The sequence below is a fragment of the Streptomyces physcomitrii genome, from assembly GCF_012273655.1.
Classification (GTDB): domain Bacteria; phylum Actinomycetota; class Actinomycetes; order Streptomycetales; family Streptomycetaceae; genus Streptomyces; species Streptomyces physcomitrii.
Genome location: NZ_JAAWWP010000033.1, coordinates 1 through 50,196, shown reverse-complemented (window position 1 = coordinate 50,196; position 50,196 = coordinate 1). Strand labels below are relative to the sequence as shown.

Here is a 50,196-nt window from a genome sequence, read left to right as displayed (position 1 = left end):
GAGACCAACGCCGAGCGCATCGAGCACCTGCGGATGATCCGCGACGTGCAGGACCGCACCGGCGGCTTCCGCGCCTTCATCCCGTACACCTACCAGCCCGAGAACAACCACCTGAAGGGGCAGACGCAGGCGACCGTCTTCGAGTACCTGCGGATGCTGGCGGTGGCCCGGCTGTATCTGAACAACGTGGCGCACATCCAGGGTTCGTGGCTGACCACGGGCAAGGAGATCGGGCAGCTGTCGCTGCACTACGGTGCCGACGACCTGGGTTCGATCATGCTGGAGGAGAACGTGGTCTCCTCGGCCGGTGCCAAGCACCGCTCCAACCGCCTGGAGATCATCGATCTGATCCGCCGTGCGGGCCGGGTTCCCGCGCAGCGGGCCACCACCTACGAGCACCTGGTGGTCCACGAGGACCCGGCGAACGACCCGGTCGACGACCGCGTGGTCTCGCACATCTCCTCCACCGCCATCGAGGGCGGCACCGCCCACCCCGAACTGAAGCTCATCGCCACCACCTGAGAACGGGGCGGCTCCCGTACCCCGCGCGGCGCGGGGTACGGGAGCCGTTCCGCCGGGCCACACGAGAAGACCCACACAAGAAGACAAGGACAGGAGAAGCTCATGGCGGGCGCCATCCACGCCACGGGTCTGGTGAAGACCTTCGGTGAAGTCCGCGCCGTCGACGGGGTCGACCTGGACGTACCGGAAGGAGGCGTGCTGGGTCTGCTCGGCCCCAACGGAGCCGGCAAGACCACCACGGTGCGCCTGCTGACGACGCTGCTGCGGCCGGACGCGGGGACCGCATCCGTGGCCGGGCACGACGTGCTGCGCCAGCCCGACCGGGTCCGGCTCTCCATCGGCCTCTCCGGGCAGTTCGCCGCCGTCGACGACCGGCTCACCGGCCGGGAGAACCTGCGGATGATCGGGGAACTGTACGGGCTGGGCTCGCGCGCGGCGCGGCAGCGGGCGGACGAACTGCTGGCCCGCTTCGGCCTGGACGCCGCGGCCGACCGCGTCTCCAGCACGTACTCCGGAGGCATGCGGCGCCGTCTCGACCTCGCCGGGGCGCTGGTGCTGCATCCGCCGGTGCTGTTCCTGGACGAGCCCTCGGTCGGCCTCGACCCGACCAGCCGTCTGATGCTGTGGGACGCGATCGAGGGCCTGGTCGCGCAGGGCATGACGCTGCTGCTCACCACGCAGTACCTGGAGGAGGCGGACCGCCTCGCCCGGGACATCGCGGTCGTCGACCACGGGCGCATCATCGCCCGCGGCACCCCGCGCGACATGAAGACGCAGGCCGGGGGCCAGCGCATCGAACTGGTCGTGGCCTGGCCCGAACAGCTGGAGCCCGCCGTCGCCCTGCTCGACCGCTTCGGCACCCGCAAGCCCGAGGCCGACCGGCCGCGTTCGACGGTCTCCGTCCCGGTGGACGGCGGGGTGCGGCTGCTGACCGAGGTGATCGCCGCGCTGGACGCCTCCGGCATCGAGATCACCGACATCGGGCTGCGGCGCCCCACCCTGGACGAGGTCTTCCTGGCGCTCACCGAAGAGCGGCAGCCGGAACCCGTGGGCACCGCGGCCGCCACCGACAGCCCGTGGGAGAAGACGTCATGACCGTGCCGGCCGCAGCCCCCGTACCCACCCTGAAACCCGGCAGCGCCGCCAAGGCCCTGCGCGACGTCCTGGTGATCACCCGCCGCAATCTGACCCGGACGATACGGATCCCCGAGGTGATCGTCCTCGCGCTCGTGCAGCCCGTGGTGTTCGTGCTGCTCTTCGCCTACATCTTCGCCGGCTCCTTCAGCCTGCCGGGCGCGGAGGGCGCGAGCGCCTACCGCGAGTACATGATGCCGGGCTTCTTCGCGCAGACCATCGCCTTCGCCACCGCCAGCAACAGCAGCGTGAGCATGGCCAACGACGTGCACAGCGGCATGACCGACCGGTTCCGCTCGCTGCCGATGGCCCGCGGCGCCCTGCTGACCGGCCGCACCCTTGCGGACATGGTGCAGAACAGCGTGGTGATGGTGGTGATGGTGCTGTGCGCCCTCATGGTGGGCTGGCGCATCCACCACGGCGTGCTCCGCGCCGCCGCCGCCTTCGCCCTGCTGCTGCTCATGGGCTACGCGCTGTCCTGGGTGGGCGTCGTCATCGGCCTCACCGTCCGGGCGCCCGAGGCCGCGGCCAGCAGCAACTTCCTGTGGCTCTTCCCGCTGACCTTCCTGTCCAACGCCTTCGTGGCACCCTCCACCCTGCCGACCGTGCTGCGCTGGGCCGCCGAGTGGAACCCGCTGAGCGCGACCGTGCAGGCGGTACGCGAACTCTTCGGCAATCCCGGCGTGGTCGACGGCGGCCCCTGGCCCACCCAGCACCCGGTGCTGGTCTCCCTGACCTGGTCGATCGTCATCGCCGTGACCGCACGGGCACTGGCCGGCCGCCGGTACCGCGCGGCCGGTGCGTGAGGGGCGGACGCCCATGAGGGCCGAGGACTCCTTCCGCGAGGACCTGATCCGCCCGGTGCACGAGCTGCTGGTGGAGCACGCCGTACGGCAGCCGGGGCGCACCGCCTTCGAGGACGCCCGCCGCACGGTCACCTGGGCCGAGCTGGAGCGCCGCACCGCCCGCGTCGCCGGGCACCTGATCGGCCTCGGCCTGGAGCGGGGCGCCGCCGCGGCCGTCTACCTGCCGAACCGGGTGGAGGCGGTGGAGAGTTGCTTCGCCCTCACCCGGGCCGGGGCGGTGGGCGTGCCGCTGCACCCCCGCTCCACCGACGCCGAGCTCTCCCACCTCCTCGCGGACTGCGGGGCCGCCCTGGTGATCACCGGGGCGGCCCAACTCCCGCAGGTGCGCCGGGTGCTGGCCGAGCGCCCCGAGGTCCTCGTCGTCCTCGTCGGCGACGCCTCCGAGGCCGGATACGCCGAGGCCGCCGCGGAGGGACTGCCCTGCTGGGAGGAGCTGGCCGCCGCGTGGTCGCTGCGCGATCCGACACCCGACGACCTCGGACTCGACGAGCCCGCCTGGATCCTGTACACCTCCGGCAGCTCCGGGCCGCCCCGGGGTGTGGTCTGCACCCAGCGCGGCTCGCTGTGGACCACGGCCTCGTGCACCGCCCCGCTGCTGGGCCTCTCCCGCGAGGACCGGGTGCTGTGGCCGGTGCCGCTGCACCACTCGGTCGGGCACAACGTCTGCGTCCTCGGCGTCCTCGCCGTCGGCGCCACCGCCTTCCTCACCGACGAGCACGGCGCCGAGGCCCTGCTGCGCCGGGCGCGGACGGAGGACTCCACCTTCCTGGTCGGCGTCCCCGCCACGTACCACCGGCTGGTCCAGCTCGCCCGCGACGGTGCCGTCGAGGGGCGACTGCCGCGGGTGTGCATGGTGGCCGGTTCCCCCTGCCCCGAGTCGCTGCACGAGGACTTCCGGGAGTCCTTCGGCACCGCGCTGCTCGACAGCTACGGCATGACCGAGACCGGCGGGGCGATCACCACCAACCTGCCCGGGGGCCCGTACGTACCCGGCTCCTGCGGGGTGCCGCTGCCCGGGCTCGCGCTGCGGATCACCCGCCCCGGGGGCGAGGAGGAGGTCCCGCCCGGGGTGGAGGGCGAGGTCCGCGTCTCCACCCCCGGGCTGATGCTCGGGTACCACGGCCGCCCCGAGGAGACCGGGGCCGTGCTGTCCGGGGGCTGGTACCGCACCGGCGATCTGGCCCGCCAGGACCCCGACGGCTACGTCACGATCACCGGCAGGCTCAAGGAACTCATCATCCGCGGCGGGGAGAACATCCACCCCGGCGAGGTCGAGGAGGTGCTGGCCCAGGCGCCCGGCGTCGCCGACGCCGCCGTGGCCGGGATCCCGCACGAGAGCCTCGGTGAAGTCCCGGCCGCCTACCTCGTGCCGGGACCGGACGGCATGGACGCCGGGGCGGTGCTGGACTTCTGCCGCGAACGGCTGTCCTCCTTCAAGCTCCCCGAGGAGATCCACCGCATCGCCTCGGTGCCGCGCACCCCGGCGGGCAAGGTGGCCCGCAGAGAACTGGCCGAGCGGCCGGCCCGCCTGCTGTGGCGGCGGCCCCAAGAGGCGGTCGCCGCGCGGGAGCGCGGCACCACCGTCGCCGGGCTCGGTCTGACCGGGACCGGCCACGCGCTGCTCGGTGCGGTGCTCGAACTCCCGGACCGCGACGAGCTGGTGTGCACCGGCCGCCTCACCGCGGCCGGGGGCGACCCCTCCCTGGTCCGGCGGGTGGACCACCGGCCGGTGGCCGTCGGCGCGCTCCTGCCGGAGCTGGTCTTCGAGGCCGCGGGACACCTGGGCTGTGCGCGCCTGCTCGATCTGCGTCTGGACCAGCCGGTGGTCCTGCCGGAGGACGGCGGGGTCCAGCTGCGCGTGACGGTCGGCCCGGCGCAGGGCTCCCGGGTGCGCCCCGTACGGGTGCACGGCCGCCGGGACACCCGCACCGGCCCCGGCCACCCCTGGACCCTGCACGCCTCGGGCCACGTCGGCCCCGCCGAGGACGGCGAGCCCGGCTGGACCATGGCCGCCTGGCCGCCGCCGGGCGCGCGCGGGCTCGGCGGCGAGCGCTCGGTCCGCGGGCTGCGCGGAGTATGGCGCCGCGGGGAGGAGCTCTTCGCCGAGGTGACCCTGCCGGACTGGACGGACCGGGCGGGCTTCGGTCTGCACCCCGCCCTCCTGGAGGCGGCCCTCGCGGCGGCCGGTGCGCGGCGGACGGATCCCAGCTCCGACTCGCCGATGACGCCCGTGAGTTGGCGGGAGGTGGCGCTGCACGCCGTCGGCGCGGGGGTGCTCCGGGTCCGGCTGACCCCGCGGGAGGACGGCAGCTGGGCGCTGGCCGCCGCCGACGGGGCGGGCGACCCGGTCCTGACGGTCCGGTCCCTGACCCTCGGCCCCCTGGCGGGCCCGGCGCTGGAAACTTCCTCGGCGCTCCAGCAGGACGGCCTGACCGAGGAGGTCTGGACCCCCGCCCCGCTGCCCGAGGCCCCGCCGCAGCAGGACCGCTGGGCCGTCATCGGCCCGGATCCGCTCGGCGGCCACGCCGCCCTGGCAGGCGCCGGCGTCCGCTGCGAGCGCCACGCGGACCTGCCCTCCCTCCTGCGTGAACTGCGGCAGGGCGCCCCGGCTCCCGGCGCGGTCGTGCTCACCTGCGACGGGTCGGGACCGGACGGACCCGGCGACGACGGGACACCCGCGGCGGACGCGGCCCGCACGGCGGTGGCCGGGGCCCTGGAGTGGATACGCCACGGCACCGATCCGCTGCTCGACGACAGCCTGCTGGTGGTCCTGCTCCGGGGCTCCGCGGCCGTCTCGGCCGAGGAGACCGGCGCACCGGACGCGGCGGCGGTACGGGGGCTGCTCGGCTCCGCCCTCGACCGGGCGCCGGGCCGCTTCGTCCTCGTCGACACCGACGCGGAGCCGCGCTCCTGGCGGCGCACCCGGGACGCGGTGGGTCACGGCGCCCCGCAACTCGCCTTGCGCGAGGGCCGGTTGCTGCTGCCGGGGACGGCGCGGGTGGCACCGGCCGAGGGCACCGGGCTCCCCGCGGGTCCGGCCGGGCTCTTCGCCGGGCGCCCGGAGGCCGCGGCCCCCGAACGCCGTCTGGCCCGGAGCACAGCGGTGCCGCTGCTGGTGACCGGGCCCTTCGCCAAGGAGACCGCCGACCTGCTGTCCGACCGGGGCGAGGGGCTTCCGCTGCTCCCCTGGGACCCGGCGCGGGCGGTGGACTGCCTGCGCGCACTGCTGGCGGAGCGGCCCTCGACGGTGCTGTTCACCACCTCCCTCGCGGCACGGCGAGCCACCGCCGGTCAGCGGGACGACATCGACGCGGTGCTGCGCACGGTCGTCGATCCCGCCCTCGCGCTGACCGCCGGGGCGGCCCGCCACGGCGTACAGCTCGTGGTCTTCTCCGCACCGTCCCGCGGCGGCCTGCTCGACGACGCGGTGGCCGCCCTCCTGGAGGTCTGCGCCCGCCTGCTGCGGCGGGCCGGGGTCCACGCGGTCGCCGTCCGGGGCGCGGCCTCCCCGGCACACGAGGCCCAGGACCTCTTCGCCGCGGCCGTCACCGCGGGGCCGGTCGCGGTGCGCGCCGCCGGGACCGGACAGCGGCCCGGGGCCGCGGTGGGCTCCGCGGTGGGCTCCGCACCGGGCTCCTCGGCGGGCGACTGTCCCATCGCCGGGGGCCTCGCCGCCGGGAGCCTCACGGCCGGGGATCACACCACCGGGGATCGCATCGGCCCGGCGGCAGTCGCAGCGGTTCCCCGGCGCACCGCACGCGACGGCGCCTGCGCACCTTCCGGTCTGCGGCAGCGCCTCGCGGCCCTGTCCGGAGCCGAGCAGGAGCAGGCCCTCCTGCGCCTGGTCCGCGCGGAGTTGGCCGGGGCCCTGGGCCGTACGGACCAGGAGGCGCCCTCGGCCGGAACGCGGATCGGGGAGCTGGGCCTGGATTCGCTCGGGGTGCTCTCGGTGCGCACCGCGCTCCGGTCGGCGACCGGCCTGCGGCTGTCCGCTCCCCTGCTCGACGAGGGCGCGACCCCCGCCGCACTCGCCCGGCATCTCCGTACGGAACTGCTCGCCCGCCGGGACTGATCCGCCGGCTCCCTCCTCACCGTGCCGGGTGGTGCACCGCACCACCCGGCACTGCCGTGCGCCCGCCGCTCCCCCGCTCCGTCCGGGGTGCGTACTCGCCTCTCCCCCGCTCCGTCCGGGGTGCGCACTCGCCTCTCCCCCGCTCCGTGCGGCGGTGCGCGCCCGCCTCTCTCCCCTCCCGCCGCTCCCGGACTGCTCCCCGGTCCCGGACTCCTGCCGTACGGTCTCGCTCCCGTCCTGCGGCTGCGGCGCCGCGCCCTCTGCCCTGCACGCCTCGGCGAGCGACACGCGGAGCGCGAGGACTTCGGCGTACGGGAGGTCCCGGCCGGGGCGTGACGCACGAGTGCCCCGCGCGGGCTTCGCGCGGGGCACTCGTGCGTACGGGCGGGGCGGGCTCAGAAGCCGAGGCCGGTGAGCCAGTCCTCGGTGGCCGCCGCGGTGGAGCGGGCGAAGGACTCCATCATCGTGAAGTGGTTGCCGGTCACGTCGAGCACGGTGCCCGCCCGCTCCCAGGTCGTCTGCCACTCCTCGGGCCGCAGTTCCTCACCGGGGGCGGGCGGCACCGGAGGTTCGCTGGAGCGCACCAGGAGGACGGGGCACTCCAGGGGCCCCGGTTCCCATTCGCCGATGAGGGCCACGTACCAGCTCATCGCCGTCAGCCGGTCGGTGTCCATGTGGGCGAACATCGACTCCCGGTCGAACATGCCGCCCAGCATCTGCTGGGAGAACCGCAGGAACGGTGAATCGGCGCGCGGCATATAGGTGTCGAGCAGGACCACGGCGGCCGGCGGTGTGCCGCGCTCCTGGAGGCGGCGGGCCGCCTGGAGGGCGAGGATGCCGCCGGAGGAGGAGCCGAGGAGGACGGCGGGGCCCTCGCCCACGGTGCGCGCGACGGCGTCGGCGTGCAGCTCGGCGACCGCGTCGAAGCTGGCGGGCAGGAGTTCCCCGCTGCCGAAGCCCTGGGTCGGCAGGGCCCAGACGTCCCGCCTGCCGCGGAAGGCGGAGGCGAAGCGCGCGTACTGGTGGACGCCCGCCAGGGCCACATAGGAGCTGAAGCACACCAACGGGGAGGCGGGTTCTCCGGCGGAGAGGCGGATCGCCTCGGGGAGGCGGTCGAGCTCCTTCGGCGAGGAGAAGGTGGGCCGCAGTCCGGCGGCGGCCTGCAGCAGGGTGAAGCCGTCGTCGACCCGGCCGGCCAGGCAGGCGTTCTTGAACAGGCCGCTGAGGGTGTCCTGTTCGCGCGGGGCGGGGCCCGATGAGGCCGGGCTGTCCGGTTCGGGCGTCGCCGCGGTGTCCGCGAGCCGGTGGTCGAGGTGGCCCGCCAGCGCCTCGGGCGTCGCGTGGTCGAAGAGCAGGGTGGGGGCCAGCTTCAGACCGGTGGCGGTGGCGAGGTGGTTGCGCAGTTCCACCGCGGTCAGGGAGTCGAAGCCCTGCTCGGTGAAGAGGCCGTCCGGCTCCACCTCCTCGGCGGAGCCGTGGCCGAGCACGGTGGCGGCCAGTTCGCGCACCAGGCCGAGCAGCAGCGGCCTGCGCTCCTCGGGGGACCGCCCGGCGAGCAGCGGTCCGGCCGCGGTGGTGCCCCTCGCGTCGGCGGCCGCCCTGCGCGCCCGCGCGGGGGGCGCGGGGCGCAGCATCCGCCGCACCCCGCTCAGTCCCGCGGGGGTGTTCATGGCGATCACGGCGGGGTCCGGGGTGACCAGGGCCTCGTCGAGGAGGGTGAGCGCGTCCTCGGTGGCCAGGGGCAGCATGCCGCCGCGGGCCATCCGGCGGCGGTCCGCCTCCGAGAGGTGGCCGCTGAGCGCGCTGCCGTGCTCCCACAGTCCCCAGGCCACCGAGGTCGCCGGGAGCCCGTGGGCCCGGCGGTGCGCGGCGAGGCCGTCCAGGAAGGCGTTGGCCGCCGCGTAGTTGGCCTGTCCCGGGGCGCCGAAGGTGCCGGCGGCCGAGGAGAAGAGGACGAAGGCGGCGAGCTCGTGGTCCGCGGTCAGTTCGTGCAGGTGCCAGGCGCCGTCGGCCTTGGGCCGCAGCACGGTGTCGAAGCGGGTGCCGTCCAGGGCGGTGAGGACCGCGTCGTCGGTGACCCCGGCGGCGTGCACGACCGCCTTCAGGGGTGCCTCGGCGGGTACCTGGGCCAGCAGCCGGGCCACCTGGTCCCGGTCGGCCACGTCGCAGGACACGAGGCGGACCTCGGCCCCCGACTCGCCCAGTTCGGCCGCCAGTTCGGCGGCGCCCTCGGCGTCCGGCCCGCCGCGCGCGGCGAGCAGCAGGGAGCGGGCCCGGTGGCGGGTGACCAGATGGCGGGCGACAGCGCGGCCGAGGGTACCGGTGGCGCCGGTGATCAGGACGGTGCCCGTACCCAGTTCCGGCGACTCGGGGCCGCTCGCCGCCGGGGCCGCGTCGGGCAGCAGGACGGCGCCGTCGCGGACCACGCTCTGAGAGCGGCCCGAGGCCAGCGCGGCGAGCAGGGCCGTCTCGTCGGTGGCCGACGGCTCGGCGGGCAGGTCCACGAGGTGGAACCGGCCCGGGTGTTCGGCCTGGGCGGAGCGGACCAGACCCCACAGGGCGGCGCCGTGCGGCTCGGTGTCCGGCGCGGCGACGGCCGGGGACGGTACGGCGGAGCGGGTGACGAAGACCAGCCGGGACCCGGCGAAGCGCTCCTCGACCAGCCAGCCGCAGAGGCTCTCGTGGACCCGGTGGAGCCGGGCCCTGAGCGTCTCGGCGAGCCCCGGCCCCGCGGGCTGCTCCTCGGGGGCGACCAGGACCAGTTCGGGCATCGCCATGCCGGTGTCGACGGCCTTGGCCAGCGCCTCCAGGTCGGCGTAGGTCTCCAGGTGGACGCCGCTGCGGTCCAGGGCGGCGGCGACCCGGTCGTCGCCCGCGCCGAGCAGGATCCAGCGCACCGACTCCGGCCGGGGGGCGGCCGGGGCGGGCACCGCCTCCGCCCAGTCCAGGCGCAGGAGTTCGGGGCGGCGGGCCCCGGGCACCCGGTCGGCGGAGACCGTGCGCAGGGTGATCGCCTCGGCCGAGGCCACGAGCGCGCCGGAGGCGTCGGTGACCAGGACCGAGAAGGCGTCCTCGGCCTCGGCGGGGGCCAGGCGCACCCGTACCGCGGTGGCTCCTTCGGCGTGCAGGGTCAGTCCGGTCCAGGCGAAGGGCAGCATCGGCTCCCCGCCCCCCGCCGCGTCCGGCGGCCCCGGGCGCTGGACGAGCAGGGCCTGTACGGCGGCGTCGAGCAGCGCGGGGTGGAGGCCGAAGCGGGCGGCCTCGGCGCGCTGCGCCTCCGGCAGGGCCGCCTCGGCGAAGACCTCCTCGCCGCGCCGCCAGACGCGGTGCAGGCCCTGGAAGCTGGGCCCGTAGGCGAAGCCCGCGGCGGCGAAGGCGGCGTAGTGGTCCTCCTCGGACACCAGCTCGGCACCGGCCGGGGGCCAGGCGGTGAGGTCGCTCGCGGGGGCGGGCGGTGCCTCGGGGGCGAGGGTGCCCTGGGCGTGGCGCTGCCAGTCGCCGCCACTGCCCGCGGCCCGGGAGTGGACGGCGAAGGAGCGGCGGCCCTCGTCGTCGGGCGCCGCCACCACGACCTGGATCCGCACCGCGCCCTCGTCGGGTACGACCAGGGGGCTGAGCAGGGTCAGTTCGGCCAGGTGTCCGCAGCCGGTGCGGTCCCCGGCGTGCACGGCGAGGTCGAGGTAGCCGGTGGCGGGCATGATGACGCTGCCGAGGACGGCGTGGTCGGCCAGCCAGGGGTGGCTGCGCAGCGAGAGCCGGCCGGTGAGCAGCAGCCCCTCGGAGTCGGCGGGGGCGAGGGCGGCACCGAGGAAGGGATGGCTCTCGGCTTCGAGGCCCGCCCCGTCCAGGTCGCCGGTCCAGCTGAGGCTGGGCAGCCAGTAGCGCCGGTGCTGGAAGGCGTAGGTCGGCAGCGGGGTGGTGCGGGCGCCCGGCAGCAGCGGCGCCCAGTCGGGTTCGGTGCCGTGGGCGAAGAGGGTGCCGAGCGCGCGCAGGAGTTGGTGCGGCTCGGGCCTGTCCCGCAGTGAGGCGGGCACGGCGAGCGCGTCCTCGATGCCGGTGTCCGCGAGCACGGACTCGGTGAGGGCGGTGAGCGGGCTGTCGGGGCCGATCTCCAGGAAGCGGCGTACCCCCTGCTCCCCGAGCAGCCGCGCGCAGTCCGCGAACCGTACGGGCTCACGCACATGCCGCACCCAGTACCCCGGATCCGCCAACTCCCCCACAGCCGCCAGGGACCCGGTCAGACCGGAGACCACCGCCATCCGCGGCTCCGCGAACGACAGGCCCTCCACCACCGCACGGAACTCCTCCACCATCGGCTCCATCAACGGCGAATGGAACGCATGACTCACCCGCAGCCGACTCACCCGACGACCAGAGGCCTTCAACTCCTGCGCCAACGCCTCGACTTCCGCCTCGGCGCCCGAAAGCACCACCGCACGGGGACCGTTGACCGCCGCGATGCCGACCTGCGGACGGCCTTCGATCAGCGGCAGAACCTCCTCCTCGGAGGCCTCCACCGCCCACATCGCACCACCCGAAGGCAGTTGCTGCATCAGACGACCACGCGCCGACACCAAAGCGCAGGCGTCTTCTAGGGAGAACACCCCCGCCACATGCGCCGCCGCGATCTCCCCCACCGAATGACCGGCCACGAACTCCGGCCGCACGCCCAGGGATTCGACCAGGCGGAACAACGCCACCTCGTAGGCGAAGAGCGCGGGCTGGGCGTACTCGGTGCGCTGGACGAGTTCGGGGTCGTCACCGCCGAGGAGGCACTCCGCCAGTCCGGGAACCTGGGCGCAGACGGCGTCGAAGGTCTCGGCGAACACCGGGAACGTCTCGTACAACTCCCTGCCCATGCCGGGGCGTTGGGCTCCCTGGCCGGTGAAGAGGAAGGCGGTCCTGCCGGTGGTGCGGGCGCTTCCGGTCACGGTGGAGGGCAGCGGGCCGCCCGCCGCGAGGGCGGTCAACTGCTCCAGGAACTCGGCCCGTTCGGTGCCCAGGAGCACGGCCCGCTGGGCGAAGGGGGTACGCGCCGCCAGGGACAGGGCTGTGTCGGCGAGCGGCACCTCCGGGTGGCTCAGGACGTGTGCGTGCAGCCGGGCGGCCTGCGCGTGCAGTGCCTCGGCCGTGCGGGCGCTGAGCACCCAGGCCGTCGCGGACCCGTCGGCGGGTGGTGACTGCTCGCTGTTCTCCGCCTCTGAGGTGGCTGCGATCCCCGCGGGCTGCTCCTGTGCGCCGGAGGAGGTCTCTGCGGGCTCCTCGGGTGCCGCTTCCAGGACGATATGGGCGTTGGTGCCGCTGATCCCGAAGGAGGAGACACCCGCACGCCGCGGACGCCCGTCGGGCGTCTCCCAGTCCCGCGCTTGCTCCAGCAGCCGCACCGCACCCGCATCCCAGTCCACGTGCGAGGACGGCGCGTCCACGTGCAAGGTCGCGGGCAGCACACCGTGCCGCATGGCGAGCACCATCTTCATCACGCCCGCCACACCCGCACCCGCCTGCGTGTGACCCACGTTCGACTTCACCGAACCCAGCCACAACGGCTCGGCTCCGGCACGCTCACGCCCGTACGTCGCAAGCAGCGCCTGCGCCTCGATCGGATCACCCAGCTTGGTGCCCGTACCGTGCGCCTCCACCGTGTCCACCTCGGACGCCGACACCCCCGCATCCGCCAACGCCGCCCGGATCACCCGCTGTTGCGAGGGTCCGTTGGGGGCGCTGAGGCCGTTGGAGGCACCGTCCTGGTTCACGGCCGAACCACGGACCACCGCCAGGACCGGGTGGCCCTTCGCCCGCGCGTCCGACAACCGCTCCACAAGCAGCAGACCGCCGCCCTCGGAGAAGCCGGTACCGTCCGCCGCATCCGCGAACGCCTTGCACCGGCCGTCCTCGGCCAGACCCTGCTGACGGCTGAAGTCCACGAACAGACCGGGGGTCGACATCACGGTGACGCCTCCGGCAAGGGCGAGATCGCACTCGCCGGAGCGTAGCGAGCGCACCGCGAGGTGCAGCGCCACCAGCGAGGCCGAGCACGCCGTGTCCACCGTCACCGCGGGGCCTTCGAGACCGAAGGTGTAGGAGAGCCGGCCGGACATCACGCTGGCGGAGGTGCCGGTGCCGAGATGGGCGGCGACGTCCTCGCCGACGGCGAGCGGACGCTGGGAGTAGTCCTGGTAGTTGGTGCCGACGAAGACGCCGGTGCGGCTGCCGCGCAGGGTGGGCGGAGCGATCTCGGCGCGCTCGAAGCTCTCCCAGGCCATCTCCAGCAGCAGCCGCTGCTGCGGATCCATCGCCACCGCCTCACGCGGCGAGATCCCGAAGAAGCCCGGATCGAAGTCGGCGAAGCCGCTCAGGAAGCCGCCGACGAGGGTGGAGGTGCGGCCCGGGCGGCCCGGCTCGGGGTCGTAGAGGGCCTCCAGGTCCCAGTCCCGGTCGTCGGGGAAGGCGCTCATCGCGTCCGTACCCTCGGCGAGCAGCTGCCAGAAGCGCTCCGGGGTGTCCGCGTTCTCGGGGAAGCGGCAGGCCATCCCGACGATGACGACCGGGTCGTCCTCCTCGCCGCGCCCCGCCCGCGAGTCGGCGGTGGCGGCCGGTTCGGCGGCGGGCACCAGGAGCGCGGCCAGGTGCTCGGCGAGCGCGAGGGGCGTCGGATAGTCGTAGATCACCGTGCTGGTCAGCCGGATGCCCGTGGCCTCGCCGAGGGCGTTGCCCAACTCCACGGCGGTGAGCGAGTCGAAGCCGAGTTCGCGGAAGGCGCGCAGCGGCTCGACCTCGTCGAGGCTGGGGTGGTCGAGGACGTAGGCGATGTGCCCGCGGACGAGTTCGAGCAGCGTCTCGCGGCGCTCGCCGGGGCCGAGCCCGGCGAGCCGGGTGCGCAGCGCGTGCTCGTCGGGGCCGTCCTCGGAGGGGCCCGGGCCCGCGGCCGGGGCGGTGAGCAGGCGGCGCATCTCGGGGAGGGCCGCGTACAGCGGGCGGGGGCGTCCCTTGACCGCCTCCGGGCCGAACACCTCCCAGTCGATGTCGGTCACGACCAGGGCGGTGTCCTCGTGGTCCAGCGCCTGCTGGAGCGCGCTCGCGGCCGTACGGGGCTCCATCAGGCGCAGGCCGTGCCGCTCCAGGCGCCGTCCGACCGCGCCCGAGGCCATGCCGCCGTCGGCCCAGCCGCCCCAGGCCACCGCGGTGGCGGGCAGCCCGCGGGCCCGGCGCTCCTCGGCGAGGGCGTCGAGGTAGGCGTTGCCGGGGGCGTAGTTGCCGTGTCCGGGGCTGCCGAGCGCGCCCGAGGAGGAGGAGAACAGGACGAAGGCGGACAGGTCGGCATCGGCGGTCGCCCGGTCGAGGTTGCGGGCGCCGCCGACCTTGACCCGCAGGACCTCGGCGAGGCGCTCGGGGGTGAGGCTCTCGATGACGCCGTCGTCGAGGACGGCGGCGGTGTGGAAGACCGCGTTCAGCGGGCGGTCCTCGGGCACGGCGGCCAGCAGGGCGTCGAGCGCGGCGGGGTCGGCGATGTCGCAGGAGGCCAGCTCCGCGCGGGCACCCAGCTCCGCGAGCTCGGCGACCAGGGCTTCGGCGCCCTCGGCGGCGGGCCCGGAGCGGGAGACCAGGAGGAGGTCGCGGGCGCCGGAGCGGGCGAGCCAGCGGGCGAGGTGCCGGCCGAGGGCTCCGGTGCCGCCGGTGACCAGGACGGTGCCCCGCGGCTGCCAGGTGCGGCGGCCGGGCAGTCCGCCGGTCGCGGCCCGCTCCAGGCGCCGCCCGAGCACGCCGGAGTCGCGTACGGCGATCTGGTCCTCGGGGCCGGGGTCGGCGAGGAAGGCGACGAGGCGGTCCGCGGCGCGGGCGTCCCACTCGGCGGGCAGGTCGGCCAAGCCGCCCCAGCGGGCGGCCTGTTCGAGCGCGACCACCCGGCCGAAGCCCCAGACCAGGGCCTGGTCGGGGCGGATCGTCTCGGCGCCCCGGCCGGTGGCGACGGCGCCCCGGGTGAGGAACCACACGGGCAGCGGGAGTTCGAGGTCGGTCAGGGCCTGGACCAGGGCGACGTCGGCCGCGAAGCCGCCCGGCAGCAGTGCGTGCCCGGGCAGCGGGGTCGCGTCGAGGGCGAGCAGGGACAGCACGCCCCGGGTGCCCTCAACCGCCTCGGTGAGCTGTGCGGCGAGGGCGGCACGGTCGGCGCCGGGATCGACGCCGAGGACGGTGCAGTGCCCACCGGCGCGTTCCAGGGCGGCGCGCAGCACGGCGGCCTCCGGCTCCGCCTCACCGCCCGCGGGCACCAGGAGCAGCCAGGAGCCGGTGGGTTCGGCGGCGGCGGGCGGGTCCAGGGGGTGCCAGGTGATCCGGTAGCGCCAGCGGTCGGAGGCGGCGCTGTCGGCGCTGTTCCTGCGGTAGTGCGCGAGGGCCGGGACGAGGGCAGAGGCCTGCTCCTCGTCGAGGCCGAGGGCGGCGCCGAGGGTGCCGAGGTCGTTGTCCTCGACGGCCCGCCAGAAGGGCGCGTCGGCGGCGGGGGCCGCGGGTTCCTGCCCGGCGCCGCTGAACTCGGGCCAGTAGCGGCGGCGTTGGAAGGCGTAGACGGGCAGCTCGGTGCGGCGGCCGGGCTCGGCGTGGACGGTGCTCCAGTCCAACGGCACGCCGCGTACGGCGAGTTCGGCGGCGGAGAGCAGGAAGCGCTCGGGGCCGCCGGCGCCGCGCCGCAGGGTGCCGAGCGCATGGCCGTCGGTGACGCCGATCTCGTCGAGGACGTCGCCGGTGGCGGCGGTGAGCACCGAGTGCGGGCCGGATTCGAGGAAGACCCGGTGGCCGTCGGCGGCCAGTTGCCGTACCGCCGCGTCGAAGCGGACGGGCGAACGGACGTTGCGGTACCAGTAGTCGGCGTCCAGGACGGTGGTGTCCGTGACGCGCTCCCCGGTGACGGTGGAGTAGAAGGGGATCGCGGCCTGGGCGGGCCGCACCGCGGCGAAGCCGTCGAGCAGGGCCTCGCGGACCTCCTCGACCTGGGCGCTGTGCGAGGCGTAGCCGAGGCGTACCCGGCGGGCCCCCACCCCCTCCTCGGTCAGCTCCTCCAGGAAGGCGGTGAGGGCCGGTTCCTCGCCGGTGACACCGATGGAGCGGGGTCCGGAGACGGAGCCGACGGACAGGCCCTGCCGTCCGGTGAGGCGGCGCTCGACCTCGGCGAGGGTGAGCGGGACGGCGATCATGCCGCCGCGCCCGGCGATCGCGGTGAGGGCCCGCGCCCGGACGACGACGACGCGCGCCGCCTCCTGGAGGGTGAGCACCCCGGCGATGTGCGCGGCGGCGATCTCGCCCTGGCTGTGCCCGGCGACCGCGCCGGGGCGGATGCCGCAGGACTCCCAGAGCCGCGCGAGCGCGACGCACACCGCGAACAGGACGGGCTGGACGACGTCGACGCGCTCCAGGGGCGGGGCGCCCTCGCGCCGGCGCAGTACGTCGAGGACGGACCAGTCGGTGTGCTCCTCCACGGCGGCGGCGGCCTCGGCCAGGTGACCGCGGAACCGCTCGTCGGCGTCGAGGAGTTCGACGGCCATTCCCTCCCACTGCGCCCCGTGGCCGGGGAAGAGCAGGACGGGCTCGCCCTCGGCGCCGACGCTGCCGCGCACCAGGCAGGCGGCGGGACTGCCCTCGGCGAGCGCGTCCAGGGCGGGCAGCAGGTCCTCGTGGCCGCGGGCGACGACGACCGCCCGGTGTTCGAGCGCGGACCGGGTCGCGGCCAGGGACCAGGCCAGGTCGGCGGGCCGGGTCTGCTCGGCGGGGGCGGTGCGCAGATGGGCGGCGAGCCGGGCGCCCTGCGCGCGCAGGGCGGCGGCGCTCCGGCCGGAGACGGGGAAGGCGCGGAAGCGGGCGGGGCCTTCCGCGTCTCCCTCCCCGACTCCTCGCACGTCTCCTTGACCGTCTCCTTGCCCGGCCGCGGTCCGCGGCGCCGCGCCGGACGCCGCCGGTTCCGCTGATTCCGCGGGCTGTTCGGGCTCTTCGGGCTCGGGGGCCTGCTCCAGGACGACATGGGCGTTGGTGCCGCTGACGCCGAAGGAGGAGACGCCGCAGCGCCGGGCCCGGCCGGTCTCGGGCCAGGGGCGGGCCTCGTCGAGCAGGGCGACCCGGCCCGCGGACCAGTCGACGTGCCGGGTGGGACGGTCGAGGTGCAGGGTCGCGGGGAGGCGGCCCTCGCGCAGGGCGAGGACCATCTTGATGACTCCGGCGACACCGGCCGCGGCCTGGGTGTGCCCGAGGTTGGACTTGACCGAGCCGAGCCACAGCGGCCGGTCCTCCGCGCGGTCCTGGCCGTACGTGGCGAGCAGGGCCTGCGCCTCGATCGGGTCGCCGAGCGTCGTACCGGTGCCGTGCGCCTCCACCGCGTCCACCTCGGCGGGGGTGAGCTTGGCGGACCGGAGCGCCTGCCAGATGACGCGTTCCTGGGAGGGGCCGTTGGGGGCGGTGAGCCCGTTGGAGGCACCGTCCTGGTTGACGGCCGAGCCGCGGAGCAGGGCGAGCACCGGGTGGCCGTTGCGCCGGGCGTCGGAGAGGCGTTCGACGACCAGGACACCGGCGCCCTCGCCCCAGGCGGTGCCGTCGGCGCCGTCGGCGAAGGCGCGGCAGCGGCCGTCCGCGGAGAGGCCGCGCTGGCGGCTGAACTCCAGGAAGACCGTCGGGGTGGACATGACGGTGACGCCACCGGCGAGGGCGAGGTCGCACTCGCCCGCGCGCAGGGCCTGGGCGGCCAGGTGCAGGGTCACCAGGGAGGAGGAGCAGGCGGTGTCCACGGACACGGCGGGCCCTTCGAGGCCCAGGGTGTAGGAGATGCGCCCGGAGACCACGCTGGAGGAGTTGCCGACCCCGTCGTCACCGGCGTTGTCGGAGTGGCTGAGCAGCGCGGGATAGTCCTGGAGGTTGGTCCCGGCGAAGACTCCGGTACGGCTGCCGCGCAGGCCCAGCGGGTCGATACCGGCCCGCTCCAGGGCCTCCCAGCAGATCTCCAGGAGGAGCCGCTGCTGCGGGTCGGTGCCGACGGCCTCCCGCGGGGAGATGCCGAAGAATCCGGCGTCGAACTCACCGACGCCTTCGACGAATCCGCCGGTCCGGGTGTAGCTGCGGCCGGGGGTCCCGGGCTCCGGGTCGTAGAGCGCCTCGACGTCCCAGCCGCGGTCGCGCGGCCACTCGGTCATGGCGTCGGAGCCCTCGCTGAGCAGCCGCCACAGGTCCTCGGGGTCCGAGACCCGGCCGGGGAAGCGGCACCCCATGGCGACGATCGCCACGGGTTCCTCCTGGCGCGACTCGGCCTCGGCGAGGCGCCGGCGCGTCTGGTGGAGATCGGCCGTCACCTTCCTCAGGTAGCCGAGCAGCTTCTCCTCATCGCTCATGCGCTTCTCACCCGTTCCCAGGTCCCGTTGCCGTGCATCAGGAGATTCCGAGGTCGTTCTCGATGAAGTCGAAGATCTCGTCCGCCTCGGCGGAGTGGATCCGTTCGCTGACGTCCTGCGCGGGCTCCGTACCCGCGCCGCCCCGCTCGCCCTCCTGCCAGCGGGTGAGCAGGGACCGCAGCCGGGCGCCGATACGCTCGCGCCTGCCGTCCTCGGCGGGCAGCGCGGTCAGGGCGCTCTCCAGCCGGTCCAGGTCGGCGAGGACCGCGGCGGCCTCGTCCCCGTCCTGCCGCAGCCGTCCGCGCAGGTACCGGGCCAGGGCGGTGGGGTTGGGCTGGTCGAAGAGCAGGGTCGCCGGGAGGGCCAGGCCGGTGGCGGCGCCGAGCCGGTTGCGCAGTTCGACGGCGGTCAGCGAGTCGAAGCCGAGGGAGTTGAAGTCCTGGGCGGCGCCCACGCGTTCGGTGGAGGCGTGGCCGAGCACCTCGGAGGCCTCGGTGCGCACCAGCGTGACCAGGGTGCGCTCCTGTTCGGCGGCGGGCTGTCCGGCGAGCCGGGCGCCCAGCTGCCCGGGCCCCTCCTCGGCGGTGGCCTGCTGCCGGGCCAGGACCTCCCGGACCTCGGGCAGGTCGGCGAGCAGGCGGCTGGGCCGCGCGGTGGTGAACCCGGGGGCGAAAGCGGCCCAGTCGATGTCGGCGACCACCAGGGCCGCCTCGGGGCGGGCCGCCACCCGGTCGAGGGCGCGTACGGCGCGGTCGGGGTCGAGGGGGTGCACCCCGCTGCGCCGCATGCGCGCCTCGGCCTCGGCGCTCTCGGTCGCCATGCCGCCGCCCGCCCAGGGGCCCCAGGCGAGGGAGGTGGCGGGCAGTCCGGCGCCGCGGCGGGACTCGGCCAGTGCGTCCAGATAGGCGTTGGCGGCCGAGTAGTTGGCCTGTCCGAGTGTGCCGAGGGTGCCGGAGACGGAGGCGTAGAGGACGAAGGCGGACAGCTCGCGCTCGCGGGTGAGCTCGTCGAGGTTGCGCGCGGCGGCGAGCTTCGGCCGCAGGACCAGGTCGAGACCGGCCGCGTCCATGGTGTCGAGGAGCCGGTCGTCGAGTACGCCCGCGGTGTGCACCACGGCGTCCACCGGGTACTCCGCGAGCAGGTCGGCGAGGGCCTTGCGGTCGGCCACGTCGCAGGCGGCGAGGGTGAGTTCGGTGCCGGTCCCGGCGAGGGTCTCCGCGAGCCGGGCCGCGCCGGGCGCCGCGGCGCCGGACCTGCTGACGGCCAGGATGCGGCCGGCCCCGCGCTCCGCGAGCCAGGCCGCGGTGTGCAGTCCGAGCGCGCCGGTCGCGCCGGTCAGCAGGACGGTGCCGGACCAGTCGGGCCCCGGCGCCTCCGGCCGGGCGGGTACCCGCTCCAGACGGCGCAGGAAGGTGCCCGAGGGGCGGACGGCGATCTGGTCCTCCCCGTCGGCGGCGGCGAGCACCGCGCACAGGCGGCGGCCCGCCTCCGCGGCGCTGCTCTCGGTGAGCGGCGGCAGGTCCACCAAGCCGCCCCAGATCTGGGGGTGTTCGAGGGCCGCGGTGCGGCCGAGCCCCCAGACGGCGGCCTGTTCGGGCGCTGTCGGAGCCTCGGCGGCGAGGGCGCCGACCGCGCCCTGGGTGAGCGCCCACAAGCGGGGCGCAGCCGCCCCCGCGGCGCCGTCCGCCAGGGCCTGGAGCAGGGCGAGGGTGGCGGCGAGTCCGGCGGGTACCGAGGAGTGGCCGGGCAGCGGGCGGGTGTCGGCGGCGAGCAGGGACAGCACCCCGGCGGGCGCCTCCGGCTCGGCGGCGCACAGCTCGGTCAGCGCGGCGGCCGTCGACGCCCGGTCGCTGCCGGTGCAGTCCACCGGCAGCGGCAGCACGCGGGCGCCGTGCGCGGTGAGCGCCCCGGTCAGGTGCCGGGCCCAGGTCTCGCCCTCGGTCCCCGAGGGGACGGCCAGCAGCCAGGTGCCGGTGAGGGTGCCGACGGTGCCTTCGGGGGCGGGGCGCCACACCGCGCGGTGCTCCCAGCGTCCCGCCTCCGCGCGCCGCCGGCCGTCGCCGCGCCAGGCGGACAGGGCGGGCAGTACGGCGCTGAGCGGTGCCTCGGCGTCGAGCGCGAGCTCCTCGGCGAGGGCGGACGGGTCCGCGGACTCCACCAGCTCCCAGAAGGCCTCGTCCTCGACGGGGCGCGCGGCCGGGGCGGAGGACTCCAGCCAGTACCGCTCGCGCTGGAAGGCGTAGGTGGGCAGGGCCAGGGGCCGGGCCCCGGCCTCGGCCGGACCGAAGCTCTCGGCTCCGAAGCCGCGTGTGTAGAGCCGGGCGGCGGCGCGCAGCACGGCCTGCCGCTCGGGAAGGTCGCGGCGCAGCAGGGAGAAGGCGGTGACGGCAGAGGGGTCGCCGTAGCCCTCGGGCACCAGCGGGGTCAGCACCGCGTCGGGTCCCAGCTCGACGCAGGTGGTGACGCCCTCCTCGGCGAGGGCGCGCACCCCGTCCCCGAAGCGCACGGCCTCGCGGACGTGCCGTACCCAGTACGCGGGGTCGCACAGCTCCGTCTCCCCGGCGAGGGCGCCGGTGAGGTTGGAGACGACGGGCACCGACGGAGGGGTGTAGCGCACCTCCGCCGCGGCCCGGGCGAACTCGTCGAGCATGGCGTCCATGAGAGGAGAGTGAAATGCATGGCTGACCCGCAAACGCCTAGTCTTTCGCCCACGGGCGGCGAACTCCCCGGCGATACGCTCCACTTCGTCCGCTTCGCCGGACAGGACGAGCGAGACGGGGCCGTTCACGGCGGCGAGCGCGACCCGGTCGGCGAGGCCTTCGAGGTACGGGCGCACCTCCTCCTCGGTGGCCTCCACGGCGGTCATCGCCCCGCCTTCCGGCAGGGCCTGCATGAGGCGGCCGCGGGCGGCCACCAGGGCGCAGGCGTCCGGCAGGTCGAGCACTCCGGCGGCGTGCGCGGCGGTGAGTTCGCCGATGGAGTGGCCCATCACCACGTCGGGGTGCACGCCCCAGGAGGCGGCCAGGGCGTGGGCGGCGGTGCCGAAGGCGAAGAGGGCGGCCTGGGTCCAGGCGGTGCGGTCGAGCAGGGCGGCCGTCTCGGTGCCCTCCTCGGCGAAGACGATCTCGCGCAGCGGCGGGCCCTGCAGGTGGCGGTCGAGTTCGGCGCAGACCGCGTCGAAGGTCTCGGCGAACACCGGCCAGGTGGCGTACAACTCCCTTCCCATGCCCGGGCGTTGGGCGCCCTGGCCGCTGAAGAGGAAGGCGGTGCGGCCGCCGTCGCCCTGGCCGCGGACCAGGTCCGGATGCCGGTCGCCGGTGGCCGCGGCGGCGAGGGCGGCGAGCAGCCCCTCCCGGTCCTCGGCCACGACGACGGCGCGGTGGGCGAGATGGTGGCGGGCGGTCCTGAGGGTGTGCGCGAGGTCGCGCGGGTCGTGCTCGCCGGAGACGAGATGGGTGCGCAGCCGGGCGGCCTGGGCGCCGAGCGCCTCGGGGGTGTGTCCGGAGACGGGGAAGGCGCGGGGCAGGGCGGGCGCCTCGGACCGCTCGGGCCCGGGGGCCGCCGCCGGGGGTTCCTCCAGGATGACGTGGGCGTTGCTGCCGCTGATGCCGAAGGAGGAGATCCCGGCGCGGCGCGGCCGTCCCTCCCGCGCGGTCCAGGGCCGTTGCGCGGTGAGGAGTTCGAGGGTGCCCTCGGACCAGTCGATGTGCGGGGAGGGCTCGTCGACGTGGAGGGTGCGGGGCAGTGCGCCGTGGCGCATCGCCATGATCATCTTGATGATGCCCGCGGCGCCCGCCGCGGCCTGGGTGTGGCCGAAGTTGGACTTGGCGGAGCCGAGCAGCAGGGGCTGCCCGTCGGGCCGTTCGGCGCCGTACGTGGCGAGGAGGGCCTGCGCCTCGATGGGGTCGCCCAGGGTGGTGCCGGTGCCGTGCGCCTCCACCGCGTCCACATCCGCGGCGGACAGACCGGCCGAGGCGAGGGCCTGCCGGATCACCCGCTGCTGGGCCGGACCGCTGGGCGCGGTGAGGCCGTTGGAGGCACCGTCCTGGTTGGTGGCGGAGCCGCGGACGACGGCGAGGACGGGGTGGCCGCGCCGGCGCGCGTCCGAGAGGCGTTCCAGGACCAGCACGCCGACGCCCTCGGAGAAGCTGGTGCCGTCGGCGGAGGCCGCGAAGGCCTTGCAGCGCCCGTCGGCCGCCAGCCCCTTCTGCGCGGTGAACTCGGTGTACGTACCCGGGGTGGCCATCACCGTGACACCGCCGGCGACTGCGAGGGAGCACTCCCCCTGGCGCAGGGCCGTCGCGGCGAGGTGGAGGGCGACCAGGGCCGAGGAGCAGGCCGTGTCGACGGTCATCGTCGGGCCTTCGAGGCCGAAGGTGTAGGCGACGCGTCCCGAGATGACGCTGCCGGAGACGCCGAGGCCGATGTAGCCCTCCATGCCCTGGGGGATGTCGGCGAGGCCCGAGGCGTATCCCGAGCCCATGGCTCCGGCCCAGACGCCGGTGCTGCTGCCGCGCAGCGAGAGCGGGTCGAGACCGGCGCGTTCGAAGGCCTCCCAGGTGGTCTCCAGGAGGAGGCGCTGCTGCGGGTCCATGGCCAGCGCCTCACGCGGTGAGATGCCGAACAGGGCGGCGTCGAAGTGGGTCGCCCCGTACAGGAATCCGGCTTCGAGGCCGGGCAGGGAGTCCAGGTCCCAGCCGCGGTCGGTGGGGAAGGAGGAGATGGCGTCGCCGCCCTCGGAGACGAACCGCCACAGGTCCTCGGGCGAGCCGACGCCGCCCGGGTACTGGCAGGCCATGGAGACGATGACGACCGGGTCGTCGTCCACGGCGCCGGTCGGGCCGGTGAGGGCGTCCGCCCGGCTGCCGCCGAGTTCCTCGCGCAGGTGGCGGGCGAGGGCCGTGGGGCGGGGGTGGTCGAAGACCAGGGTGGCCGGGAGCCTGAGGCCCGTCTCGGCGTTGAGGCGGTTGCGGAGGTCCACCGAGGTCAGGGAGTCGAAGCCGAGTTCCTTGAAGGACTGCTCGGCGTCGACGGCCCCGGCGGAGCCGTGGCCGAGGGCGAGGGCGGAGTGGCGGCGCACCACACCGAGGAGCAGCCGCTCCTGCTCGGCCTCGCCGAGGCCCGCGAGGCCCCGGAGCAGTTCGGCGCCGCCCGCTCCGGGAGCGCTCTGCTCGGCGCGGCGCACGGGTACGGGGACCAGGCCGCGCAGCAGTGCGGGCAGGCGGCCCGCGGCCGCGGCGGCGCGCAGCGCGGCGGGCTCGGTGCGCAGCGGGGCGAGGAGCGCCTCATCCGTGGTGAGGGACTCGTCGAGCAGGCGCAGCGCGTCCTCGGTCTCCAGGGCGGGCAGGCCGGAGGCGGCGATTCGGCGCCGGTCCTCCTCGCCGAGGCCTCCGGTCATGCCGCCCTCGGCCGCCCACAGCGTCCAGGCGAGGGAGGTGGCGGGCAGCCCCTGGGCGCGGCGGTGGTGGGCGAGGGCGTCCAGAACGGTGTTGGCGGCGGCGTAGTTGGCCTGTCCGGCTCCGCCGAGGAGACCGGAGGCGGAGGAGAAGAGGACGAAGGCGGTCAGCTCCGCCTCGCGGGTGGCCCGGTGCAGGGCCAGCGCGGTGTCCGCCTTCGCGGCGAGGACGGCGGTCAGCTTCTCGGGGGTGAGGGAGTCGAGGGTGCCGTCGTCCAGGGTGCCCGCGGCGTGCACGACGGCGCGCAGCGGACGGGTCTCGGGGACGGTGGCGAGGACCCGCTCCAGAGCCCCGGGGTCGGCGGCGTCGCAGGCCTCGACCCGGGCCTCGGCTCCCAAGTCGCCGATCTCCGCGACGAGTTCGGCGGCGCCGGGCGCCTCGGGGCCGCGGCGGGAGAGCAGCAGCAGCGAGCGCACGCCGTGCGCGGTGACCAGGTGCCGGGCCACCTGGGCGCCGAGGGCTCCGGTGCCGCCGGTGATCAGGACGGTGCCCTCGGGGTCCAGGGCGGGTTCCGCGGCGGTGCCGGGGGCCGCCCTGGTCAGGGCCGGGGTGAGGACGCGGCCCTCGCGCAGGGCGCACTGGGCGGCCCCGGTGGCGAGGGCGGCCGGGAGCGCGGCACGCGAGGCGGCGCTGCCGTCGAGGTCGGCCAGGACGAGCCGCCCCGGGTTCTCGGTCTGGGCGGAGCGCACCAGCCCCCACACGGCGGAGGCGGCGAGGTCGGGAACGTCCTCGTCCCCGGTGGCGACCGCGCCGCGGGTGAGCACCAGCACCGTGGCCTGCGCGGCCCGTTCGTCGGCCAGGAGCTCCTGGAGCGCCCCCAGCGTCCGTACGGCCACATCGGTGGCGCTCTCCCCCGCCGCACCGGCGCAGGGCAGGACGACCACGGAGGGCGCGGGGGCGGTGCCGAGCGGAGCGCAGTCGGGGGCGAGGCCCTGGGGGTCGGGCCCGGCGAGCTGCCAGTCGCCGGTGGCGGGTGCCCCGGGGAGGTCGGCGCCGCTCCAGCGCAGCGCGTACAGGGCGCCCTGTACGGCCCGTGCCCCGCGCAGGGCCTCGGCGGGCAGGGGGCGGCTGGTGAGGGAGTCGACGGTGGCGACGGCGCGTCCGGTGCCGTCGGCGAGGGCGAGGCGCAGCGCGCCGGAGGGCCCGGGTTCGAGGCGGACGCGCAGGGTGGTGGCGCCCGCGGCGTGCAGGCGGACCCCGCTCCAGGCGAAGGGCAGTCCCACCCCCTGCTCTCCGCCGTCCCCGGCGCCCGCGAGCTGGGCGTGCAGGGCCGCGTCGAGCAGGGCGGGGTGGAGTCCGAACCGGGCGGCGTCGCGGTGCTGGTCCTCGGGCAGGGCGACCTCGGCGTACCAGGCACCGTCCCGGCGCCAGACCGCCCGCAGGCCCTGGAAGACCGGTCCGTACTGGTAGCCGTGGTCGGCGAGTGCCGGGTAGAAGCCGTCGAGGGCCACGGGCTCGGCACCGGCGGGCGGCCAGGCGCCCAGGTCCTGCGGGGTGTCCGGGCCCGCGGGGGCGAGCACGGCGGTGGCGTGCCGGGTCCAGGGTGTCTCGTCCTCGCCGTCGGGGCGGGCGTGCACGGTCAGGGTGCGGCGGCCCTCGGCGTCGGGTGCCCCGAGGCCGAGCTGGATCTGCGTCCCGGCGCGCTCGGGCAGCAGCAGCGGCGCCTCCAGGGTGAGTTCGTCCAGGAGCGCGCAGCCCGCCTCCTGGCCCGCGCGCAGGGCGAGTTCGACGAAGGCGGTGCCCGGCAGCAGGACGGTCCCGGAGACGGCGTGCTCGGCCAGCCAGGGCTGGGTGCGCACCGAGAGCCGTCCGGTGAGCAGCACGCGGTCGTCGTCGGCGACCCGGACGACGGCGGCGAGCAGCGGGTGGTCGGTGCCGCCGAGCCCGGCGGCGCCCGGATCCCCGGCGGTGGCCGAGGGGCGCAGCCAGTAGCGCTCGTGCTGGAAGGCGTAGGTGGGCAGGGCCGGGCGGCCGGCGGGGGGCTCGCCGAGCAGCCGGGCGGTGTCGAGGACGGCGCCGTGGGCGTGGGCCCCGGCGACGGCGGCGAGCAGGGCCTCGGCCTCGGGCCGGTCCTTGCGGAGCAGCGGGAGGCAGACCCGCTCGGTGGTGTCCTCGGGCAGGCAGCTTCCGGCGAGCGCGGTCAGGGTGTGGTCGGGGCCGAGCTCCAGGAACCGGGAGACGCCGTGGGCGGCGAGCCAGGCGACGCCGTCGGCGAAGCGCACCGTCCGGCGCAGGTGGCGGGCCCAGTAGTCGGCGGAGGCCAGTTCCTCGGCGCTCGCGGGGCGGCCGGTCAGGTCGGAGACCACGGTGAGCCGCGGCGGGTGCGCGGTGACACCCGCGACGACGGTACGGAACTCCTCCAGGGCGGCGTCCATCCGGGCCGAGTGGAAGGCGTGGTCGACGCGCAGGCGGCGGCAGCCGCGGCCGCGGGCGGCGAGTTCGGCGCCGACCGCCTCGACGGCCTCCTCGTCGCCGGAGAGCACGGTGGCGCGGGGGCCGTTCACCGCGGCGACGCAGACGGCGTCGCCGTGCGGGGCGAGCAGGGGGGTCACCTCGTCCTCGCCGGCCTCCACGGAGAGCATGGCGCCGCCGGGGGGCAGGGCCTGCATGAGGCGGCCGCGGGCGGCGACGAGGCGGCAGGCGTCCGGCAGCGACCAGACCCCGGCGACATGCGCGGCGGCGAGTTCGCCGAGCGAGTGCCCGAGGACGTACTTGGGGGTGAGGCCCCAGGACTCCAGGAGCCGGAAGAGGGCGGTCTCGAAGGCGAACAGGGCGGGCTGCATCAGGTCGGTGCGCCGCAGGGCCTCCTCGCCGAGGGCGCCCTCCAGGACGAGGTCCTTGAAGGAGACCGGGGGCGTGAGGGGGCTGTCCGGGTCGGCGTCGAAGCAGGCGCAGGCCTCGTCGAAGGCGCGGGCGAACACCGGGAAGGCGGCGTGCAGTTGGCGTCCCATGCCGAGCCGCTGGGAGCCCTGCCCGGCGAACAGGAAGGCGGTGGCCCCGCGCAGCACCCGGCCGGTGACGGCGGCGGGGTGCTCCTCGCCCGCCGCGAGGGCGGTGAGGGCCTCCCGGGCGCGGTCGGCGTCCGGGGCGAGCACCACGGCCCGGTGCGCGAAGGTCTGACGGTCCGTCACCAGGGCGTGCGCGGTGGGGAGGAGGTCGCCGTCCGGGAGCGTACCGAGGTGCTCGACGAGCCGCCCGGCCTGGTCACGGAGGGCCACCGCGCTCCGGGCGGAGACGAACCAGGGCACCAACGGCAGGGCGGTGCCCGCGAGTTCGGCCGGGGGCTCGGTGCCGGGCTCGGTGTCCGCCGCCTCCGGTGCGGGCGCGGACTCCAGGATGGTGTGCGCGTTGGTGCCGCTGATGCCGAAGGAGGAGACCCCGGCGCGGCGCGGCCGGTCGGCGGTGGCGGGCCACTCGGCGGGTTCGGTGAGCAGGCGTACGTGCCCCGCGTCCCAGTCGACGTGGGTGGAGGGCGTGCTGACGTGCAGGGTGCGGGGCAGCCGCCCGTGGCGCAGGGCCATCACGGTCTTGATGACCCCGGCCACGCCCGCCACCGCCTGGGTGTGGCCCAGGTTGGACTTGAGGGAGCCGAGCAGCAGCGGGCGGCCGGGGTCCCGGTCCTGCCCGTACGTGTTCAGCAGGGCCTGCGCCTCGATCGGGTCGCCGAGGGAGGTGCCGGTGCCGTGCGCCTCCACGGCGTCGATGTCGGCACCGCTCAGGCCGGAGGCGGCCAGGGCCTGCTCGATGACGCGCTGCTGGGAGGGGCCGTTGGGGGCGGTGAGGCCGTTGGAGGCGCCGTCGGAGTTGACGGCGGAGCCGCGGACCACGGCGAGTACCTGGTGGCCGTTGCGCCGGGCGTCGGAGAGGCGCTCGACGAGGAGCAGGCCGACGCCCTCGGACCAGCCGGTGCCGTCGGCGTCGTCCGAGAAGGCCTTGCAGCGGCCGTCCGGGGCGAGCCCGCGCTGGCGGCTGAACTCGAAGAGCAGACCGGGGGTGGCCATCACGGCGACACCACCGGCCATCGCGAGGTCGCACTCCCCCGCGCGCAGCGCCTGCACCGCCCAGTGCAGGGCGACCAGGGAGGAGGAGCAGGCGGTGTCGACGGTGACGGTCGGGCCCTCGAGGCCGAGGACGTAGGAGATGCGGCCGGAGGCGACGGAGGTGGCGTTGCCGGCGAGCATCAGTCCGTGCACGTCCTCGGGGACCTCCACCGGGCCCTGGCCGTAGCCAGAGGTGGCGGCGCCGACGAAGACGCCGGTGGCGCTGCCGCGCAGGCTCGCGGGGCGGATCCCGGCGCGTTCGAGGAGTTCCCAGGAGGCTTCGAGGAGGAGGCGCTGCTGGGGGTCGGTGGCCAGGGCCTCGCGGGGGCTCATGCCGAAGAAGCCCGCGTCGAAGCCGCTGGCGTCCCGCAGGAAGCCGCCCTCACGGGTGGTGAAGGTGCCCGGCTTGTCGGGGTCGGGGTCGTAGCGGTCCTCGATGTCCCAGCCGCGGTCCCCGGGCAGCGGGCCGATGGCGTCGCGGCCCTCGTCGACGAGGCGCCACAGGTCCTCCGGCGAGCGGATGTCGCCGGGGAAGCGGCAGCTCATGGCGACGATCGCGACCGGCTCGCTGCCGCGCTCCTCGACCTCTCGGAGCCGCTTGCGGGTCTGCCGGAGTTCGCCCGTGACCTTCTTGAGGTATGCCACGTACTTGTCGTCGTCAGCCACGTGAGTCACTTCCTTGAACCGGGCGGGCCGGTGGCGTCGGGGGGTACCGGGTCGGGCGGGGCGGTCAGGCCTCGCCGAGCTCCCGGTCGATCAGGTCGAAGAGTTCGCCCGCGGTCGCCGCTCCGGCGAGGTCCTCGTCCTCGTCCGGGGCCGCGGACGGCGCCTCGGGCAGGGGCTCTCCCTGCCAGCGGGCGAGCAGGGCGTGCAGGCGGGCGGTGACGCGGTCCCGGTCGGCGGGGTCCACGTCGCCGCCGTGCAGGGCCGTGTCGAGCCGGTCCAGGTCGGCGAGCAGGGCCTGCGCGGTGCCGGGGGGTTCGGGCAGGTCGAGTCCGGCCAGCAGATGCGCGACCTGTGCCTGCGGGGTGGGGTAGTCGAAGACCAGCGTGGCCGGCAGCCGCAGGCCGGTGGCCGCGGTGATCCGGTTGCGCAGTTCGACCGCGGTGAGGGAGTCGAAACCGAGCTCCTTGAAGGTCTGCTCCGGGTCGATCTCGTCCCCGGAGCCGTGGCCGAGCACGGCTGCGGCCTGGGTGCAGACCAGGTCGAGGACCAGCTGCTCCCGGTCGGCCGCGGGCAGCGGGGCGAGCTGCTCGGGCAGGCTCCGCTCGCTCGCCGCCGGGGCCGCCGCGGGCGCGGCGCCCGCCCGCCGCCGGGCCGGTGCGCGGACCAGGCCGCGCAGCAGGACCGGCAGGACGTCGTGGTGCTCGCGCAGGGCCCCGGGGTCCAGGTCCATCGGCAGCAGCGCGGCCCGGTCGCTGCCGAAGGCGGCGTCGAGCAGGCGCATGCCGCGCTCGGGGCCGAGCGGCACCATGCCGGTGCGCGCGTGCCGCTCCCGGTCGGCCTCGGTCAGCTCCCCGGTCATCCCGGCGTCCGGCAGCCAGGTGCCCCAGGCCAGCGAGACGGCGGGCAGGCCCGCGGCGCGCCGCCGGTGGGCGAAGGCGTCCAGGAAGGCGTTGGCGGCCGAGTAGTTGGCCTGGCCCGCCCCGCCGAAGGTGCCCGCCACCGAGGAGAAGACGACGAACCGGGCGAGGTCGAGGTCCCGGGTCAGCTCGTGCAGCGCGCTCACCGCGTCCGCCTTGGGCCGCAGGGCCTCGGCCAGCCGCTCGGGCGTCATCGAGGACAGCACCCCGTCGGCGAGGACGCCCGCGGTGTGGACCACCGCGGTCAGCGGATGCGCGGCCGGGACGCGGTCGAGCAGGGCGGCAAGCGCGGTGCGGTCGGCGATGTCGCAGGCGGCGACCGTGATCTCGGCGCCCAGGGCGGTGAGTTCCGCGCGCAGTTCGGCGGCGCCGGGCGAGTCGGGTCCGCGGCGGCTCGCGATCAGCAGGTGCCGCACCCCGTGCCCGGTGACCAGGTGCCGGGCGGTGACCCGGCCGAGGCCGCCGAGGCCGCCGGTGAGCAGGACCGTCCCGTCCGGGTCGGGGGCGACCGGCAGGGTCAGCACGACCTTGCCGATGTGCTGCGCCTGGCTCAGGAAGCGGAAGGCCTCGGGCGCCCGGCGCACATCCCACACCGCCATGGGCAGCGGCCGCAGCGCGCCCTGGCCGAAGAGCTCGGACAGTTCGGCGAGCATCTCGCCGATCCGGTCGGGACCGGCCTCGACGAGGTCGAAGGCCCGGTAGCGCACGTCCCGGTGGTCGGCCGCCACCTGCTCCGGGTCGCGTACATCGGTCTTGCCCATCTCCAGGAAGCGTCCGCCGCGCGGCAGCAGCCGCAGCGAGGCGTCCACGAACTCCCGTGCCAGGGAGTCGAGTACGAGGTCGAAGCCCGCGCCCCCGGTACTCTGCCGGAAGTGCTCCTCGAAGGCGAGGTCCCGGGAGGAGGCCAGGTGCCCCTCGTCGAGGCCCGCGGCACGCAGCGCCTGCCATTTGGCGGGGGACGCGGTGCCGTAGACCTCGGCGCCCAGGTGCCGGGCGAGCTGCACGGCCGCGGAGCCGACGCCGCCGGCCGCGGCGTGCACGAGCACCTTCTCGCCCTCGCGCAGCCCGCCGAGGTCGACGAGGGCGTAGTAGGCGGTCAGGTAGACGATGGGGACGGTCGCCGCCTCCGCGAAGGTCCAGCCCTTCGGGATACGGGTGACCATCCGCTCGTCGGCGACGGCGACGGGGCCGAAGGCTCCGGCGAACATGCCCATCACGCGGTCGCCGGGGGCGAGTTGGCGCACCGCGCTGCCGACCTCGGTGATCACACCGGCGCCCTCCAGGCCGATGGCCGTGGCGTCGCCGGGATACATGCCGAGGGCGGTCAGCACATCGCGGAAGTTGACGCCCGAGGCCCGCAGCGAGAGGCGCACCTCACGCGGGGCGAGTGGGGCCAGCACCTCCGGGCAGGGGGCGAGGCGCAGGCTCTCCAGGGTGCCGGGCTCGGTGACGCCCAGGCGCCAGGCCTCGGTGTCCGGGGGCGGCGGCAGTTCCTGTCCCGCGGCGAGCGGCGCGATCCCCGGGGCGCTCGCGGCACCCTCGCGCAGGGCCACCTCGAAGGCCTCGCCGTCCAGTACGCCAGGCAGGGCCGCCGCGGAGGCCGGGCTGCCGTCGAGGTCGACGAGGACGAGCCGTCCGGGGTTCTCCGAGCGGGCCGAGCGCACCAGGCCCCAGACGGCGGCCTGCACCGGATCGGCGGCGCCGGGACCGGTGGCGGTGGCCGCGCGGGTCACCACGGCGAGCCGGGTGGCGCCGAACGCCGGTTCCTCCAGCCAGTGCTGGAGGAAGGCGAGCACGCTCGCGGCGGTGTCCCTTGCCGCCGTGGCCGGGTCGCCGGGCGGGGTGGCGGGCACCGCGTACAGGAGCTGCGCGGGGACGTCCCCGGCCTCGGTGAGCGCCTCGGCACCGGCGACCGCCCGGGCGTCCAGGCCCGCCGCGGTCAGCTCTCCGGCGAGGGCGCGGGCGGAGTCGCCGCCGACGACGGTCCAGGGCCCGGTGGCCGGTGCGGCCGCCGGGGACAGCGGCTGCCAGGCCACCTCGTACAGGCCCTGCCGCTCCGGCGCGCCGACGGTGGATCCGTCGAGGTCGCCGGTGAGTTCGCGCAGCGTGAGCGAACCGACCGAGGCCACCGGGCGCCCGGCCGGATCGGCGAGTGCGAGGCTCACGGCTTCCGGGCCCTCCTGGACCATGCGCACCCGTACCGCGGAGGCGCCCACGGCGTCCAGGTGCACCTCGTTCCAGGAGAAGGGCAGCCGTCCGGCGTCCTTCATCGGGACGAACATCACGGCGTGCAGGGCCGCGTCGAGAAGGGCGGGGTGCAGGTCGAAGGCCCCGGCGGCGGGATCGGCGTCGGCGGGCAGCGCGACCTCGGCGAACACCTCGGCGCCGCGCGTCCACACCCGGGTCAGGCCCTGGAAGAGCGGGCCGTAGAGGTGGCCGCGCTCGGCGAAGCGCTCGTAGAAGCCGTCGAGCGGGACCTCCTCGCCGCCCTCGGGCGGCCACTGGGTGAAGTCGTAGGGCTGGTCCGGGGTTTCGCCCGCCGCGGCGAGCCGTCCGCTGACGTGCAGGGTCCACTCGCCGTCCGGTCCGCCCTCCTCGCGGCGCCCGTGCACGGTCACCGTGCGCGAGCCGTCCGCGTCCGGTGCCTCGACGCGCACCTGCACCTGGACGCCCCCGCGCTCGGGCAGGGTCAGCGGGGCCAGGATGGTCAGTTCCTCGACCCGCTCGCAGCCGACCCGGCCGCCCGCGTGGAGCGCCAGATCCAGGAAGCCGGTGGCCGGGAAGAGGGCGGTGCTGGTGAGGGCGTGCTCCTTGAGCCAGCCGCTGGTGGAGAGGTTGAGCCGTCCGGTCAGTACGCAGGTGTCGCCACCGGCGAGTTCGACCGCGGCGCCGAGCAGCGGGTGCTCGCTCGGGCGCAGGCCGACGGCGCTCACATCGCCGAGCAGCACGGGCGGCTTGGGCCAGAATCGGCGGCGCTGGAAGGGATAGGTCGGCAGTTCGACGGTCCGCGCGGCGTCACCGAACAGGGGCGTCCAGTCGACGTCGACGCCCTGGGTGAAGGCGCGGGCGAGCGCGTCGAGCAGACTCTCGCGCTCGGGGCGGTCCTTGCGCAGGACGGGGGCGAGGAAGACGCCGTCGACGTCCTCCAGGCTGCTCTGCGCCATGGCGGTCAAAGTCCCGTCGGGGCCGATCTCCAGGAAGCGGCGTACCCCCTGCTCCCCAAGCAGCCGTACACAGTCCGCGAACCGCACGGGCTCACGCACATGCCGCACCCAGTACCCCGGATCCGCCAACTCCCCCACAGCCGCCAGGGACCCGGTCAGACCGGAGACCACCGCCATCCGCGGCTCCGCGAACGACAGGCCCTCCACCACCGCACGGAACTCCTCCACCATCGGCTCCATCAACGGCGAATGGAACGCATGACTCACCCGCAGCCGACTCACCCGACGACCAGAGGCCTTCAACTCCTGCGCCAACGCCTCGACTTCCGCCTCGGCGCCCGAAAGCACCACCGCACGGGGACCGTTGACCGCCGCGATGCCGACCTGCGGGCGGCCTTCGATCAGCGGCAGTACCTCCTCCTCGGAGGCCTCCACCGCCCACATCGCACCACCCGAAGGCAGTTGCTGCATCAGACGACCACGCGCCGACACCAAAGCGCAGGCGTCTTCTAGGGAGAACACCCCCGCGACATGCGCCGCCGCGATCTCCCCCACCGAATGGCCGGCCACGAACTCCGGCCGCACACCCAGGGATTCGACCAGACGGAACAACGCCACCTCGACGGCGAAGAGCGCGGGCTGGGTCCAGCCGGTCTCGTTCAGCCGGTCGGCGTCCGCGCCGAGGACGACCTCGCGCAGCTCCTCGCCGAGCTGTGCGCAGACCGCGTCGAAGGCCGCCGCGAAGACCGGGAAGGCCTCGTACAACTCCCCTCCCATGCCGAGGCGTTGGGCGCCCTGGCCGGAGAAGAGGAAGGCGAGCTTGCCCTCGCCGCGGTGGACTCCGGTCACCGTGTGCGGACCGGTCTCACCGGAGGCGAGCAGCCGCAGTCCGTCGGTGAGTGCCGCCGGGTCGGCGCCGAGGACCACGGCACGGTGCTCGAAGACGGCCCGGGAGGCGGTCAGCGAGAGGCCGAGGTCCGCGGCGGCGAGGCCGGGGCGGTCCTGGACGTGGTGGAGGAGCTGCGCGGCCTGTGCCCGCAGGGCCTCCGCGGTACGGGCCGTGAGCACCCAGGGCAGCGCGGTCCCGGGCTCGGCGGTCCCGGGCTCGACGGGCTCGGCGCTCGGCTCCTCGGCGGGTTCCTCCGGCGCGTCCTCCAGGACGATGTGGGCGTTGGTGCCGCTGATCCCGAAGGAGGAGACACCCGCACGGCGCGGACGCCCGTCGGGCGTCTCCCAGTCCCGCGCGTGCTCCAGCAGCCGCACCGCACCCGCATCCCAGTCCACATGCGAGGACGGCGCGTCCACATGCAGGGTCGCGGGCAGCACACCGTGGCGCATGGCGAGCACCATCTTCATCACGCCCGCCACACCCGCACCCGCCTGCGTGTGACCCACATTCGACTTCACCGAACCCAGCCACAACGGCTCGGCCCCATCCCGCTCACGCCCGTACGTCGCAAGCAGCGCCTGCGCCTCGATCGGATCACCCAGCTTCGTCCCCGTACCGTGCGCCTCCACCGCGTCCACCTCGGACGCCGACACCCCCGCATCCGCCAACGCCGCCCGAATCACCCGCTGTTGGGCGGGGCCGCTGGGGGCGCTGAGGCCGTTGGAGGCACCGTCCTGGTTCACCGCCGAACCACGGACCACCGCCAGGACCGGGTGGCCCTTCGCCCGTGCGTCCGACAGGCGCTCCACAAGGAGCAGACCGCCGCCCTCGGAGAAGCCGGTACCGTCCGCCCCGTCCGCGAAGGCCTTGCACCGGCCGTCCTCGGCGAGACCCTGCTGACGGCTGAAGTCCACGAACAGACCCGGCGAGGCCATGACCGTGATGCCGCCCGCGAGCGCCATGTCGCACTCCCCGGAGCGCAGCGAACGCACCGCGAGGTGCAGCGCCACCAACGAGGCCGAGCACGCCGTGTCCACCGTCACCGCGGGGCCCTCGAGACCGAAGGTGTACGAGAGCCGGCCGGAGACGACACTCGCGGCGTTGCCGGTGAGCAGATAGCCCTCGTAGTCCTCGCCGGAGGCGGCGAGCATGCCGGTGTAGTCCTGGCCGTTGGTACCGGCGAAGACTCCGGTGCGGCTGCCGCGCAGGGTGCGCGGGTCGATTCCGGCCCGCTCGAAGCTCTCCCAGGCCATCTCCAGGAGCAGCCGCTGCTGCGGATCCATCGCCACCGCCTCACGCGGCGAGATCCCGAAGAACCCCGGGTCGAATCCCCCGGCCTCGTCGAGGAAGCCGCCGGTACGGGTGTACACGGTGCCGGGCTTGCCGGGCTCGGGGTCGTAGAGGGCGCCGAGGTCCCAGCCGCGGTCCTCGGGGAAGGGCACCAGGCCCTCCTCGCCGTCGAGGAGCATCGTCCAGAGCTGCTCCGGGGTGCTGACGCCCCCGGGGAAGCGGCAGCCCATGGCGACCACGGCGATGGGCTCGTCCCCGTCGCCGACCGCCCTCGGCGCCTCGGCCGCCGGCTCCGGGGCGGTCTCCTCGGCGACCTCCGCGAGCAGGAAGTCCGCCAGGGCACGGCAGTTGGGGTGGTCGAAGACGAGGGTGCTGGGCAGGTTCAGGCCGGTGATGCGGTTCAGGCCGTTGCGCAGTTCGACCGCGCTGAGCGAGTCGATGCCGAGGTCGGTGAAGGGCCGTTCGGCGTCCACGTCCTCGGCGCGGGCGTAGCCGAGCACGCCCGCGAGGTGCCCGCGGACGATGTCCAGTACGGCTCCGGCGCGTTCGTACTCCGGGCGGGAGGCGAGGTGGGCCTGGAGCGAGGAGGCCCCGGCCGTCTCCGGCTGCGCGGTACGGCCCGCCTCCTCCAGTGCCCGGTGCGCGGTGGGCAGTTCGTCGAAGAGGTGGCTCGGGCGCGGCGCGGTGAAGGAGGGCGCGTAGGTCTCCCAGCGCAGGTCGGTGACCATGACGTGGGTGTCGTCGAGGTCCAGGGCGCGGCCGAGGGCCTCGCAGGCGAGCGCGGTGTCCATGGGGTGGACGCCGTAGCGCCGCATCCGGTCGCCCGCCGCGTCGCCGACCATGCCGCCGTCGGCCCACAGCCCCCAGGAGACGGCGGTCGCGGGCAGGCCCGCGGCGCGGCGCTCCTCGGCGAGGGCGTCCAACAGGGCGTTGCCGGGGGCGTAGTTGCCGAGTCCGGCGCCGCCGAGCACACCCGCGCTGGAGGAGAAGAGCACGAAGGCGGACAGGTCGAGGTCCCGGGTGAGTTCGTGCAGGTTGCGGGCGGCGGTGGCCTTGCCCCGCAGCACGGGCTCCATCCGGGCCGGGTCCAGGGAGTCGACGACGCCGTCGTCGAGGGAGCCGGCCGCGTGGAACACGCTGTCCAGGGGGTGCTCGGCGGGCACCTCCGCCAGCAGCCGGGCCAGCGCCTCGCGGTCCGAGACATCGCAGGCGGCGAGGACCACCTCGACGTCCCGCGCGGCCAGTTCCTCCCGCAGCTCGACCGCTCCGGGCGCCTCGGCGCCGCGGCGGCCCGCCAGGATCAGCCGGGTGGCGCCGCGGTCGGCGAGCCAGCGTGCCAGGTGGCGGCCGAGGGCGCCGGTGCCGCCGGTGATCAGGGCCGTGCCCCGCGGGCGCCAGGAGGGTCCGGCGGCGAGGCTGCCCGGTGCGTGGAAGAGGCGGCGGCCGAACACCCCGGCGGGGCGCAGCGCGAGCTGGTCCTCCTGGCCGGGGTCGGCGAGGACGGCGGCCAGGCGGGTGGCGCCCCGCGGGTCCAGTGCGGCGGGCAGGTCGACGAGACCGCCCCAGCGCTCGGAGTGCTCCAGGGCGGCGACCCGGCCGAAGCCCCAGACCAGGGACTGCGCGGGGTTGGGTGCGGGGTCCGCGGAGCCGGCCCGGACGGCGCCGCTGGTGGCGCTCCACAGCGGGGCCTGGACGCCCAGGTCGCCGAGGGCCTGGACCAGGGCGAGGGTGGCGGCGAGGCCGACGGGGACGGCGGGGTGCCCGGGGTGCGCGCGCTCGTCGAGGGCGAGCAGCGACAGGATCCCGTCCGGGGCGGCCTCGTCGTCCGCGGTGAGCAGCGCGGTCAGCGCCGCCCGGTCGACGTCGTCCGCGCCGAGCACGACCCGCCGTACGGCGCGTGCCCCGCCCGCGGTGAGGGCGTCGGCGACCGCCTCGGCCAACTCCTCGCGGCCGCCGGTGTCCTGGGGCAGGACGAGCAGCCAGGTGCCGCTCAGCGCACCGGAGGCGGCCGCGGCGAGCGGGGTGAAGCCGACGCGGTAGCGCCAGCCGTCGGCCTCGAAGCGCTCCCGGCCGGAGCGCCGCCAGGTCGACAGCGCGGGCAGCAGGCTGCTGAGCGGGGCGTCCGCGGGCAGTTCGAGGGCGTCGGTGAGGGCTTCGAGGTCCTCCTGCTCGACGGTCTCCCAGAAACGCGCCTCGACGGAGCCCTCGGGGGCGCCGCCCGACGCCTCGGGGGCGCCCTCGCGGATGGTCGGCCAGTAGCGGCGGTGCTCGAAGGGGTAGGTCGGCAGTGCGGTGCGGGTGGCCCCGGTACCGGCGAAGACGGTCTCCCAGTCGAGGGCGACACCGTGCACATGGGCGTCGGCGACGGCGGTGAGGAACTGGCGCAGCCCGCCCTGGTCACGGCGGAGCGAGCCGAGCACGGCGCCGGCCGCGCCCGCGTCCTCCAGGGTCTCGCGCAGTCCGACGGCGAGCACCGGGTGCGGGCCGACCTCCAGGAAGGTGCGGTGCCCCGCGGCGATCAGGCCGCGGACGGCCTCCTCGAAGCGGACGGTCTCGCGCAGGCCGTTGTACCAGTAGGCGGCGTCCAGCTCCGCGCTCTCCAGCCAGTCGCCGGTGAGCGTGGACCGGAAGGGGATCTCCGGCTCCCGGGGGTCGAGGCCTTCGAGGGCTTCGAGGACGGCCTCGCGGATCTCCTCGACCTGCGCGGAGTGCGAGCCGTAGTCGACCGGGACCTTGCGGGCGCGGACGCCGTCCCCGGTGAGGGCGGTGTACAGCTCGTCGAGGGCCTCGGCCTCGCCGGAGACCACGGTCGAGGAGGGGCCGTTGGCGGCGGCGAGCGCGAGCCGCCCCTCCCACGGTGCCAGGCGCTCCCGGGTCTCCTCGGCGGGCAGCGGTACGGACATCATGCCGCCGGTGCCGGCGATGCGGACCAGGGCGCGGCTGCGCAGGGCGACGACGCGGGCGCCGTCGTCCAGGCTCAGCGCCCCCGCAACGCAGGCCGCGGCGATCTCGCCCTGGGAGTGCCCGAGGACCGCGGCGGGCTCCACCCCGAGGGAGCGCCACAGCGCCGCGGTGGACACCATCACGGCCCACAGCGCGGGCTGGACGACATCGACCCGGCCGAGGTCGGCGGCGTCCTCCTCGCCACGCAGCACCGCGGTCAGGGACCAGTCGGTGTACGGCGCCAGGGCGCGGGCGCACTCCTCGACGGCGGCGGCGAACACCGGTGACTCGTCGAGGAGTTCGCGGGCCATACCGGCCCACTGGGCGCCCTGCCCGGGGAAGACGAGCACCGGCTGGGCGCCGCCGGAGACGGCCTCGGCCACCTGGGCGGGCCCGGCCAGCGGGCCGTCGGAGGCGAGCGCCGCCAGGGCCTCGTCCAGTTCGGCGGCGTCCCCGGCGAGTACCGCGGCGCGGTGCTCGAAGGCGGGGCGCCCGCAGGCGAGGGTGTAGGCGGCGTCGGTGAGCGGCAGCTCGTTCCTGGCCCTGAGGTGGGTGCGCAGCCGGGCCGCCTGGGCGCGCAGCGCCGTCCGGGTGCGGCCGGAGAGCAGTACGGGCACGACGGGCGGCGCGGTGGTGGTCTCCGGCCGCGGCTCGGCGGCCGGGGGCTGCTCGACGATGACATGCGCGTTGGTGCCGCTCATGCCGAAGGAGGAGATGCCCGCGCGGCGGGGACGCCCGGCGTCGGGCCACTGCTGCTCCTCGGTCAGCAGCCGGACGTGGCCCGCGGTCCAGTCGACGTGCGGGGTCGGGTGCTGCGCGTACAGGGTGCGCGGCAGGACGCCGTGGCGCAGCGCCATCACCATCTTGATGACGCCGCCGACGCCCGCGGCGGCCTGGCTGTGGCCGATGTTGGACTTCAGCGAACCGAGCCAGAGCGGCCGGTCCTCGTCCCGGTCCTGGCCGTACGTGGCGAGCAGGGCCTGCGCCTCGATCGGGTCGCCCAGGGTCGTACCGGTGCCGTGCGCCTCCACCGCGTCCACCTCGGACGGGGCGAGACCGGCGGCGGCCAGCGCCTGGCGGATCACCCGCTGCTGGGACGGACCGTTCGGCGCGGTCAGGCCGTTGGAGGCGCCGTCCTGGTTGAGGGCGCTGCCGCGGACCACGGCGAGCACCTGGTGGTTCTTGCGGCGGGCGTCGGAGAGCCGTTCGAGGACGATCATGCCGACGCCCTCGGCCCAGCTGGCTCCGTCCGCGTCCGCGGAGAAGGGCTTGCAGCGGCCGTCCTCGGCGAGGGCGCGCTGGCGGCTGAACTCGATGAGCGACCCGGGGGTCGACATCACGGTGACGCCTCCGGCCAGGGCCAGTTCGCACTCGCCCTGGCGCAGGGACTGGGCCGCCAGGTGCAGGGCGACCAGCGAGGAGGAGCAGGCGGTGTCGACGGAGACGGCGGGGCCTTCGAGGCCGAGGGCGTAGGAGATCCGCCCGGACAGCACGCTGGGCGAGTTGCCGGTGCCGACGTAGCCCTCGAAGTCGTCGTCGGAGGCGGCCAGGATCGTGACGTAGTCCTGGTAGGTGACACCGGCGAAGACCCCGGTGTGCGAGCCGCGGGCGGCGACCGGGTCGATCCCCGCGCGCTCCAGCGCCTCCCAGGAGACCTCCAGGAGGAGCCGCTGCTGCGGGTCCATGGCGAGGGCCTCGCGCGGGCTGATCGCGAAGAAGGCGGGGTCGAACCGGCTGGCGTCGTGCAGGAAGCCGCCCTCGCGGGTGTAGACCGTGCCCGGGTGGTCCGGGTCGGGGTGGTAGAGCCGCTCGGGGCTCCAGTTGCGGTCGGTGGGCAGCGGGGAGATGCCGTCCTGTCCGGCGCTCACCAGCTCCCAGAGGTCCTCGGGGCTGCCGATCCCGCCCGGGTAGCGGCAGGCCATGCCGACGACGACGATCGGGTCGTCGTCGACCGGGCGCGGGGCGGTGGCCGCGGTTCCCTGCCCGGCTGCCTCGAAGAGGTCCTGGGCGAGGTGCCGGGCGAGGCCCGCGGGCGTGGGGTGGTCGAAGACCAGGGTGGCGGGCAGGGTGACGCCGAGGGTGGTGCTGAGCCCGTTGCGCAGTTCGACGGCGGTGAGGGAGGTCAGGCCGAGATCGGTGAACGGCCGCGCGGGCTCGACCTCTTCGGGGTCCTCGTGGCCGAGCACCGTGGCGATCTGGGCGCGCACCGCGGCCAGCAGGGTGCGCTCACGCTCGGCGGCGGGCCGGGCCGCCAGACGTTCGAGCATGCTTCCGGCCGGCTGGGTGCGGGTGGCGGCGCGGCGGCGGGCCGGGGCCGTCACCGGCGCGGCGGCGAGCGGTTCGGCCGGGGCCGCCGTGTCCTCCCGTACGTCCGTCCGTGCGTCCGTGCCCGGATCGTCGGCGGGTACGGGCCGCATCAGGAGGGAGCCGATGTGCAGGACGGGCTCACCGGCGGTGTCGGCGGCGGTCAGCGCGAGGGTGTCGGCGCCGGTGCGCTCCAGGCGCACCCGCAGCGTCGTCGCGCCCGCCGCGTGCAGCGAGACCGAGGAGGCGGAGAACAGGACGCGGCCCTCGCCGAGTCCGTCGAGCGCCCCGAGGCCGAGCGGGTGCAGGGCCGCGTCGAGCAGGGCGGGGTGCAGGTCGTAGCGGGCGGCCTCGTCCTCGCGGTCGCCGGGCAGCGCGACCTCCGCGTAGACGGCCTGCGCGTCCTGCCAGGCGGCGCGCAGTCCGCGGAAGACCTCGCCGTAGTCGAGTCCGGCCTCCCGCAGCCGCTCGTACAGCCCCTCGGTGTCGAGTTCCCCGGCCCCGGCGGGCGGCCACTGGCTCAGGTCGTGGCCCGCTTCCGGCTGCCCGGCGGCCAGGATGCCGCCGGCGTGCCGGGTCCAGGGCGCGTCGGTCCCGGCTCCGCCCGGGCGGGCGTGCACACCGAAGGCGCGACGGCCGCGGGCGTCGGGTGCCTCGACGCGTATCTGGAGCGCGAGGGCGCCCGCTTCGGGCAGGGCGAGCGGGCTCTCCAGGACGAGTTCGCGCACCTGCTCGCAGCCGGTGTGCGCACCCGCGCGCAGGGCGAGTTCGAGGAAGGCGGTACTGGGGACGACGGGCCGCCCGGCCAGCCGGTGGCCGTCGAGCCAGGTCTGGGTGCGGCCGGAGAGGCGGCCGGTCAGCAGCAGGGTCCCGTCGACGGCGGAGGGCACCACCGCGCCGAGCATCGGGTGCGCCGCGGCCACCAGTCCGGCCGCGGCCGGGTCGCCCTGGTCGCCGGAGCCGGTGATCCAGTACGAGCGGTGCTGGAAGGCGTAGGTGGGCAGTTCGACGGGGCGGGAGCCGGGCGCGAGGGCGCCGAGGACCGCGCTCCAGTCCACCGGTACGCCGCGGGTGTGCAGCGCTCCGAGGGCGGACACCAGGGACACCGTCTCGGGCCGGTCCTTGTCGAGGGCGGGCACGGCCAGCAGTTCGGATGTCCCCCAGGCGCCGCGGGCCAGCGTGGCCAGGGTGGCGTCGGGCCCGAGTTCGAGGTGCCGGTCGGCGCCGAGGGCCTCCAGGCGCGCGAGGCCGTCGTGGAAGCGCACCGCCTCGCGGACGTGCCGCACCCAGTAGCCGGGGTCGGTGAGTTCGCCCTCGGCGGCGAGCTGTCCGGTGAGGTCGGAGACGAGCGGCAGGTGCGGCTCCGCGTAGGCGACGCTCTGCGCCACGGCCCGGAACTCCGTCAGCATGGGTTCCATCCGGGGCGAGTGGAAGGCGTGGCTGACCGCGAGGCGGGTGGTCCGGCGACCGCGTGCCGCGAAGTCCGCGGCGATCTCCCGCACCGCCTCCTCGTCCCCCGAGATCACCACGGAGCGGGGGCCGTTGACGGCGGCGAGGCCGAGCGCGTCCTCACGTCCGGCCAGCAGCGGGCGCACCTCCTCCTCCGCGGCCTCCAGGGCGGCCATCGCCCCGCCCTCCGGCAGCGCCTGCATCAGGCGGCCGCGGGCGGCGACCAGGCGGCAGGCGTCGGGCAGCGTGAAGACGCCCGCGACATGGGCGGCGGCCAGCTCTCCGACGGAGTGGCCGAGCAGGTGGCCGGGGCGCACCCCCCAGGACTCCAGGAGCCGGAAGAGGGCGACCTCGACCGCGAACAGGGCGGGCTGCGCGTACTCGGTACGGGACAGTTCGGCCTCGTCGGTGCCGAAGACGACCTCGGCGAGCGGGCGCGGCAGCAGCCCCTCGAAGTGTCCGCAGACGGTGTCGAAGGCCTCCGCGTACACCGGGAAGGCGGTGTGCAGTTCGCGGCCCATGCCGGGGCGCTGGGTGCCCTGTCCGGCGAAGAGGAAGGCGGTGCCGCCCTCGGTCAGGGTGTCGCCGGTGACGACCGCGGGCGAGGGGTCCCCCGCGGCGAGCGCGGCGAGTCCGGCCAGGAGGTCACCGCGCTCCGCGCCGGAGACGACCGCCCGGTGCTCCAGGGGTGCCCGGGTGAACGCCAGGGCGTGGCCGAGGTCGGCCGGGTGCAGCGCGGGCCGCCGCTCGACGTGGCCGAGCAGGCGCGCGGCCTGGGCGCGCAGGGCGGCGGCGCTGCGGGCCGAGAGCAGCCACGGCACGGGGTGTCCGCCCCGCGGGGCGTCCGCCTCGGCGCGGGGTGCGGGGACGGACGGGGGTTCGGCGACGATGACGTGCGCGTTGGTGCCGGACACCCCGAAGGCCGAGACACCGGCCCTGCGGGTCCGTTCCCCGCCGGGCCAGGCGACCGGTGCGTCGAGGAGCCGGACGTGTCCCGCGCTCCAGTCGACCTGCGTGGTCGGCGCCTCGGCGTGCAGGGTGCGCGGCAGGGTGTTCTCGCGCAGCGCGAGCACCATCTTGATGAGACCCACGGCGCCCGCGGCGGCCTGGGTGTGCCCGAGGTTGGACTTGACCGAGCCGAGCCAGAGCGGCCGGTCCTCCGCGCGGTCCTGGCCGTACGTGGCGAGCAGGGCCCCCGCCTCGATCGGGTCGCCCAGGGTCGTACCGGTGCCGTGCGCCTCCACCGCGTCCACGTCCGAGGGCGACAGACCGGCCGCGGCGAGCGCCTGCCGGATCACCCGCTGCTGGGACGGACCGTTCGGCGCGGTCAGGCCGTTGGAGGCGCCGTCCTGGTTGACGGCCGTGCCCTCGACCACGGCGAGGACGGGGTGTCCGTTGCGCCGGGCGTCCGAGAGGCGCTCGACCACGAGCACGCCGACGCCCTCGGACCAGCCGGTGCCGTCGGCCTCCTCGGCGAAGGCCTTGCAGCGCCCGTCGGGGGCGAGGCCGCCCTGGAGGCTGAACTCCACGAAGGCGCCCGGGTCGGCGATGACGGTGACGCCTCCGGCGAGCGCCAGGTCGCACTCGCCCGAGCGCAGGGACTGGGCCGCCAGGTGCAGGGCGACCAGGGCGGAGGAGCAGGCGGTGTCGACGGTGACCGCCGGGCCTTCCAGACCCAGGGCGTAGGACACCCGGCCGGAGACCACACTGCCGGCCTGGCCGGTGAGCAGGTGCCCGCCGAGCCCTTCCGGGATCTCCCGCAGTCCGGTGGCGTAACCGGAGCCGCCCGCGCCGACGAAGACGCCGGTGCGCGAGCCCTTCAGACCGGTCGGCGCGACACCGGCCCGCTCCAGGGCCTCCCAGGAGGTCTCCAGGACCAGGCGCTGCTGGGGGTCGAGCGCCTGCGCCTCGCGCGGGCTGATGCCGAAGAAGGCGGCGTCGAAGGCGGAGGCCCCGGAGAGGAAGCCGCCGGAACGGGTGTCGCTGATCTCCAGGAGGGACCCCAGGTCCCAGCCGCGGTCCTCGGGGAACCCGCCGACGGCGTCCTCCCCCGCGGCGAGCAGCTCCCACAGCGCGTCGGGGCCGTCGACACCGCCCGGCAGCCGGCATCCCATGCCGACGACGACCACGGGGTCGGTGTCCGGCGCGGCGGCCACGGGCGCCGTCACGCTCGACTCGGCGCCGAAGAGCTCGTCGTGGAGCCGGGCGGCGACGGCCAGCGGGGTCGGGTGGTCGAAGACCAGGGTGGAGGGCAGGGCGACGCCGGTGGCCGCCCGCAGATCGTTGCGCAGCTCGACCGCGGTGAGCGAGTCGAAGCCCATTTCGCGGAAGGCGCGGCCCGCGGCGACGGGCGCCGGGTCGCTGTGGCCCAGCGCGGCGGCGGCCCGTTCCCGCACCAACTCCAGGAGTGCGGCGGCGCGTTCCTCGGCGCCGAGCGGGGCGAGCCGGTCACGCAGCGCGGCGGCGGCACCCTCGGCCTCGCCCTGCGGGCCGGAGTCGACGGCGGCCTCGGGCAGCGCGCCGAGCAGCGGGCTGGGCCGGCCGGTGGTGAAGGCGGGGGCGAACCGCGGCCAGTCGACGTCGGCGACCACCACCGCGGTGTCCCGGGCGGCGAGGGCGCTGCCCAGCGCGGTCAGCGCGGTCTCCGGGTCGAGCGGCAACAGGCCCCGGCGGCGCAGGAGTTCCTGTGCCTCCTCCTCGGCGGCCATGCCGGTGCCGCCCCAGGGGCCCCAGGCCACCGCGGTCCCCGGCAGGCCGCGGGTCCTGCGGCGTTCGACCAGCGCGTCGAGGTGGGCGTTGGCGGCGGCGTAGGCGGCCTGGCCGCCACTGCCCCAGACCCCGGCGATGGAGGAGAAGACGACGAAGTCCGTCAGCTCCGCCGTACGGGTCAGTTCGTCGAGGTGGTCGGCGGCGACCGCCTTGGCGCGCAGCACGGCGTCGAGTTGCTCGGGGGTGGTGGCGGCGATCACCTCGTCGTCGAGGATTCCGGCCGCGTGCACCACGGCGTCCACCGGGTGCTCGGCGAGCAGCCGGCCGACGTCCTCCCTCTCCCCCATGTCGCAGGCCACCAGGGCTACTTGGGCACCCGAGGCCTCCAACTCGGCGCGCAGCTCCGGGGCGCCGGGCGCCTTCGGACCGCGGCGGCTGACGAGGACCAGCTCCCGCGCGCCCCGGCTCACCGCCCACCGTGCCACCCGGGCGCCCAGCGCACCGGTGCCTCCGGTGAGCAGCACGCGGCGCGGCGCGCTCCAGTCCGCGGCGGCGGCCGCCGGGGCGTGCGCCAGCCTGCGGCCGAAGACGGCGGCGCCGCGGACGGCCACCTGGTCCTCCGCACCGGAGACGAGCACGGCCGCCAGCCCGGCGAGCGCCCGGCGGTCGGCGTGTACGGGCAGATCGGCCAGACCGCCCCAGCGCTCGGGGGCCTCCAGCGCGGCCACCCGGCCCAGACCCCACACGGCGGCCTGCTCGGGCCGGACGGGGGCCTCGCTGCCGCCGCCCGGGGCGACGGCACCGCTCGTGAGCAGCCACAGCCGGGCCGAGGGCACGGCATCACCGGTCGCCTGCGCCAGGGCGAGCGCGGACCGGACGTCCTGCGGGCAGGCGAGCACCCCGGCGGGCGTCTCCCCGCTCTCCGAGGCGGCCGTGAGCGCGGCACTCAACTCGCTGCGAGAAGCCTCCGGCCCGCACCGCACACGTTCCACTCCGGGCACGAACTCCTCGACGCCGGGCAGCAGTTCGTCCCGCCCCTCCGGCTGGAGAAGCAGCCAGCGGCCCGGCACCGCGGGCACCTCGGAAAGGCCGAGCCGCTCCCAACTGACGGTGTAGCGCAGTCCGTCCGCGGCTCGGCGCTCGTGCTGCGCCTGCCGCCAGGCGGACAGGGCGGGCACCACCCGGTCCAGATCTTCGCCATCGAGGTCCAGGACACCGGCGAGTTCGGCCGCGTCCCCGCGCTCGACGACCTCCCAGAACGCGGCGTCGGCCGGGTCCTGCGCCGATCCGGCCGGCTCCACACCACGCGGCTCGGGCCAGTACCAGGCCCGCTGAAAGGCATAGGTCGGTACGAGGGGCAGCGCCGCCCCGCCCGCCTGCCCGAGCAGCGGCGTCCAGTCCACCGGCACACCCCCGGCGAACAGCGCCCCGACAGCGGCCACCAGGCCCTCGGCCTCGGGGCGGTCCTTGCGCTGCGCGGGAGTGAGGAGATGGTCCCCTTCCTCCGGCAGGTTGGTGGCGGCGAGGGCGGTGAGGGTGCTGTCGGGTCCGATCTCCAGGAACCGGGTCACCCCGGCCTCGGCCAGGGCCTCGATGCCGTCGCCGAAACGGACGGCTTCGCGGACATGACGCACCCAGTACGCCGGGTTCGACCACTCGTCCGCCTGTGCTGTGGCACCGGTCAGGGTGGAGACGACGGGGAGTTGGGCAGTCTCGTAGGTCAGGCTCTCGGTGAGGGTGCGGAACTCCTCCAGCATCGGGTCCATCAACGGTGAGTGGAAGGCATGGCTGACCTTCAGGCGGTTGGTGCGGTGGCCCTGCTCCTTCAACTGGGTAGCGAGGGCTGCTACTTCGGCCTCGGCACCGGAAAGGACCACGGCACGGGGGCCGTTGACCGCCGCGATACCGAGGGTGGGGCGGTCGTCCAGCAGGGGCAGGACCTCGCCTTCCGAGGCTTCCGCCGCCCACATGGCACCACCTGCGGGTAGCTGCTGCATCAGACGACCGCGCGCCGACACCAGGGTGCAGGCGTCCTCCAGGGAGAAGACGCCCGCGATGTGTGCGGCGGCGATCTCCCCGACGGAGTGACCGGCCACGAAGTCCGGCCGTACACCGAACGATTCGAGCAGGCGGAACAGGGCCACCTCGAACGCGAACAGGGCGGGCTGCGTCCAGCCCGTATCGTTCAGCCGGTCGGCGTCCTCACCGAAGACGACATCTCGCAGCTCTCCGCCGAGCTGTGCGCAGATCGCGTCGAACACCTCCGCGAAGGCAGGGAACGCCTCGTACAACTCGCGTCCCATGCCCGGGCGTTGGGCACCCTGGCCCGCAAACAAGAACGCGGTCCTGCCCTCACCCACCATGCCGACCGTGACCCGCGGCGAGGCCTCGCCCCGCGCCAACGCCCCCAGACCGGCCAGCAGTTCCTCCCGATCGAAGCCACGGACAACGGCACGGTCCTCGAACGCCGAACGAGTCAAGGCCAGCGCACGCCCCACAGCCCGCACATCCACACCGGGCCGGCCCTCGACCCAGGCAGCCAGACGCTCAGCCTGAGCAGCAAGCGTATCGCGCCCACGACCGGACACCACCCACACCACCGGAACACCAGCACCATCGACGCTTGCGTCAGTGTCGGTGTCGGTGCTCAACAGGTGGTCAGTCGGCGGGAGTTCACCCTCACCGGACAGATCCTCAGGCGCCTGCTCCAAGATCACGTGCGCGTTCGTCCCGCTCAACCCGAACGACGACACACCCGCACGCCGCGGACGCCCCTCCACCCCAGGCCAGTCACTCGACTCCTGCAACACCCGCACCGCACCCGCAGACCAGTCCACCCGCGACGACGGCACCCCTACGTGCAGCGAGGCGGGCAACACCCCACGCCCCAACGCCTCAACCATCTTGATCACACCCGCCACACCCGCAGCAGCCTGCGTATGACCAAGATTCGACTTCACCGAACCCAGCAACAACGGGCTCTCCACCGGCCGATCCTGACCGTACGTCGCCAGCAGCGCCTGCGCCTCGATCGGATCACCCAACGCGGTGCCGGTTCCGTGCGCCTCCACCGCGTCCACACAGGAAGCAGACACACCCGCATCAGCCAGAGCCGCACGGATCACCCGCTGCTGCGAAGGACCATTCGGCGCCGTCAAACCATTCGACGCACCGTCCTGGTTCACAGCGGATCCACGCACTACCGCAAGAACCCGATGCCCCTTCGCACGCGCCACCGACAAGCGCTCCACCACCACAACACCGACACCCTCACCCCAACCCGTACCATCCGCACCCTCACCAAACGCCTTGCACCGGCCATCCACCGCCAGACCACCCTGACGCGAGAACTCCACGAACGCACCCGGCGTCGACATCACCGTCGCCCCACCCGCAAGCGCCATGTCGCACTCCCCGGAGCGCACCGAACGCACCGCCAGATGCAACGCCACCAACGACGACGAACACGCCGTATCCACCGTCACCGCAGGACCCTCAAGCCCCAGCACATACGACACACGGCCCGACACCACACTCGCCGCACTACCCGTACCTACGTAGCCCCCGAAGTCACCCTCCGAGACACCGAGCAGCACCGGATAGTCCTGGCCATTGGTCCCCGCGAAAACGCCCGTCCGGCTCCCCCGCAGCGACCTCGGATCCACCCCCGAGCGCTCCACCGCCTCCCACGACGCCTCCAACAGCAACCGCTGCTGCGGATCCATCGCCAACGCCTCACGCGGAGACACCCCGAAGAACTCCGCATCAAAACCACCGACGCCGTCGAGGAAGCCGCCGCTGCGGGTGTGACTGGCGTAGGGGTTGTCCTTGTCGGCGCCGAAGATCAGGTCGAGGTCCCAGCCGCGGTCGGTGGGGAAGTCGGTGATGCCGTCCCGTTCCTGGACCAGCAACTCCCACAACGACTCCGGGGAATCCACCCCACCCGGGAAACGGCACGCCATCCCCACGATCGCCACCGGCTCATCCCCGGCGGCACCAGCCACAGGCACCACGGCAGCACCAGCCGCCTCCGCGACCGCACCCCCACACACCTCATCGCGCACAAACCCCGCCAACGCCAACGGCGTCGGATAATCAAAAACCACCGTCGCCGGCAACGACACCCCACACACCGACGCCAGCACATTGCGCAACTCCACCGCGATCAAAGAATCCACACCCAGATCACGGAACGAACGCTCCGCACCCACCTCCCCCGCACCCGCAAACCCCAACACCCCAGCAGCACGCGACCGCACCACCCCCAGCACCTCACGCAACTGCCCCTCCACCGACAACCCCGCAAGACGCCCACGGAGGCCATGGGTGTCCTCGGTGCCGGACTCGGACAGGGCGGGGGCACGGTGCAGTTCGGCGAGCAGCGGGCTGGGGCGGACGGCGGTGAAGGCGGGGCCGAAGCGGTCCCAGTCGATGTCGGCGACGAGGAGGGCGGCGGAGTTGCCCGTGGCGCGGGTGGCCAGTGCCTCCAGTGCGTCCGCCGGGTCGAGGAGGCTCACCCCACCGCGTATCTGGCGCTCCTCGGCCGCGGCGTCGGCGGCCATCCCGCCGCCCGCCCAGGGACCCCAGGCGAGGGACGTGGCCGGCAGGCCCGCGGCCCTGCGCTCCTCGGCCAGGGCGTCCAACATGGCGTTGGCGGCGGCGTAGTTGGCCTGGCCCAGGGAGCCGACGGTGCCGGCGAAGGAGGAGAAGAGGACGAAGGCGGAGAGGTCGCGGTCCCGGCTCAGCTCGTCCAGGTGCCGTGCGCCGACGACCTTGGCGCGGAACACGCTGCGGAACCGCTCCTCGGTCAGCCCGGAGAGCACACCGTCGTCGAGCACCCCCGCGGTGTGGACGACGGCATCCACCTCGTGGTCCTCGAACAGTTCGCGCACTGCCTCACGGTCCGTCAGATCGAGCGCGGCGAAGGTCACTTGTGCGCCGAGGGAGGTGAGTTCCTCGCGGAGTTCGACGGCGCCGGGCGCCTCGTCACCGCGCCTGCTCACCAACAGCAGGTGGGCGGCGCCCTGTTCGGCGGCCCAGCGGGCAACCCGCTTGCCCAGGGCGCCCGTTCCGCCCGTCACCAGGACGGTGCCCGCCGGGGTCCAACCGGCGTCCTTCTCCTGGACGGCGGGAACGAGCCTGCGGCCGAGAGCGGCGCCCGGTCGGACCGCCACCTGGTCCTCGCCCCCGGTGCGGGTGCCCGCCAGCAGCCCGATGAGGCGTGCCGCGGAGCGCCGGTCGAGCGTCTCCGGCAGGTCGATCAGACCGCCCCAGCGGTCGGGGTGCTCCAGGGCGGCGACCCGGCCGAGGCCCCAGACGGCGGCCTGCTCCGGGCGGGGGCCGGAGTCCTCGGAGGTGGCCGCGACGGCGCCGCGGGTGAGCGTCCAGAGCGGAGCGGATATGCCGGCGTCGCCGAGGGCCTGCACCAGGAGCGCCGAGTGGAGCAGCCCGGACGGCACGCCCTCGTGCTCGCCCTCGCTCAGCGGGAGCAGGGAGACGACGCCTTCCAGGCCGGGGCCCTCGGCGGCCTCGGTGAGGAGTGCGGCCAGTTCCTCCCGCGAGGCGTCCGGCTCGTGGGTCAGGGAGACCGGTTCGGCCCCGGCGTCGGCCAGGGCGGTCCGCAGGGCCTCGTAGGCCTCGGGGTCCGGCGATGCGGACGGGAGGACGCAGAGCCAGCGCCCGGTCAGGCGGGCGGTGTCGGACAGTCCGGAGACGGAGCGCCAGACGACCTCGTGGTGGTGGCGGCTCGCCTCGGCGGCCGAACCGTCGGCGGCGTAGGAGCGTTCGAGCCAGTAGCGATCGCGGTGGAAGGCGTAGGTCGGCAGCGCGACGGTGTGCGCCCCCGGGAGCAGCGCGGACCAGTCCAGCTCGCCGCCGTGCAGATGGTGCCGGGCGAGCGCGCCGAGCAGCGCCTTCGGCTCCGAACGGTCCTTGCGCTGCGCGGAGTTGAACAGGAGCCGGTCCTTCTCCGACAGGGTCTGGGCGGCGAGTGCGGTGAGGGTGCCGTCCGGCCCGATCTCCAGGAACCGGGTCACCCCGGCAGCGGCCAGCGCCTCCACACCCTCACCGAATCGGACAGCCTCGCGCACATGACGCACCCAGTACGCCGGATCCGCCCACTCGTCCGCGTCGGCCACCGCACCGGTCAGCGTCGAGACGGCAGCGAGCTGCGAAGGGCCGTACGTCACGCCCTCGGCAACCGCTCGGAACTCTTCCACCATCGGGTCCATCAAGGGCGAATGGAAGGCATGGCTGACCTTCAACCGGCTGGTCCGGTGGCCCTGCTCCTTCAACTGCGCTGCCAGAGCTTCGACTTCGGCCTCGGCACCCGAAAGGACAACCGCACGCGGGCCGTTGACCGCCGCGATGCCCACCTGTGGACGGCCCTCAAGCAGCGGCAGCACCTCCTCCT

General features: G+C 75.5%; 7 protein-coding genes. 4 read left to right on the top strand and 3 right to left on the bottom strand.

Annotation, left to right across the window (positions count from 1 at the left end; translation table 11 throughout):
- The 4 genes from HFV08_RS29920 to HFV08_RS29905 form a co-directional block, all read left to right on the top strand.
- On the top strand, nt 1–522 hold a 522-nt coding region (locus HFV08_RS29920; RefSeq protein WP_376770762.1), incomplete at its 5' end, for a radical SAM protein.
- Nucleotides 523–624: 102 nt separating this feature from the next.
- Complete coding sequence (locus HFV08_RS29915) at nt 625–1,617, top strand: ATP-binding cassette domain-containing protein (RefSeq protein WP_168543703.1); 993 nt, start codon at nt 625–627, stop codon at nt 1,615–1,617.
- Nucleotides 1,614–2,462, top strand: a complete 849-nt coding sequence (locus tag HFV08_RS29910) for an ABC transporter permease (RefSeq protein WP_168543702.1) — start codon at nt 1,614–1,616, stop codon at nt 2,460–2,462. The genes HFV08_RS29915 and HFV08_RS29910 overlap by 4 nt, the downstream gene beginning before the upstream one ends.
- A gap of 13 nt (nt 2,463–2,475) precedes the next feature.
- The gene (locus HFV08_RS29905) at nt 2,476–6,594 is read left to right on the top strand and encodes an AMP-binding protein (protein ID WP_168543701.1); all 4,119 of its coding nucleotides are present in this window, start codon (nt 2,476–2,478) and stop codon (nt 6,592–6,594) included.
- A gap of 395 nt (nt 6,595–6,989) precedes the next feature.
- Here the strand turns inward: HFV08_RS29905 and HFV08_RS29900 are convergent, their stop codons facing one another.
- From HFV08_RS29900 to HFV08_RS31230, 3 genes are all read right to left on the bottom strand, one after another.
- Nucleotides 6,990–17,918 (bottom strand): type I polyketide synthase, encoded by a 10,929-nt coding sequence (locus tag HFV08_RS29900; RefSeq protein WP_446696851.1) that lies wholly within the window; start codon nt 17,916–17,918, stop codon nt 6,990–6,992.
- Between the two features lie 76 nt (nt 17,919–17,994).
- The gene (locus HFV08_RS29895) at nt 17,995–28,119 is read right to left on the bottom strand and encodes a type I polyketide synthase (protein ID WP_168543699.1); all 10,125 of its coding nucleotides are present in this window, start codon (nt 28,117–28,119) and stop codon (nt 17,995–17,997) included.
- Nucleotides 28,120–28,183: 64 nt separating this feature from the next.
- A partial coding sequence (locus tag HFV08_RS31230; protein WP_446696850.1) for a type I polyketide synthase occupies nt 28,184–50,196 on the bottom strand: 22,013 nt, incomplete at its 5' end.

Excerpts from the sequence above, each read along its gene's own strand:
- HFV08_RS29915 (WP_168543703.1), top strand. The coding sequence starts at position 625 with ATGGCGGGCGCCATCCACGCCACGGGTCTGGTGAAGACCTTCGGTGAA.
- HFV08_RS29910 (WP_168543702.1), top strand. The coding sequence starts at position 1,614 with ATGACCGTGCCGGCCGCAGCCCCCGTACCCACCCTGAAACCCGGCAGC.
- HFV08_RS29905 (WP_168543701.1), top strand. The coding sequence starts at position 2,476 with ATGAGGGCCGAGGACTCCTTCCGCGAGGACCTGATCCGCCCGGTGCAC.